This is a genomic window from Brackiella oedipodis DSM 13743, assembly GCF_000621025.1.
GTDB lineage: Bacteria > Pseudomonadota > Gammaproteobacteria > Burkholderiales > Burkholderiaceae_B > Oligella > Oligella oedipodis.
Genome location: NZ_JHZJ01000009.1, coordinates 171,165 through 228,835 on the forward strand (window position 1 = coordinate 171,165; position 57,671 = coordinate 228,835).

55 protein-coding genes (2 of these 55 cut by a window edge) are annotated in these 57,671 nt (G+C 46.9%); 39 read left to right on the forward strand and 16 right to left on the reverse strand.

Annotated elements, in window-relative coordinates; translation table 11 throughout:
* From nuoL to Q335_RS0100890, 20 genes are all read left to right on the forward strand, one after another.
* Positions 1 to 1,198: the 3' portion of an NADH-quinone oxidoreductase subunit L gene (gene nuoL / locus Q335_RS0100795; protein ID WP_038369123.1), read on the forward strand. 824 nt of this gene lie to the left of the window's left edge; only the last 1,198 of its 2,022 coding nucleotides appear in the window; the start codon falls outside the window, past its left edge; it ends in the stop codon at positions 1,196 to 1,198.
* Complete coding sequence (locus tag Q335_RS0100800) at positions 1,199 to 2,680, forward strand: NADH-quinone oxidoreductase subunit M (protein ID WP_028356992.1); 1,482 nt, start codon at positions 1,199 to 1,201, stop codon at positions 2,678 to 2,680.
* A 9-nt stretch (positions 2,681 to 2,689) separates the two neighbouring features.
* The gene (gene nuoN / locus Q335_RS0100805) at positions 2,690 to 4,171 is read left to right on the forward strand and encodes an NADH-quinone oxidoreductase subunit NuoN (protein WP_038369124.1); all 1,482 of its coding nucleotides are present in this window, start codon (positions 2,690 to 2,692) and stop codon (positions 4,169 to 4,171) included.
* Between the two features lie 10 nt (positions 4,172 to 4,181).
* Positions 4,182 to 4,682, forward strand: coding sequence for a DUF2818 family protein (locus Q335_RS0100810; protein ID WP_028356994.1), 501 nt, complete (start codon positions 4,182 to 4,184; stop codon positions 4,680 to 4,682).
* A gap of 272 nt (positions 4,683 to 4,954) precedes the next feature.
* On the forward strand, positions 4,955 to 5,419 hold the full coding sequence (azu, locus tag Q335_RS0100815) for an azurin (protein WP_028356995.1): 465 nt from the start codon (positions 4,955 to 4,957) through the stop codon (positions 5,417 to 5,419).
* A gap of 164 nt (positions 5,420 to 5,583) precedes the next feature.
* Positions 5,584 to 8,205, forward strand: a complete 2,622-nt coding sequence (gene alaS, locus Q335_RS0100820; RefSeq protein WP_028356996.1) for an alanine--tRNA ligase — start codon at positions 5,584 to 5,586, stop codon at positions 8,203 to 8,205.
* 8 nt (positions 8,206 to 8,213) lie between these two features.
* The gene (locus Q335_RS0100825; RefSeq protein ID WP_028356997.1) at positions 8,214 to 8,456 is read left to right on the forward strand and encodes a sulfurtransferase TusA family protein; all 243 of its coding nucleotides are present in this window, start codon (positions 8,214 to 8,216) and stop codon (positions 8,454 to 8,456) included.
* Positions 8,457 to 8,646: 190 nt separating this feature from the next.
* Positions 8,647 to 8,901: a 30S ribosomal protein S16 gene (gene rpsP, locus Q335_RS0100830; protein ID WP_028356998.1), complete on the forward strand. Its 255-nt coding sequence runs from the start codon at positions 8,647 to 8,649 to the stop codon at positions 8,899 to 8,901.
* 682 nt (positions 8,902 to 9,583) lie between these two features.
* Positions 9,584 to 10,189 (forward strand): ribosome maturation factor RimM, encoded by a 606-nt coding sequence (rimM, locus tag Q335_RS0100835; RefSeq protein WP_028356999.1) that lies wholly within the window; start codon positions 9,584 to 9,586, stop codon positions 10,187 to 10,189.
* Positions 10,189 to 10,965 carry a tRNA (guanosine(37)-N1)-methyltransferase TrmD gene (gene trmD / locus Q335_RS0100840; RefSeq protein WP_028357000.1) on the forward strand — a complete coding sequence of 259 codons (777 nt, stop codon included), beginning with the start codon at positions 10,189 to 10,191 and terminating at the stop codon, positions 10,963 to 10,965. Before rimM ends, trmD begins: the two co-directional genes overlap by 1 nt.
* 84 nt (positions 10,966 to 11,049) lie before the next feature.
* Positions 11,050 to 12,051 carry an LLM class flavin-dependent oxidoreductase gene (locus Q335_RS0100845; RefSeq protein ID WP_028357001.1) on the forward strand — a complete coding sequence of 334 codons (1,002 nt, stop codon included), beginning with the start codon at positions 11,050 to 11,052 and terminating at the stop codon, positions 12,049 to 12,051.
* Positions 12,052 to 12,187: 136 nt separating this feature from the next.
* Positions 12,188 to 12,679: a low molecular weight protein-tyrosine-phosphatase gene (locus tag Q335_RS0100850; RefSeq protein ID WP_028357002.1), complete on the forward strand. Its 492-nt coding sequence runs from the start codon at positions 12,188 to 12,190 to the stop codon at positions 12,677 to 12,679.
* A gap of 166 nt (positions 12,680 to 12,845) precedes the next feature.
* Positions 12,846 to 13,355: an Rrf2 family transcriptional regulator gene (locus tag Q335_RS0100855; RefSeq protein WP_028357003.1), complete on the forward strand. Its 510-nt coding sequence runs from the start codon at positions 12,846 to 12,848 to the stop codon at positions 13,353 to 13,355.
* Positions 13,356 to 13,442: 87 nt separating this feature from the next.
* On the forward strand, positions 13,443 to 14,660 hold the full coding sequence (locus Q335_RS0100860) for an IscS subfamily cysteine desulfurase (protein WP_028357004.1): 1,218 nt from the start codon (positions 13,443 to 13,445) through the stop codon (positions 14,658 to 14,660).
* A gap of 21 nt (positions 14,661 to 14,681) precedes the next feature.
* Positions 14,682 to 15,068 carry a Fe-S cluster assembly scaffold IscU gene (gene iscU / locus Q335_RS0100865; protein ID WP_028357005.1) on the forward strand — a complete coding sequence of 129 codons (387 nt, stop codon included), beginning with the start codon at positions 14,682 to 14,684 and terminating at the stop codon, positions 15,066 to 15,068.
* Positions 15,069 to 15,197: 129 nt separating this feature from the next.
* Positions 15,198 to 15,521 (forward strand): iron-sulfur cluster assembly protein IscA, encoded by a 324-nt coding sequence (gene iscA, locus Q335_RS0100870; RefSeq protein WP_028357006.1) that lies wholly within the window; start codon positions 15,198 to 15,200, stop codon positions 15,519 to 15,521.
* Positions 15,522 to 15,548: 27 nt separating this feature from the next.
* Positions 15,549 to 16,052, forward strand: a complete 504-nt coding sequence (hscB, locus tag Q335_RS0100875; RefSeq protein WP_028357007.1) for a Fe-S protein assembly co-chaperone HscB — start codon at positions 15,549 to 15,551, stop codon at positions 16,050 to 16,052.
* 17 nt (positions 16,053 to 16,069) lie between these two features.
* Positions 16,070 to 17,932, forward strand: a complete 1,863-nt coding sequence (gene hscA, locus Q335_RS0100880) for a Fe-S protein assembly chaperone HscA (RefSeq protein WP_028357008.1) — start codon at positions 16,070 to 16,072, stop codon at positions 17,930 to 17,932.
* A gap of 26 nt (positions 17,933 to 17,958) precedes the next feature.
* A complete protein-coding gene (gene fdx / locus Q335_RS0100885; RefSeq protein WP_028357009.1) occupies positions 17,959 to 18,300 on the forward strand; it encodes an ISC system 2Fe-2S type ferredoxin in 342 nt (113 codons plus the stop codon).
* Positions 18,301 to 18,309: 9 nt separating this feature from the next.
* A complete protein-coding gene (locus Q335_RS0100890) occupies positions 18,310 to 18,840 on the forward strand; it encodes a T6SS immunity protein Tdi1 domain-containing protein (protein ID WP_156929865.1) in 531 nt (176 codons plus the stop codon).
* A 107-nt stretch (positions 18,841 to 18,947) separates the two neighbouring features.
* Here Q335_RS0100890 and Q335_RS0100895 read toward each other — a convergent pair whose 3' ends face one another.
* From Q335_RS0100895 to Q335_RS0100910, 4 genes are all read right to left on the reverse strand, one after another.
* The gene (locus tag Q335_RS0100895; protein ID WP_028357011.1) at positions 18,948 to 19,418 is read right to left on the reverse strand and encodes a TM2 domain-containing protein; all 471 of its coding nucleotides are present in this window, start codon (positions 19,416 to 19,418) and stop codon (positions 18,948 to 18,950) included.
* Between the two features lie 89 nt (positions 19,419 to 19,507).
* Entirely contained in the window at positions 19,508 to 21,781 is a 2,274-nt protein-coding gene (locus Q335_RS08825) for a heavy metal translocating P-type ATPase (protein WP_084493485.1), read from the reverse strand.
* Between the two features lie 21 nt (positions 21,782 to 21,802).
* Positions 21,803 to 22,735, reverse strand: a complete 933-nt coding sequence (locus tag Q335_RS0100905) for a branched-chain amino acid transaminase (RefSeq protein ID WP_211248233.1) — start codon at positions 22,733 to 22,735, stop codon at positions 21,803 to 21,805.
* A 135-nt stretch (positions 22,736 to 22,870) separates the two neighbouring features.
* On the reverse strand, positions 22,871 to 24,124 hold the full coding sequence (locus Q335_RS0100910) for a D-amino acid dehydrogenase (protein ID WP_028357013.1): 1,254 nt from the start codon (positions 24,122 to 24,124) through the stop codon (positions 22,871 to 22,873).
* A 167-nt stretch (positions 24,125 to 24,291) separates the two neighbouring features.
* Here Q335_RS0100910 and Q335_RS0100915 point away from each other — a divergent pair, with 167 nt between their 5' ends.
* Together Q335_RS0100915 and Q335_RS0100920 are read left to right on the forward strand one after the other, a co-directional pair.
* Positions 24,292 to 26,094, forward strand: a complete 1,803-nt coding sequence (locus Q335_RS0100915) for an ABC transporter ATP-binding protein/permease (RefSeq protein WP_028357014.1) — start codon at positions 24,292 to 24,294, stop codon at positions 26,092 to 26,094.
* Positions 26,095 to 26,130: 36 nt separating this feature from the next.
* Complete coding sequence (locus Q335_RS0100920; RefSeq protein ID WP_028357015.1) at positions 26,131 to 26,565, forward strand: GNAT family N-acetyltransferase; 435 nt, start codon at positions 26,131 to 26,133, stop codon at positions 26,563 to 26,565.
* Between the two features lie 40 nt (positions 26,566 to 26,605).
* On the opposite strand, the gene Q335_RS0100925 is transcribed toward Q335_RS0100920, so the two are convergent.
* Positions 26,606 to 26,986 carry a SirB2 family protein gene (locus Q335_RS0100925; RefSeq protein WP_028357016.1) on the reverse strand — a complete coding sequence of 127 codons (381 nt, stop codon included), beginning with the start codon at positions 26,984 to 26,986 and terminating at the stop codon, positions 26,606 to 26,608.
* Between the two features lie 126 nt (positions 26,987 to 27,112).
* Between Q335_RS0100925 and Q335_RS0100930 the strand changes: the two genes are divergently transcribed.
* The 12 genes from Q335_RS0100930 to Q335_RS0100985 all read left to right on the forward strand — a co-directional run bounded on the left by Q335_RS0100930 (position 27,113) and on the right by Q335_RS0100985 (position 38,935).
* The gene (locus Q335_RS0100930) at positions 27,113 to 27,877 is read left to right on the forward strand and encodes a TSUP family transporter (RefSeq protein WP_028357017.1); all 765 of its coding nucleotides are present in this window, start codon (positions 27,113 to 27,115) and stop codon (positions 27,875 to 27,877) included.
* Positions 27,878 to 27,884: 7 nt separating this feature from the next.
* Entirely contained in the window at positions 27,885 to 30,314 is a 2,430-nt protein-coding gene (gene rnr, locus Q335_RS0100935; RefSeq protein WP_425393498.1) for a ribonuclease R, read from the forward strand.
* 13 nt (positions 30,315 to 30,327) lie between these two features.
* Positions 30,328 to 31,071, forward strand: coding sequence for a 23S rRNA (guanosine(2251)-2'-O)-methyltransferase RlmB (rlmB, locus tag Q335_RS0100940; RefSeq protein ID WP_028357019.1), 744 nt, complete (start codon positions 30,328 to 30,330; stop codon positions 31,069 to 31,071).
* Between the two features lie 3 nt (positions 31,072 to 31,074).
* Positions 31,075 to 32,313, forward strand: a complete 1,239-nt coding sequence (locus tag Q335_RS0100945; protein ID WP_028357020.1) for a cystathionine gamma-synthase family protein — start codon at positions 31,075 to 31,077, stop codon at positions 32,311 to 32,313.
* 184 nt (positions 32,314 to 32,497) lie between these two features.
* Positions 32,498 to 32,836 carry an HU family DNA-binding protein gene (locus Q335_RS08830; RefSeq protein ID WP_051532196.1) on the forward strand — a complete coding sequence of 113 codons (339 nt, stop codon included), beginning with the start codon at positions 32,498 to 32,500 and terminating at the stop codon, positions 32,834 to 32,836.
* A 113-nt stretch (positions 32,837 to 32,949) separates the two neighbouring features.
* Positions 32,950 to 33,765 (forward strand): carbon-nitrogen hydrolase family protein, encoded by an 816-nt coding sequence (locus tag Q335_RS0100955; RefSeq protein ID WP_038369128.1) that lies wholly within the window; start codon positions 32,950 to 32,952, stop codon positions 33,763 to 33,765.
* Positions 33,766 to 33,845: 80 nt separating this feature from the next.
* On the forward strand, positions 33,846 to 34,910 hold the full coding sequence (fba, locus tag Q335_RS0100960; protein WP_028357022.1) for a class II fructose-bisphosphate aldolase: 1,065 nt from the start codon (positions 33,846 to 33,848) through the stop codon (positions 34,908 to 34,910).
* Between the two features lie 10 nt (positions 34,911 to 34,920).
* The gene (locus Q335_RS09935) at positions 34,921 to 35,070 is read left to right on the forward strand and encodes an entericidin A/B family lipoprotein (RefSeq protein ID WP_051532197.1); all 150 of its coding nucleotides are present in this window, start codon (positions 34,921 to 34,923) and stop codon (positions 35,068 to 35,070) included.
* Positions 35,071 to 35,257: 187 nt separating this feature from the next.
* Entirely contained in the window at positions 35,258 to 36,142 is an 885-nt protein-coding gene (locus Q335_RS0100970) for a phosphoribosylaminoimidazolesuccinocarboxamide synthase (protein WP_038369130.1), read from the forward strand.
* A 12-nt stretch (positions 36,143 to 36,154) separates the two neighbouring features.
* Positions 36,155 to 36,667 carry a 5-(carboxyamino)imidazole ribonucleotide mutase gene (purE, locus tag Q335_RS0100975; RefSeq protein ID WP_028357024.1) on the forward strand — a complete coding sequence of 171 codons (513 nt, stop codon included), beginning with the start codon at positions 36,155 to 36,157 and terminating at the stop codon, positions 36,665 to 36,667.
* A complete protein-coding gene (locus tag Q335_RS0100980) occupies positions 36,667 to 37,899 on the forward strand; it encodes a 5-(carboxyamino)imidazole ribonucleotide synthase (protein ID WP_084493486.1) in 1,233 nt (410 codons plus the stop codon). Before purE ends, Q335_RS0100980 begins: the two co-directional genes overlap by 1 nt.
* Before the next feature lies 1 nt (position 37,900).
* Positions 37,901 to 38,935 carry an L-threonylcarbamoyladenylate synthase gene (locus Q335_RS0100985; RefSeq protein ID WP_028357026.1) on the forward strand — a complete coding sequence of 345 codons (1,035 nt, stop codon included), beginning with the start codon at positions 37,901 to 37,903 and terminating at the stop codon, positions 38,933 to 38,935.
* A 155-nt stretch (positions 38,936 to 39,090) separates the two neighbouring features.
* Here the strand turns inward: Q335_RS0100985 and Q335_RS0100990 are convergent, their stop codons facing one another.
* The 5 genes from Q335_RS0100990 to Q335_RS0101010 all read right to left on the reverse strand — a co-directional run bounded on the left by Q335_RS0100990 (position 39,091) and on the right by Q335_RS0101010 (position 43,972).
* Positions 39,091 to 40,707, reverse strand: a complete 1,617-nt coding sequence (locus Q335_RS0100990; protein ID WP_084493487.1) for a class I SAM-dependent methyltransferase — start codon at positions 40,705 to 40,707, stop codon at positions 39,091 to 39,093.
* Positions 40,708 to 40,752: 45 nt separating this feature from the next.
* Complete coding sequence (locus Q335_RS0100995) at positions 40,753 to 41,946, reverse strand: acyl-CoA dehydrogenase (protein ID WP_028357028.1); 1,194 nt, start codon at positions 41,944 to 41,946, stop codon at positions 40,753 to 40,755.
* 148 nt (positions 41,947 to 42,094) lie between these two features.
* Entirely contained in the window at positions 42,095 to 42,616 is a 522-nt protein-coding gene (locus Q335_RS0101000; protein WP_028357029.1) for a flavin reductase family protein, read from the reverse strand.
* A gap of 17 nt (positions 42,617 to 42,633) precedes the next feature.
* Positions 42,634 to 43,266, reverse strand: coding sequence for a pyridoxamine 5'-phosphate oxidase (gene pdxH / locus Q335_RS0101005; protein ID WP_028357030.1), 633 nt, complete (start codon positions 43,264 to 43,266; stop codon positions 42,634 to 42,636).
* A 46-nt stretch (positions 43,267 to 43,312) separates the two neighbouring features.
* A complete protein-coding gene (locus tag Q335_RS0101010) occupies positions 43,313 to 43,972 on the reverse strand; it encodes a gamma-glutamylcyclotransferase (RefSeq protein ID WP_028357031.1) in 660 nt (219 codons plus the stop codon).
* Positions 43,973 to 44,044: 72 nt separating this feature from the next.
* Between Q335_RS0101010 and Q335_RS0101015 the strand changes: the two genes are divergently transcribed.
* Positions 44,045 to 44,851 carry a tRNA threonylcarbamoyladenosine dehydratase gene (locus tag Q335_RS0101015; protein ID WP_028357032.1) on the forward strand — a complete coding sequence of 269 codons (807 nt, stop codon included), beginning with the start codon at positions 44,045 to 44,047 and terminating at the stop codon, positions 44,849 to 44,851.
* Between the two features lie 18 nt (positions 44,852 to 44,869).
* On the opposite strand, the gene uvrA is transcribed toward Q335_RS0101015, so the two are convergent.
* Positions 44,870 to 50,503, reverse strand: a complete 5,634-nt coding sequence (uvrA, locus tag Q335_RS0101020) for an excinuclease ABC subunit UvrA (protein WP_028357033.1) — start codon at positions 50,501 to 50,503, stop codon at positions 44,870 to 44,872.
* A gap of 361 nt (positions 50,504 to 50,864) precedes the next feature.
* On the opposite strand from uvrA, the gene Q335_RS10390 reads away from it, so the two are divergent.
* Complete coding sequence (locus Q335_RS10390; RefSeq protein ID WP_281172880.1) at positions 50,865 to 50,993, forward strand: hypothetical protein; 129 nt, start codon at positions 50,865 to 50,867, stop codon at positions 50,991 to 50,993.
* A gap of 408 nt (positions 50,994 to 51,401) precedes the next feature.
* The gene (locus Q335_RS0101030; RefSeq protein WP_156929866.1) at positions 51,402 to 52,346 is read left to right on the forward strand and encodes a glycosyltransferase family 2 protein; all 945 of its coding nucleotides are present in this window, start codon (positions 51,402 to 51,404) and stop codon (positions 52,344 to 52,346) included.
* Positions 52,347 to 52,371: 25 nt separating this feature from the next.
* Here the strand turns inward: Q335_RS0101030 and Q335_RS0101035 are convergent, their stop codons facing one another.
* Positions 52,372 to 52,923, reverse strand: coding sequence for a hypothetical protein (locus Q335_RS0101035; RefSeq protein WP_028357035.1), 552 nt, complete (start codon positions 52,921 to 52,923; stop codon positions 52,372 to 52,374).
* A gap of 157 nt (positions 52,924 to 53,080) precedes the next feature.
* On the opposite strand from Q335_RS0101035, the gene ettA reads away from it, so the two are divergent.
* Both ettA and Q335_RS0101045 read left to right on the forward strand, forming a co-directional pair.
* Positions 53,081 to 54,754, forward strand: coding sequence for an energy-dependent translational throttle protein EttA (ettA, locus tag Q335_RS0101040; protein WP_028357036.1), 1,674 nt, complete (start codon positions 53,081 to 53,083; stop codon positions 54,752 to 54,754).
* A 78-nt stretch (positions 54,755 to 54,832) separates the two neighbouring features.
* Positions 54,833 to 55,036 carry a glycine zipper 2TM domain-containing protein gene (locus Q335_RS0101045; protein WP_028357037.1) on the forward strand — a complete coding sequence of 68 codons (204 nt, stop codon included), beginning with the start codon at positions 54,833 to 54,835 and terminating at the stop codon, positions 55,034 to 55,036.
* Positions 55,037 to 55,123: 87 nt separating this feature from the next.
* Here the strand turns inward: Q335_RS0101045 and minE are convergent, their stop codons facing one another.
* The 4 genes in view from minE to Q335_RS0101065 are tightly spaced (at most 57 nt apart) and all read right to left on the reverse strand, a layout consistent with a single transcriptional unit that may run on beyond the window.
* The gene (minE, locus tag Q335_RS0101050; protein WP_028357038.1) at positions 55,124 to 55,417 is read right to left on the reverse strand and encodes a cell division topological specificity factor MinE; all 294 of its coding nucleotides are present in this window, start codon (positions 55,415 to 55,417) and stop codon (positions 55,124 to 55,126) included.
* Complete coding sequence (gene minD / locus Q335_RS0101055) at positions 55,417 to 56,232, reverse strand: septum site-determining protein MinD (RefSeq protein WP_028357039.1); 816 nt, start codon at positions 56,230 to 56,232, stop codon at positions 55,417 to 55,419. Before minD ends, minE begins: the two co-directional genes overlap by 1 nt.
* A gap of 57 nt (positions 56,233 to 56,289) precedes the next feature.
* On the reverse strand, positions 56,290 to 57,039 hold the full coding sequence (minC, locus tag Q335_RS0101060; RefSeq protein ID WP_028357040.1) for a septum site-determining protein MinC: 750 nt from the start codon (positions 57,037 to 57,039) through the stop codon (positions 56,290 to 56,292).
* Positions 57,036 to 57,671: the 3' portion of a glutamine--tRNA ligase/YqeY domain fusion protein gene (locus Q335_RS0101065; RefSeq protein WP_028357041.1), read on the reverse strand. 1,125 nt of this gene lie beyond the right edge of the window; only the last 636 of its 1,761 coding nucleotides appear in the window; its start codon lies beyond the right edge, outside the window; its stop codon occupies positions 57,036 to 57,038. The genes minC and Q335_RS0101065 overlap by 4 nt, the downstream gene beginning before the upstream one ends.

The following is a 57,671-nucleotide window of genomic DNA, read 5'->3' on the forward strand; positions in this document are numbered from 1 at the left end:
GACGGCGGGTATTTTTATGGTGTCACGTTTCTCACCACTATATGAATTATCCAATACCGCTTTATCGTTCATCATTATTATCGGTGCGATTGGTGCCTTATTCCTAGGTATTTTGGGTATTATTCAGGACGATATCAAACGTGTGATTGCGTACTCTACCTTGTCACAATTGGGTTATATGACGGTGGCTCTCGGGGCTTCCGCTTACAATGCCGCTGTGTTCCACCTCATGACCCATGCCTTCTTTAAAGCGCTATTATTCTTGGGCGCGGGTTCGGTGATTTTAGGTATGCATCACAATCAAGATATTCGTACCATGGGTGGTTTGCGTAAATACATGCCAATTACCTGGATTACCTTCTTATTGGGTACCTTGGCTTTGGTGGGTACCCCGTTCTTCTCAGGTTTCTATTCCAAAGAGCACATTATCGAAGCCGTTCACGCTTCTAATGTCTTTGGGGCTGGCTTTGCCTACTATGCTACGCTGATCGGTGTCTTTATCACTTCCTTGTATTCTTTCCGTGTCTATTTCCTAGTATTCCATGGTAAAGAACGTTTCGAGGCCCATGATGATCACCACCATACGCATGATGATCATAGTCATGGTCATCACGGTGGTAAACCGCATGAGTCACCGTGGGTCGTGACCTTACCGTTGGTCTTGTTAGCGATTCCTTCTGTGATTATTGGTGCGCTGACAATCGAGCCGATGCTATTTGGTGATTTCCTTAGCAAAAGCATCACAATTCACGCCGATGCACACCCTGCAATGCATGAAATTGCTGAGGAATATCATGGTTGGGTAGCTTATGCGATTCATAGTTTGACATCATTGCCACTATGGTTAGCGATCTTAGGTTTTGTGGTGGCTTGGTATTGCTATCTCATCAATACCGCCTTACCTGCAAAAATCTATCGTTTCTTTGCGCCAATTAATTATGTCCTAGAAAATAAATACTTTGCCGACTGGTTCAATATCGAAGTTGTTGCCCGCGGTGGTCGTAAATTAGGTAGTTTCTTATGGCGCTTTATCGATAAAGGCCTTATCGATGGTGTTCTTGTGATGGGTAGTAGTCACGTTGTACGTGGTATTGCTGCCGTCAGCCGTTACTTGCAATCAGGCTATATTTACCACTATGCCTTTGCAATGATTATCGGTGTAATTGTGTTAATTTCTTTCTTTGTGTTGGTGCCCTAGATGACTACGACTATCCCTTGGCTTTCGTTAGCAATCTTTGTCCCGATTCTTGCCGGTATTATCGTCTTGATATGTGGCAGTGATTCGCGTCCAAAATATACGCGTATCATGTCATTGGTCGGTGCAATTATCAGTTTCTTGATGGTACTGCCAGTCCTCTGTGGCTTTGATGGCAGTACGGCTCAATTGCAGTTTGTTGAGCAGCATTCATGGATTCAGGCCATTAACGTCGAATTTCATTTAGCCATCGACGGTATCTCTTATTGGTTAGTGTTCTTGACGGCCTTTATCACAATTATGGTGGTGCTCGCTGGCTGGAAAGTCATCACTAAGCGAATTGCCCAATATATGGCGGCTTTCTTGATCATGTCAGGCTTAGTGATTGGCGTTTTCTGTGCCATGGACGGCTTGCTGTTCTACGTCTTCTTTGAGGCAACACTGATTCCTATGTACATCATTATTGGTGTCTGGGGTGGCCCGAACCGCGTTTATGCGGCGATCAAGTTCTTCTTATACACATTGTTGGGTTCTTTATTAACCTTGATTGCCTTTGTGTACTTATATAGTCAATCTGGTAGTTTTAGCATTGCCGCTTGGCAAGCCTTGCCATTAAGTATGACCGAGCAAATTTTAATTTTCTTTGCGCTATTTGCAGCGTTTGCGGTCAAAATTCCAATGTGGCCAGTCCACACATGGTTGCCAGATGCCCACGTAGAAGCACCGACAGGAGGTTCTATCGTGTTGGCCGCGGTCATGCTGAAACTGGGTGCTTATGGTTTTTTACGTTTTTCATTGCCAATTGCCCCAGACGCATCTCGTGAATTAGCTTGGTTTATGATTGCCTTGGCTTTGGTTGCCATTATTTATATTAGCTTTGTGGCCATTGTCCAAAAAGACATGAAGAAACTCGTGGCGTATTCCTCTATTGCGCATATGGGTTTTGTGACCTTAGGTATTTTCCTTTTGAGTGATGGTGGCCTTGAAGGTGCTATTGTGCAAATGGTTTCTCACGGTTTTGTCTCAGGCGCTATGTTTATGTGTATTGGTGTCTTGTATGACCGCCTCCATACACGTGAGATTGCCGATTACGGTGGTGTTATTAATGTGATGCCGCGTTTTGTGGCCTTCTTCGTCTTCTTCTCCATGGCCAACAGTGGTTTACCGGCCACCAGTGGTTTCGTGGGTGAGTTCTACGTCATTATGGCGGCGGTTGCAGACAACTTCTGGATTGCTTTAGGTGCCGCGACTTCTCTGATCTTGGGCGCTTCTTACTCATTATGGATGGTGCGTCGCGTGGCTTATGGCAAAATCCATAACGAAGCCGTACGACAAATGCCCGATGTCAGTTGCCGTGAATTCTTCATCTTGGCTTTATTTGCTGCACTAGTGGTATATATGGGTGTTTATCCTCAATTCTTTACCGACTCTATGCATGCTTCCGTGCAACACTTGCTCGAGCATGTGGCTCAATCAAAACTGTAGGTATTAGTGATGGGAAATCAATTTAATTTTATGTTGGCCCTACCAGAAATTATTCTGGCAGTGGTGGCCATGCTTATTTTGTTGCTGGAAGTCTTTAGCAAAAGCAAAAACAGTGTATTGTCATACTGCGCATCAAATGTCGCCTATGTTTTGGTTGCAGCCATTATATTATTCCAATGGAATGCTCAACACTTTGGAACGACCTTTTATGGCATGTTTGTGGTCGACCCACTGGCCAATTTGATGAAAATTTTCTGCGCCTTGGCAATGCTGGTGGCTCAAGTTTATGGTCGCCAGTACGTTATTGAGCGTGACATGGCCAAAAATGGCGATATTTACTCATTGTCTTTGTTCTGCTTTTTAGGACAAATGGTATTGATCTCTGCCGCCAGTATGTTGACACTCTTCCTGGGTCTAGAGCTCATGTCTTTGGCCTTATATGCCTTGATTGCCTTACGTCGCGACTCTCTGCAAAGTGCAGAATCCGCCATGAAATACTTCATCTTGGGTTCGCTCGCCTCTGGTATTATGCTTTACGGTATTTCACTCATCTATGGGGCAACGGGTCATATCGATATCAACGGTATTATCACCACTATGGCGGATGGTCAGTACAACAAAGCCGTCTTGATGCTCGGTACCGTATTCGTCCTCTGTGGGGTAGGCTTCAAATTAGGGGCAGTGCCTTTTCATATGTGGATTCCGGACGTCTATCAAGGTGCGCCGACAGCTATTTCTTTGATTGTGAGTACCGCCCCAAAAATTGCCGCCCTTGGCATGACGTTCCGTCTCGTGGTCGATGGCTTGCATACAGTGGCTGACAGTTGGCAGCAAATGCTAATGATTATGGCCGTCTTGTCTTTGGCGATTGGTAACTTGACCGCCATTATGCAAACCAACTTCAAACGTATGTTAGGTTACTCAACAATTTCGCACGTGGGTTTTGTCTTGTTAGGTCTTCTTGCTGGCGTCACTAAAACAGGTGAGATGCAAACAGGGGCGTATGGCGCTGCCTTGTTCTATATCTTGCAATACGTGCTCACAACCTTACCGGCCTTTGGCATTATTTTAGTGTTAGCACGTCAAGGCTTTGAATGTGAAGAAATTGCCGACCTTAAAGGTCTTAATCGTCGCAGTCCGCTCTTAGCGTTTAGCGTTTTGCTTTTAATGTTCTCTTATGCAGGTATCCCACCTTTAGTCGGTTTCTATGCTAAGGTGGCGGTCTTGCAAGCCACTATTCATGCGGGCTACTTGTGGCTCGCTATTGCAGCTGTGATCTTCTCATTAATCGGTGCTTTCTACTACATTCGTGTGGTCAAAGTTATGTACTTTGATGAGCCTGCAGAAGATGCGCCAGCCGTGGGTTCACTCTTGAATTTCCGCGGTGGTGTGATGTCTATTAATAGCTTGGTGATTCTTTTATTAGGTATCTTGCCAGGTGGTTTGATGGCACTCTGTACACTTGTGGTGAATTCATCTTTTCAATTTTAATATGGTGTAGATGTTTTCTGACACATTAATCTGGGGGTACTTAGGCGTTGTATGGCTAACTGCATTATTGCCATTTTGCTGCGAGTTCCCCTTAATTTTTTTACCTTGGCGCTTTAGTACTCGCAATCAACCTGCGCTGACTCAGGTGTTATGTGTGGTCCAGCTGATTGTTTTGGCAGGCGCTGCTTATGTCTTAATTAACAGCACGCAGTGGCTCTGGCAAGTATTGGCAGGCATCCTGATGGTGCTGCTTTTGGCCTTACCCAAGTTATTGGGATTTGCCAACGGTCTACACAAATCGTTTGCTGTACGCTTAGTAGAGCTCCTCGTTTTGTTTTTCTTAGTCGGTTCACTAGGCTTAGCGATCGAGCGGCACTACATTAACGCGACGCAGCAAAACTGGCAATTCTATGCGGTGGCCTTGTGCTTGTATTTGGTTATGGCCTATCCAGGCTTTGTTTTTAGACACTTACTGAAAACTCGGCGTAATCGGGTAGTCGACAAAACCTAAGCACGTCTAAGTGACAAAAAACCTTCATCTCGGTGAAGGTTTTTTTGTATAGTTGGCATCCATGGCGAGTTCACTGTGGTGACTTAAGAAGCGATGAAACAAGGCGAATTAAACAAGGTAGGGCGGGTTTAACTTAGTGGGTATAAAAAACAACAATCGGCTTTGAGCTAGATTAAACTTGTTTTAATAAAACTAACGCTCAGGGCCTGCGTGCTATAATGAATTTGTGCTTATCATAGTGTATAAGCGTTCTTAATATTGAGGAGTCTTCAATGAAATTCAATAAATTAGCATTAGCCGCATTATTAACGGTTGCCGCAGCTCCTGCATTTGCTGCTCAAGGTGAATGTTCTGCCACCATCGAAGGTAATGACGCAATGCAATACAACACCAAAGAGATTGTTGTCCCTGTCAAAGCCTGCCCAACATTCAAAATCACTTTGAAACATGCAGGTAAACTTCCTAAATCTGCAATGGGTCACAACCTCGTCATCACTAAAAAAGCTGACATGCAAGCCGTTTCTTCAGAAGGCGTTGCAGCTGGTGCCGGCAACGACTACCTCAAATCTGATGACGATCGCATTTTAGTTCACACTAAATTATTAGGCGGTGGTGAAGAAGACACTATCCACCTCGAAAGTGTTAAATTGGCTCCAGGAACTGATTACGCCTTCTTCTGCACTTTCCCAGGCCACTTCGCCAACATGAACGGTGTGGTTAAAGCGGTAGATCGTTAATCGGTGATTTTTATCTCGCCTCTGTCGCTTAGCGCTCAGGGGTCGATGTAAATTGTAAATAAGCAACAGGGTAGCTTTGAGCTACCCTGTTGCTCCCAAAATAGCCCCTTTAGGGGCTATTTTTATATATAATTTAGAGTTATTGCCAATAATTTGTTTAATTTATGAAATCAGCTGAAATACGTCAGAAGTTTTTGAATTTCTTTGAGGAAAAAGGCCACACCGTTGTGCCTTCATCTTCTTTAATACCTAGCAACGATCCGACTTTATTGTTTACCAATGCGGGTATGGTGCAGTTTAAAGATGTGTTTACCGGCAAAGAGAGTCGCGACTATAAGCGTGCCGTGACTTCGCAGCGTTGCTTGCGCGCCGGGGGTAAACACAATGACCTCGAAAATGTGGGGTATACCGCACGTCATCATACTTTTTTTGAGATGCTGGGTAATTTTAGCTTTGGCGATTATTTCAAGCAGCAAGCGATTTCTTACTGTTGGGAGTTATTGACTCAAGTTTATAAGCTACCCCCAGAAAAGCTCTGGGTGACGGTTTATCAAGAAGATGATGAGGCCTATAACATCTGGAAAGATCAGATTCAGGTGCCTGCTGAACGTATTATTCGTATCGGCGACAATAAAGGCAGTCGTTACGCCTCTGACAATTTCTGGCAAATGGGCGATACTGGTCCTTGTGGTCCATGCAGCGAGGTTTTTTATGATCATGGCCCAGAAGTTTGGGGAGGCCCTCCAGGATCAGCCGAAGAAGACGGCGATCGTTATATTGAAATCTGGAACTTGGTCTTTATGCAGTTTGAGCGCAGTGCCGATGGCACCATGACTCCCTTACCGCGGCCTTGTGTTGATACCGGCATGGGTTTAGAGCGCATTTCCGCCGTCATGCAGCATGTGCGCTCAAATTACGATATTGACCTTTTCCAACACTTAATCCGCGCGGCGGCGGAACTTACGCATACCCAGGATTTAAGCAATAACTCACTCAAAGTGATTGCCGACCATATTCGTGCCTGTAGCTTTATGATTGTGGATGGCGTAATTCCGGGCAACGAGGGTCGTGGTTATGTGTTACGTCGCATTATTCGTCGTGCCTTACGTCACGGTTATCGACTCGGCCAAAACCAAAGCTTTTTCTATAAACTCGTTCCCGCCTTAGTTGCAGAAATGGGCTCAGCCTATCCAGAGCTAGCTAAGCAACAAGAACGTGTGGCACAAGTGCTCTTACAAGAAGAAGAGCGTTTCCAAAACACTCTCGAAAAAGGCATGCAAATCCTTGAGCAGGCCCTACAAGAGTTACCAAAAGGGCAGCCCCTCAATGGTGAGACTGTCTTTACGCTTTATGATACCTTTGGTTTCCCATTCGATCTCACGGCTGATATTTGCCGTGAGCACGATGTCCAGGTCGATGAAGCCGGCTTTAATCAAGCCATGCAAAAACAGCGTGAGATGGCGCGTGCCAGTGGTAAATTTAAGGCCACCCAAAATCTTAGCTATAGTGGCGCTGACACTGATTTCCAAGGCTATGAGCACTACCAAAGTCAAGCCAAGGTCTTGGCACTCTACCACGAAGGTGTGGCCGTGCAACAGCTATCTGAAGGGCAAGAGGGGGTGGTTGTGCTAGACCATACACCTTTTTATGCAGAATCTGGCGGTCAGGTGGGAGATGCGGGCACGCTACAAAGCTTGTCTGGTCAATTTGATGTATATGATGTCCAAAAAATCCAAACCAAGGTCTTTGGCCACTATGGTACGGTTACCTTAGGTGCCCTAAAAGTGGGCGATGAGTTGGACGCACGTATTGATATCGAGCGTCGTCAAGCCACGGCTCGTAATCACTCAGTAACCCACCTCATGCACAAGGCATTACGTTTGGTCTTGGGTGATCATGTCCAACAAAAAGGCTCTCTGGTTGATGCCGACAAAACGCGTTTTGACTTCTCGCATGAGGGGCCACTAACAGAGCGTCAAATCGAAGAAGTAGAAGCCATTGTTAACCGCGAAATTCTCAAAAACGAGCCGACGAGTACTCGTGTCATAGCCTATGATGAGGCTCTAGAAAGCGGTGCCACCGCCTTGTTTGGTGAAAAATATGGTGATCAGGTGCGCGTCGTCGATATCGGTTTTTCTCGTGAGCTTTGTGGTGGTACGCACGTGCACAATACCGGTGCGATTGGCCTCTTTAAGATTGCCTCCCAAAGTGGGGTGGCCGCGGGCATTCGTCGCGTCGAAGGTATTACAGGTATGACCTCATTAGCGTGGGTGCATCAGTTGAATCGTTTGGTACTAAATACCGCCGATATTCTTAAAACCAGTGTGCCTAATGTGCTCGATAAAACCAAACAACAAAATGATTATGTGCGCGATCTCGAAAAGCAATTACGCCAGCTGCAGGATAAATTAGCGGCTGCGGATAGCGCGGATTTAGCCAATCAAGCCAGCGAAATCGCGGGTGTCAAGGTACTTGCAAAAGAACTCAAAGGCGTTGATCCAAAAACCCTGCGGACCATGATTGATGGCCTCAAACAGCAGCTCAAACAAGCCGTGATCGTGTTAATGACGACCAATGCTGGCAAAGTCTCAGTCGCGGCCGGAGTCACCACTGATACTGTGCCCCAAGTCAAAGCTGGTGAGCTGGTGGCGATGGTATGTGCGCAATTGGGCGGTAAGGGCGGTGGTCGTCCTGATATGGCCATGGGCGGAGGCAGTAAGGTAGAGGCGCTACCACAAGCACTCGCTAGCGTTCCTGAGTGGCTTAAAACAAAACTTACGCAGTAGGAAGACGGATGTCAGACGCGATTGATTTTGCTAAGAGTATTGATACGAGTGGCTTACTGTGCCCTTTACCCATCCTCAAGGCTAAAAAAGCGCTCAATGAGCTGCAAAGTGGTGAGGTCCTGAAGGTCATCACCACTGATAAACATGCCAAAGGTGACTTTGAGGCTTTTTGTACACAAACCAAAAATCCGTTGATTGCTCAAGTCGAGATCGACGCAGAGCACATGGCGCATTTTGTGCAACGACGCTAAGTTTGCTAGTTTTGCTTGGTTTTTGACTGTTTGTAAGGCTTTTTTAGGCTGTTGTTTTTTGTGATGTAAAGCGCCAAATTATTAAAGCACTCGGCTTTGGAGTCTTGTCAAGTCATTGATTTAATAGTTATAATAGTTGATTAACTTAATTTCTTTATTTTTAAATACATTTAATAGGAAGTAACTGCCCATGGTGGTAATTCGTATGGCCCGTAGTGGCTCAAAAAAACGCCCTTTTTATAATATCGTTGCTGCTGACTCACGCAATCGCCGTGATGGTCGATTCATTGAACGCGTTGGTTTTTATAATCCAGTGGCTAGCGAAGGTACCGAGAACTTACGTATCGCTTTAGATCGCGTAGAGTACTGGGTTGGTAACGGTGCGCAATTATCTGATACAGTTAAACGCTTAGTCAAAGAGTACAAAGCCAAAACAGCGGCTTAATTTAAGCATTTTGAGCAAATTAAGTGTTTGTGATTGTGGGGACTTTAGTCGAGTTTTATCATCTTTAAGCTACATTGAGGTAGGCCCTAAGAACGGTACTTATTCCCGTAAGCACAATTACCATTTGCCTTGCATATCGCTGGGCTTAGCGTCGAGTTGTTAAGCTAAATCGCTTTTTTCTTCGCTATTCCTTCGCAATAGGGTCCCATCCTTATATTTTCGATTAATCCTAACGGCATCGTCGATTAATCATTATTAAAAGCTGCAGTGCCTGGAGCGTTAGCACTCCACCTCTAAGTCCTCTCATGAGTTTCGCACTCGCCTATACATGCCTTGGGACCGCTGCACAGATTAGCCCCTGTTAGCCCCTATAACAGCGGATGTGCTTATCGCTGGTTTGATCGCTAAATTGAAAGGCTAAACGCTGTGCTCAAACGTTGTCGCTAAATTCAAGCACTAGGGTATCACCTCAGTTTAGCGGCTCTACAATACCTAAAGATTTTGCAAGCCTCTAGTCAGTTGCTGCAAAGTACATTAAACTGACATATAGTTGTAACGGTCGTCAAGAGGCGACCGTTTGCCATTTTTACTCATGCGAGTGGGGCTCTTTTGGCTATCTGCACTTTATGGATTGGTCATAATTATCCTCGATCGAGTTTTTTGACTTGTTTTTGATTTGCTTATGAATGCACAACCGTCTTCTGACCATGACGATCTTGTCGATGTCGGCTATATTACTGGGGCCTATGGTATCCAGGGTATGGTAAAAATTCGCTGTTACAGCGAAGAGCCCGTCTTATTGCAAGTCAAACAATGGTTTTTGCAAAAAAAAGATTTACAAGATCGCGCGCTTGAGCCTGCATATACTGTGCAAGTGAAGTCTGTACGCATTCATAATGAGTTTCTAGTGGCTAAACTGACAACTTGTCAGGATCGCAATCAAGCCGAGAGCCTCAAAGGCAGTCATGTATTATTAGCGCGTAAGGATTTCCCAGAGCCGGCCGAAGATGAATTCTATTGGGTCGATCTTGAGGGCTGCCACGTTTACCGTAAACAGGATGATGAACAGAGCCCGACTTTTTTTGGCACGGTCTTACAAGTTTCAGAAAACGCTGTGCACGGTATTTTACATATTGAACGTCAAACGCTCGTTGATGGCACACCGCAGGCTTTATTATCGAGCAAGGGGCGGCCGCAAATCAGTTTGGTGCCTTTTGTTAAAGCGCATGTGATAGACGTCGATTTAGAGGCCAAACGTTTAGTGATTGACTGGCCCGCTGATTTCTAATGCGTATTGATGTTGTCACCTTATTCCCAGAATTTTTTGAATTACTCCAAGTTGCCGGGGTGACCGGCCGAGCCCATCAACAAAAATTATGGTCACTGCAGACTTGGAATCCTCGAGATTACACCCATAATATTCATCATACGGTTGATGATCGACCCTACGGGGGTGGACCTGGCATGGTCATGATGGCGCCGCCATTGGCCGCTGCCATTGAGGATATGCGAGAGCATCTCTCATCGCCAGCGCTACAAGCGCGTCCTATTGTTTTACTCAGTCCAACAGGTAAGCCCTTTGATCAGCGTGTGGCGCAATCTTGGTCACAGTCTGCGGGCGTAGTATTGGTATGTGGGCGCTACGAGGGTATTGATCAACGCTTTATAGATGCTTATGTCACTGAAGAGTACTCTTTGGGGGACTTTGTGCTTTCTGGGGGTGAATACGCCGCCCTGGCCATGATTGACGCTAGCGTTCGTCTTATTCCGGGCACGCTAAATGATCAGCGTTCTGCCCAGCAAGATTCCTTTTCTGATGCGCAACAAGGGTTATTAGATCATGAGCACTACACGCGCCCAGAGATCTTTGAGGGGCGGGAGGTGCCAGCGGTATTGCGCTCGGGTAATCATCGCAAAATAGATCAATGGCGTCGCCAACGTGCTTTATGCCTCACTGCACAAAGACGCCCAGACTTGCTCGATCGTGCCAAACAACAAGGGCACCTAAGTGCCGCGGATCTCGATTTTTTGGCACAACTCACTCAGGACTCTTCTCAGTCGTAGGCATGACAAGCGAGCATACAGCACGTAGTAACGCTGTCTGCCAGCACCTCAGCAACCCTAACATTGGTTTTCTAAGGAGTGGTGATGACTTTACAAGCTTATTCGATTCTCGATTTATGTGGTGTCAATCAACATGAAGGCAGTCGCGAGGCACTGCAACGTTCTTTGCGATCCGCACAAGCCGCTGAGCAGGCAGGATTTAAACGTTTTTGGATGGCTGAACACCACAATATGCAAGGCATTGCAAGCTCCGCTACTGCCGTCGCTTTGGCCCATATCGGTCAGGGTACTCAGCAAATACGCATTGGCTCGGGTGGGGTAATGTTACCTAATCACGCACCTTTAGTGATTGCCGAGCAGTTTGGCACCTTGGCGGCTTTGTATCCCGATCGCGTGGATCTCGGCTTAGGACGCGCACCGGGCACAGACTCGGTAACGGTGAGGGCGCTGCGTCGTGATCCCATGGCGGCGGCCGAAACTTTTCCAGAAGATGTGCAAGAGTTATTACATTACCTGGATGATAGTGAACCTGGTCAGCCCGTCATTGCCAATCCAGGGCAAGGGTCTCATGTTCCTGTGTGGTTACTTGGCTCGAGTTTATATAGTGCGCAACTGGCGGCTTATTTAGGCTTGCCATATTCATTTGCTGCCCATTTTGCACCACGTATGCTGACCCAGGCCATCAATATCTATCGTCAGCAATTTAGACCCTCTAAGTATCTGAAGGCGCCCTATGCTAAGATTTGCGTCAATATGATCTTGGCTGACACTCAGCAAGAAGCTGAATTATTGTTCACGACCATGCAACAATCAGTGCTTAATTTATTGCGTAATAAGCGCGGTAAACTGACACCACCCAATCCTGATGTATTGCGCGATGCCAGTCCTCACGAGAAAGACGCTATGCAAAATATGTTGCAGTACGCGTTTGTGGGTACTCCACAGAACGTCGCGCCTGCGGTGCAACAACTGCTAGAGACCTTACAACCCGATGAATTAATGATCCACAAACGGATGTTTGATTTGGACGCGCAATTACATTCGATTAAGTTATCGGGAGCGCTGTTATCTGAGCTTTTGAAGTAGGCTGCTTATAACACGAAATAGGGTCTATGTGTAAAAATTTCCCTTTTAAATTCTAAAAAATTACCCTATAATAGGGTCTTGCTCTAAGACCAGTCAATTTTTGACTTTCTACAAAGGTTTGCGGCAATTTTAAACTATGGTAACTAAAGTTCTTTTTGTTTGTACGGGTGGTATTTGCAGAGCGCCAAGCGCGGCGGCGGTGTTACGCCGTCTAGTCAATGAAGCCGATTTACAAGATCAAATCCAAATTGATTGTGCGGCGACGCATGATTACCATTTAGGCGCGAGTCCAGACGGTCGCGCCCGTTTTGTAGCGCGCAAAAGAGGCTATGATATCTCTGGCATCAAAGTCCGCCTAGTCCAAGCTTCAGACTTCCAAGACTTTGATATGATTTTGGTCATGGACTGGGAGAACCTCTCCAAAATGAAGCAACTCTGTCCACGACCGCTACAACACAAATTACGCCTACTCATGCGTTACGCTAACGACTACGAAGAAGCCACAGTGCCAGACCCTTTTTATGGGGGACTAGATGCTTTTTTCAAAATGTACGATTATTTGGCAGATTCTTGCCAAGGCGTATTTGAAATCATCAGTGGTCGTTACCGATCCTCCCAAGTGGCATAATCCTTATTTCATCATAGCCCCCTGTGGTCTCTCTGCAGGGGGCTTTGTTATGTGTTTCACATAAGCCCATCTATTTAATCGCTATAATAAAGCTAATAACATAGTAATTTAGTCAGGTATTATGTTATACTTGAGTGAATTACTAAGGTATTAGCAGGAGATTAACATGCGCTTAACAACCAAAGGTCGCTTTGCTGTCACTGCCATGATAGATATTGGCCTACGCCATCATAGTGGCCCTGTCGCGTTAGCGGCTATCAGCTCACGACAAAATATCTCACTATCTTACTTAGAGCAATTATTTGGTAAATTGCGTCGCCATAAACTCGTTGAGAGCGTGCGCGGCCCTGGTGGCGGTTATATCTTGGCACGATACGCCCGTGACATTACCGTCGCCGATATTATTTTTGCGGTCGATGAGCCCATCGATGCCACCATGTGTGGCAATAAATCCACCTGTAACACGGGTCGTAATGGTGCCACTTCAGGGCACTGTATGACTCATGAACTTTGGAATGATCTGAATCGACATGTAGTGGATTATTTGGACTCAGTAAGTCTCCAAGACTTATGCGACCGTGAGCGTTTGCGTGAACTTGAACGCAAATCGCAAAGCCCCAAGAGTATTCGCATGATCCAGGCGAACGCCAGTCAGCGTGTATCAAATTTAGCCTAAAGTTTGATATAACGCAAAAAGACCCCAAATAAATATTAAAATATGATTAATTTATAAATAAATGTATCGTTTCGGAGTAAACACTCAATGTCGAATTTAAAATTACCTGTTTACCTAGATTACTCTGCAACCACCCCTATAGACTCTCGTGTGGTTGAGGCCATGCTTCCTTGGCTCACAGAGAAATTTGGTAATCCTGCTTCGCGCAGCCATTCCTATGGTTGGGAAGCCGAAGAGGCGGTAGAGAATGCTCGTCAGCAAGTTGCTGACTTAATCAATGCGGATCCGCGTGAGATTATCTGGACCTCGGGAGCCACTGAGTCAGACAATCTCGCCATTAAGGGAGCGGCTGAGTTCTACCAAAACAAGGGTAAACACCTGATCACCGTAAAAACCGAACATAAAGCGGTATTAGACACCATGCGTGATCTTGAACGCCAAGGTTACGAAGTTACCTATCTAGATGTCAAAGAAGACGGTTTACTCGATCTTAAAGTCCTTGAAGACGCGATTCGTGAAGACACTACGTTGGTATCAGTGATGGCCGTCAACAACGAGATCGGTGTTATCCAAGACCTTGATGCTATTGGTGAACTCTGTCGCTCCAAAGGCGTTATTTTCCACTGTGATGCCGCACAAGCTACAGGCAAAATGAAGCTCGATGTCAAAAACACCAAAATCGACCTTATGTCTATGTCCGCACACAAGACTTACGGCCCCAAAGGCATCGGTGCCTTGTATATTCGCCGTAAACCAAGGGTGCGTGTATTAGCGCAAATTCACGGTGGCGGTCACGAACGTGGTTTCCGTTCAGGTACGCTAGCTACACACCAAATTGTCGGCATGGGCGAAGCCTACCGCTTAGCTAAGCTCGAGATGGACTCTGAGAACCAACGTATTGGCGCTTTGCGCGATCGTCTTCTTAAGGGCCTGCAAGAAATTGAAGAGGTCTATGTCAACGGTAGTATGGAGCATCGTGTGCCTCATAACCTCAACATCAGTTTTAACTACATTGAGGGTGAATCACTCATGATGGCGGTCAAGGACCTTGCCGTTTCTAGTGGTTCGGCATGTACCTCTGCTAGCCTTGAACCTTCTTATGTTTTACGTGCCTTGGGTCGTAACGACGAGCTTGCCCATAGTTCGATTCGTTTTACCCTAGGTCGCTTTACCACTCAAGAAGAAGTGGACTTTACCGTTAATTTAATCAAGTCGCAGGTGGGTAAATTACGCGAAATGTCACCCCTTTGGGAGATGGCCAAAGAAGGGATTGACATTAGCTCAATTCAATGGGCAGCCCACTAATAATTAACAAGGATATGTATTATGGCTTACAGTGACAAAGTATTAGATCATTACGAAAATCCCCGCAACGTAGGCTCTTTTGATAAATCTGAGTCTCATATTGGTACCGGCATGGTGGGTGCACCCGCCTGTGGTGACGTACTGCGCCTACAAATCAAAGTCAATCCCCAAGGTGTGATTGAAGATGCTCGTTTCAAAACGTATGGTTGTGGTTCAGCCATCGCCTCAAGTTCTTTGGTCTCTGAGTGGGTAAAAGGCAAAACCCTCGATCAAGCACTTGAAATTCGCAATTCACAAATTGCCGAAGAACTTGCCTTGCCGCCTGTCAAAATTCACTGCTCGATCTTGGCCGAAGACGCCATCAAAGCAGCCGTCAAAGACTACAAAGATAATTACGCGGCAGAATAAGTCCCTAGGCTGTGGCTGATAAGCGCCCATAGTTGCTGTCAGCCGCACTAGCAGAGGCTATTCACGGCGGCTATATTTTAGCTATCCATGTAGTTTTGTCGCGCTTTATGTACTAAAAGGACCCGTATTATGTCTATTACGCTCACTCAAAAAGCTGCCAATCACATCAAGAAATACCTCACTAAACGAGGCCAAGGGGTGGGTTTGCGCTTTGGGGTGCGAACCTCTGGCTGTTCAGGCATGGCCTATAAGCTCGAGTATGTAGATGTGCCAGATCCCTTGGATCAAGTCTTTGAAAACTTTGATGTCAAGATTTTTGTTGACCCTAAGAGCTTGCCTTATGTCGATGGCACCGAGCTCGACTATGTCCGCGAGGGTCTGAATGAGGGCTTTAAGTTTTCTAATCCAAACGAAAAAGCCAGTTGTGGTTGTGGCGAATCCTTTTCTATCTAAGCGCCACATTGTTCTTTAGGTGTTAGATTGAAGCAAAATTACTTCCAATTATTTAATTTGGAGCCGCGATTTCAGATTGAAGAGGCGGCTCTACAGCAGGCTTGGCGTGAAGCCGCCTCCAAAGTCCATCCTGATCGTTTTGCAACGGCCTTGGCGGCCGAGAGAAGGGTGGCGATTCAGTGGTCAGGCATTATCAATCAAGCCTATGACACCCTCAAAAAACCGCTGGCGCGTGCCATCTATTTGCTCGAATTGGCGGGTCACGATGTCCAAGCCGAAAATAATACATGCATGGATCCGAGTTTTTTGATGACGCAAATGCAGTTACGTGAGCAACTGGATGAAGCGACGGGTGATACCCCCAAACTACAAGCCATGCAAGCAGAGATTCTACAGACTGAGCATGACCTAGCCAACACCATGCAGGTGCTCTTAGACGAGCAGCAAGACTACGACAGCGCCACTCAAAAAGCTCGTGAATGGATGTTCATCGACAAAATTCATCAAGAAATCAACGCCAAATTACCTTAATTCCCACAAAATAGCATATGGCTTTATTACAAATTTCAGAACCTAATGCCTCACCGGAGCCGCATCATAGACGTTCGGCTGTAGGCATTGACCTAGGTACCACCAACTCACTGGTGGCAACAGTACGTAATAGTGTTGCCGAAATTATTCCTGATGAAAATGGCAAAGCTATTTTGCCATCAGCAGTGAGTTACCAAAAAGACGGTTCGGTATTGATTGGTGGTAGTGCTTTGCATGGCAAAAAGCACGATCCAGCCAATACATTTATCTCTGTGAAACGCTTGATGGGACGCTCCTATCAAGAGGCCGTCGCAATGAGTGTTCCTTACGATTTGGTGGCCGATGCCAACATCGTCAAATTTAATACGCATCAAGGGGTTCTTTCGCCGATAGAAGTGTCGGCACAAATTCTAGCAAAATTACGCCAACGCGCTGAAGATGCTTTGGATGATGAGTTGGTGGGCGCCGTCATTACGGTACCCGCTTATTTTGATGATGCGCAACGACAAGCTACTAAAGACGCGGCGCGTTTGGCTGGGCTCAATGTTTTACGTTTACTCAATGAGCCCACGGCCGCTGCAGTTGCCTATGGACTAGACAATGGGGCCGAAGGTGTATACGCGGTCTATGATTTAGGTGGCGGTACCTTTGATATTTCAATTTTACGCCTCAGTAAAGGGGTCTTTGAAGTCTTGGCCACGGTAGGTGATACGCAATTAGGAGGCGATGATTTTGACGACTTAATCGTTGAAGATATTGTTAAGTATCACGACACCTCCGAGTTTAGCAAAGCAGATTGGCGTCACCTCAAAACGATTGCGCGTAAGGTCCGCGAAAAACTGACGGACATGCCTAAGGCCTTTGTACAGACCTCTTTATCTAACGGTCTACACTTGGATCTGAACTTTCCGCGTTCGCACTTTGAGAATTTAGCTCGTCAACTAGTGGCTAAAACCTTAGAGAGCGTCAAGCAAGCCCTTAAAGACGCCGCGATTACTGCCGCCGATGTTAATGGGGTAGTCATGGTCGGTGGGGCTACCCGCATGCCGATTGTGCGCCAGATGGTAGGAGAGTTCTTTCAAAAACCGCCACTGACTGATATCGATCCTGATCAAGTGGTGGCCATAGGAGCCGCCTTACAAGCTAATAAACTCGCCGGTAACCCTGCGCCAGGCGATGAAGACTGGCTCTTACTAGACGTGACGCCGCTTTCTTTAGGGCTTGAGACTATGGGTGGCCTGGTAGAAAAAGTCATCCCACGCAATAGTGTTATTCCAGTGGCTAGGGCCCAGGATTTCACCACCTTCAAGGACGGTCAAACCGCCATGAGTATTCACGTGCTTCAGGGTGAACGTGAATTAGTTGATCAATGCCGTTCACTCGCGCGTTTTGAGTTGCGGGGTATTCCACCCATGGTGGCAGGGGCGGCTCGGATTCGCGTCAGCTTTCAAGTCGATGCCGATGGTTTACTCAGTGTCAGCGCGCAAGAGCAGAGTTCTGGTGTGCATGCCGATATTACTGTGAAACCTTCTTATGGTTTAAGCGATGATGAAATCAGCAAAATGCTCAGTGATGGTATGGGTAATGCCCAGTTCGATGCGCAACAGCGCCTGTTGCGAGAGCAACAGCTAGAAGCACAGCAGTTATTGCAATCCTTGCGCTCAGCGCTGGAGAGTGACGCTGACTTACTAAGCCCCCAAGAACTCGCTGAGGTACAAGCGCAAATGCAGCACACTGAAGCCAGTGCGGCGGGTGACGATGTTGAGGCTATCCGTCAGGCCGTTGCCAAATTATCGGCGGCGACCGAGGAATTTGCTGCACGACGTATGGATCGTAGTATTCGTCAGGCGCTTGCGGGTAAGTCTGTCGATGATGTTTAAACCCCTTTAAGTATTGCTTAATTACTATGCCTAAAATTACTGTTCTCCCACATGCTGAATTATGTCCTGAGGGTAAAGTCATAGAAGACGCCAACCCAGACAAAAGCGTGTGTGAATTATTACTTGAAAATAGCATTCCGCTCGAACACGCCTGTGAGATGTCCTGTGCCTGTACCACCTGCCATATTATCGTCAAAGAAGGCTTTGACTCACTTGAAGAAGCCACAGATGAAGAAGAGGATATGCTCGATAAGGCTTGGGGATTGAGCCCCAACTCAAGATTGTCTTGTCAAACGCATATTGAGGATGAAGACCTCGTCGTCGAAATTCCTAAATACACCATTAATCACGCCAAAGAAAATCACTAAGAGCGCCTCATGACTGCTCAATCATCGTCTGCATCTACCCCTAGCTCGTCTACAACGGCATTACAAGATTTGTTGATGACTAATCATGATTTAAGCGTGACAGAATTATTGTCTGATTGGCAGTGGTTGTTACCTGACGACCTAGATCCGCAACGCCTACACATCGCCATGATTACGAAATTAGGCGATGCTTTTTTAGTCGATGTGGCATCACAACACCTGTATTTTTTGGATACGGTAGATGGTGAATTAGAGGCTATCGCTAAAGACTTAGGTGAATTTGAGGCGTTATTAGCCGATAGCGACTTTGTATTGGACTATTTTGGCAGTGACTTACTGGCCGCTTTACCACACCAGGCTATGCCAGCGAATACTGTTTATAGTTTTGAGCTGCCTCCAGTGCTTGGTGGCCAAGTGAGTGCGAGTAATTTAGTGTTAGTGGATATTCGTGAGCATTTCAAGGCCACAGGGCAATTATGGCAGCAATTGTCTTTAATTACTTTACAGGACCTTGAAAACCATGAGGATGAAGATAATTAAGTCCAACATTAAGTGATTATATCGTGGAGTTCAAGCCGTCAACTACTAAAAAGCCCCCATCTGGCAAAGCGTGGGGGCTTTTTTTGTGCTGTGGCTAAACACCACGATTAGAGTTTGAAACGTCGATCAAAATCTTCATCGCTCATGCAGAGGTAACGGATGCCATCAATAATACCTAACAGCACGGCCAAGGGTTGAATAAACATAAATAATAAAACATATAAGCAGCCTTTGGCGATTTGCCCTAAATAAAAACGGTGCAAACCGAGCCAACCCAAGAAGAAGGCGAGCACTGCCGCAATTTTGCGCTGTTTGCTGGAGTCTCTAAGACTTTGTCCTTTGAACTTAAATAACCACAAACAAATGATAATGGTCAAAATGATAGCAATGATAATTTGCCACGTGTGATTGACCACATAAAACTCAAGATAGCGTCGCAAGTCATCAACGTTGTGAATGACGACGCCAAAGAGATCTTGAATCCACTGCCACAAGGCGCTAAAAGAGTCTTGACCTAAATTGAGACCTAGCATAACCACGATAAAGATGACAATGGCAAGAATGATTTTTTGTAGCATGAATAGGCCTTTTATAAAATCTGCAACAGCTCAGTATATGGGGTTAGTTTTGTGGACTTAAAGATAAGATGTGCTGCTAAATCAAGGGATTATTGAGTTTTGTACTGATAGCGGCGAAGTCGTAGGGCGTTGAGCACCACAAAAACGCTAGACATAGCCATGGCAGCAGCCGCAAACATGGGGGATAAGCGTAGCCCCCACCATGGATAGAATAAGCCAGCAGCGATAGGGATCAGCAAAATATTATAGAAAAACGCCCAAAAGAGATTTTCTTTGATGTTTTTGAAGGTGGCTTTGGCCAGATCAATGGCGGTGGGCACATGGTTTAGATCGGAGCCCATCAGCACCACATCGGCGGATTCGATGGCGATATCGGTACCGCTGCCAATGGCAATCCCAATATTGGCAGTCGCCAGAGCCGGGGCGTCGTTGACACCATCGCCAGTAAAAGCGACGACTGAATATTTTTGCTGGATTTGTTGCACAATCTTGGCTTTATCAGCGGGTAATGTATCGGCATAGACGTGCGTAATACCTAATTGCTTAGCGATGGCGTTTGCGGTTTGCTGATTATCGCCAGTAATCATTAGAGTGGTAATGCCCATCCGATGTAATTGCGCAATCACCGACTTGGCTTCGGTTCTGACCTGATCAGCAATGCTAAACGCCGCTACTAAAATGACAGACGGCTGTTGTGGCGCCTTGAGTGCTGTATAAATCACGGTCTGGCCTTGCTGCGTCCAATTCTTGGCCTCGGCCGCCACTTCGTGTAAGTCAAGGCCAAGCGTGGACATAAACGGCGCAGAACCGACATAAAGTGTCAGCTCATCAAGCTGACCGCTAATGCCTAAGCCACTGTGATTTTTAAAGTGTGAGGCGCGTGGTAGATCGAGTTGCTGGGTCTGTGCAGCACGGGTGAGTGCTTGGGCCAAAGGGTGTTCGGATTCCTGTTCTATAGCAGCCGCCATGGCCAGTACTTGCTCGGCGCTGTAGTCAGGATGGTGCCAAGAATGTTGCAGCTGCGCTTGACCGTAGGTGAGGGTGCCAGTTTTGTCAAACAATAAAGCTTGCGTGTCGCATAGGAGTTGTAAGGCTGATGATTTACGAAAGAGGATTTGTAATTGCGCTGCGCGACCACTCGCTACCATGATAGAAACGGGTACTGCTAAGCCCATGGCGCAGGGGCAGGCGACGATTAAGACAGCAATGGTAGCCACCAAGGCATTGCTAATCACGGGTGCGGGGCCTAAGCCACACCAGAGCGCAAAGGTGATCAGAGCGATGGTCAAGACGGCCGGTACAAAATAGGCGGTGACCCGATCCAGAATCGTTTGTATAGGGAGTTTTTCGGCTTGCGCCTGCTGCACCATTTGTACAATTTGTGCCAGCAACGTCGAGGCACCGACTTGGGTGATCAAGACTCGTAAACTATTATTACTGCTAATGCTACCGCCGATGACCGCATCTTCTATGTGTTTGGGGCAGAGCTGCGACTCACCTGTAAACATGGCTTGATTAATATAAGCACTACCCTCGATAATTTTGCCATCCGCGGGAATGGTTTCGCCTGGTTTCACCAGGACGATGTCGCCCACCTTAAGTTGTTCGATGGAGACATCTTCGTAGCCTTGTGGTCCTTCGCGATGCGCGATGCGCGCTTGCATGCCCAAAAGCTTGCTGACGGCTTCACTGGCTTGACCTTTGCTGCGGGCCTCGAGTAAGCGCCCTAATAGCACTAAGGTGATAACGACAGCCGCCGATTCAAAATACACATGCCGTGAATCTGCAGGGATCAGGTGTGGCCATAGTAATACCACCACAGAAAAGAGATATGCGCTGAGAGAACCTATGGCCACTAAGGCATTCATATCGGGGGAGAAGTTTTTTAGACTCTTAAACCCCAATATATAAAATTGTCGCCCCGGCCAACTCATCACAAGGCTAGTAAGAATGAATTCCAGCCAAAGTAGGCGCTGACTGCCTAGGCTATGTTGTAGCCATGTGCCTAAGCTTGGCCACAAATGACCAGACATTTCAAGGATAAAAACAGGCAAACTAAAGACCAGCGCCCAATAGAAGTTACGCTTTTGTCGAGCGATACTCAGCTGCCGTTGATCAGCTTGTTGCTGTAATTGTTGTTGCGCATTATTGATCATGACGGCTGAGTAGCCCGCTTTGTCAACAGCGGCAATCACCGCTTGCTGTGCTTGCTCACTAGCATTCGATGACCATTCGATATGAGCGGTTTCTGCGGCTAAATTCACGTTGACCTGGGCCACCTCGGGTAATTTGGCGATGGCTTTTTCGACCCGGCGCACACAGGCGGCACAAGTCATTCCTGTAATCGTAAATTCCGTACTCATTTTGGATGGTCAAAAAAGTGTTTACTTGATGAACGTGAGCCAATCACTGTGATCTTGAGATTTGCCGTTGACGATCTCAAAGAAACGATGTTGGAGTTTCTCAGTGATGGGGCCGCGGCTGCCATTACCGATTGGACGACGATCAATTTCACGGATAGGAGTGACCTCGGCGGCCGTACCTGTAAAGAAAACTTCATCAGCGATGTAGAGTTCATCACGCGTGATACGTTTTTCAATGACCTCGAGCCCCAGTTCTTTGGCTAGTGTGATAATCGTACGGCGTGTAATACCATTGAGAGCCACATCTAAGGCAGGCGTATAGAGGACACCTTGGCTTACTAAGAAAATATTTTCGCCGGAACCTTCGGCCACATAACCTTGTGCGTCTAGCAAGATCGCTTCATCGTAACCTTCTTGGAGTGCTTCGGTGTTGGCCATGATGGAGTTCATATAATTACCATTGGCCTTGGCTTTGATCATAGTGATATTGGGATGATGGCGCGTGTAACTACTGATCTTACAGCGAATGCCTTTGTTGATGCCTTCATCACCTAAATATTTACCCCATTCCCAAGCCGCCACAATCACTTGAATGTCATCGGCTTTGGGACCGACGCCAAGTTTTTCGGAGCCATAAAAGGCCATCGGACGGAAATAACAAGATTGCAAATGATTCGCTTTGACGACGTCGAAATGCGCTTGATTGATTTCCTCTTTGGAAAAAGGCAGCTGCATATTGACAATCTTGGCTGAGTCAAAAAAACGATTAGTATGATCCTGGAGGCGGAAAATCGCTGGGCCTTGGTTAGTTTCGTAGGCACGAACACCTTCGAATACGCCCATGCCGTAGTGTAGGGTATGAGTCAGTACGTGGGTTTGGGCTTGACGCCATTCCACTAATTTACCGTTGTACCAGATGAATCCGTCTTTATCTGCCATGGACATGGGTGACACTCCTTTATGTATAAATGTTATTTATTATTTGAAACGTTCATTCTACTACTAGTATAAGCCGTGTGCAGTACTAGAGCTATAGCCCAGCAAAAATCGCTAGGGTCTGCCTATGCAACGCTTATAAAAACCATGCTCCTAGGCTTGCGCCAGACTAAATGGTCTGACATCGATGCGGCTGTTCTGACCCTCAATAACATCGACTAAGAGGGCGGCTGAACCCAATGCCAGTGTTAGGCCTAATGCGCCTTGGCCACTATTAATATAAAGATTTTTGAATGGTGTTTTATCAATAATGGGTTTGCCTTTTGGGGTGGCCGGTCTGAGGCCCGCCCAGGTGATCGCCTCGTCATAGGATCCGGCTTCTGGGAAGACCGCTTTTGCTTGTTGCTTGAGCAAATCGATACGATCGCGCGCCAGTGATTGGTCTAAACCTACTCTATCGGCCATTCCTGCCACACGTAAACGATGATCCAAACGGGCAAAAACGACTTTTTTTTGGAAATCAGTAATACTGATGTGTGGTGCCGCTTGTGGCTGGGTAATCTCTAACGTTAGGCTGTAGCCCTTGAGGGGGGCGATCGGTAGGCTCAGACCTAAAGGTTTCAGAAGCTGGGGAGTAAAACTGCCCAAGGCCGCCACTATGACGGGCGCTTGTAAGCATTGGCCATCGTCTAACTGGAGGCTAACGCGTTGGTCAGGCGTTTGGCGTAAAGACATAATCGTACGCCCTGTGAGAAATTGTGCGCCTTGCTGCTCTAATAAGTGTTTGAGTGCAAGACAAAATTTATAACTATCAGCCACTTCTTCGCTATCGGTATAGATGCCTCCACAAAATGTTGAGGCCAGTGGAGCAAGGGCGGGTTCTTTAGCAATACATTGTTGAATATCGAGCGCCTCTTGTTTGCAGCCTAATTGTTGTTGCACCTGTAGTTGCGCTTGGGCATGAGCGAAGGATGATGGATCTCTATGCATGACAAGCTTACCGGCCGCCGCAAAGCTAATGTCCCCTAATTGCGGTTGCAATTCATGGAATAAATCTCGACTCAGAAAAGATAAGCTCAGTAACTCACGAGTCGTTTGCCGACTGAGGGAGGCATTACACGCTTTGAGAAATTTAAGGCCCCAGCACAAATCGGCAGGATCAAGGCTAGGTTTAAAGCGCAAAGGGGATTGGCGATCCAATAACCAATGTGGCAGTTTGGGCAAAACACTGGGTTCCGCCAGCGGAGCCACATAACTGTAGGAAAGTTGGGCGCCGTTAGCAAAGCTAGTTTCTAGACCTACCTCGGCTTGTCTATCAATCACCGTTATTTTGTAGCCATTTTTTTGTAAATAATAAGCGCTGGCAAGACCAATAATGCCACCACCTAAAATAATCGCTTCTTGCATCTTTTTGTCCTAGCTGTTGAGCTTTTTAAATCCATCTGCTTAAGTCTAGCACGGCTGTAGCCACACGCCTTTTTAAAATATCTAAAATCCCTAGGGAATAAGAGAATATTCGCAAATTCACGTTATGATAAACAGCTTAGTTTTGCATAAAATTTGGAAATTTATCTATGGATTGGGCTAAAGAGTTATTAGACAGCGGCCATTGGATTGTAATGTCATTTGTGGGCTCGGTAATAGGGGTGATTATTGTTGGCCTTATTTTGATCAAAACCACTACCTGGGCTCAGCAATTTTGGTTGATTGGCGGACAATACTTCAATCCGCGACGCCACCCCAAAAGCTTAGTAATGTTTGCCATTATTTTATTTCTGAGCTTGTTTGGCGTACGAATTAATATCTTGTTCTCAAATTGGTACAACAGCATGTATAGCGCCCTCCAGGCAAAAAACGAGTCGGTGTTTTGGATGCAAATGGGGGTATTTAGCGTCTTGGCGCTGATTCATGTGATTCGTATCTTAGTGTCTTTTTATTTGCAACAACGTTTTATTATTGGCTGGCGTGAAACACTCAATGACCAATTACTGACTCGATGGATGCAAAACAAAAGCTACTACCGCTTATTTTTCTTAAAGCAAAAGATTGATAACCCGGACCAACGCATCCAGCAAGATGTCACCGAATTTGCAAATACGTCTATGACCCTCATGTTAGGGGTGGTCACGAGTTTGGTCTCGACCGTTTCATTTACCTGGATTTTATGGGGTTTGTCAGGTGATATTAATATCTTTGGCGTCACTATTCCTCGCGGTATGGTCTTTATCTTATTTATTTATGTGTTGATTGCCACTGTATTTGCTTTCAAAATTGGGCGACCATTAATTCGACTCAATTTCTTAGATGAACGTCTTAACGCAAACTACCGTTATTCCTTGATTCGCGTGCGCGAATATGCAGAGAGCATTGCTTTTTATGGGGGCGAAAAAATCGAGCGCAGTAAATTATTGCGTAGTTTCAAACAGATTATTCAAAACTATTGGGCGATTGTCTTTCGATCCCTTAAATTTCAGGGCTTTAACCTAGGGGTGTCACAGTTGGCGGTCATTTTCCCATTTATCGTACAAGCCCCCCGCTTTTTTGCCGACAAATTATCTTTGGGGGATATGGTGCAAACCGCCCAAGCCTTTGGTCAATTACAAGACAGCCTGTCTTTTTTCCGCACAGTCTATGATGATTTTGCAGGGTACAAAGCCACTTTATTCCGACTCGCAAGTTTCTACCAAAGCCTAGATCAAACCGAGAGTCTACCGGTACCCAATCGTAGTGTACAAGCGCATGAGGTCAGCCTGCAGCACGTCAATATTTATACACCCGCTCAAGAAGCATTGGTGCAAGACCTATCTTTTGCCGTGGCCGAAGGACAATCGCTGTTATTGCAAGGGCCTTCAGGGGCGGGCAAAACCACCATCTTGCGTACTGTGGCGGGTCTTTGGCCGTATGCAGATGGCCAGATTGTTTGTCCCAAAGAAGACACGATCTTCTTATCTCAAAAACCGTATTTGCCCGAAGGCAATTTATTGGATGTCTTGTACTATCCCGAAGCCGTTCCTCATAATGCCTTAGAACAAGCGACTACAGTGCTGAAAAAAGTCAATCTCGGTCACTTAATTGCTCATCTGCAAGAAGAGTCGCATTGGATGCATACGCTCTCCCAAGGCGAGCAACAGCGGGTCGCCTTTGCGCGTTTATTATTACTGAAACCTAAGGTCGCCTTTCTGGATGAAGCCACCTCGGCGATGGATGAAGGTTTGGAAGACGCCATGTATCGCTTAGTACATGAAGAACTCCCTAATTTGCGACTCATTAGTGTCGGCCATCGTAGCACCCTTAAAGTGCATCATAGCGATATTTTAGCCCTCGAAAAAGGAGGGCACTGGCGCCTAGAAAAGCTCTCTAGCACTCAATCTGTATAACGACGTGTATTAACCCAAAAAACAATGAGGTCCGCGATGACAAACACTTATCAGTTACGTGCTGGCGCTTGGCAAACGTTGCGTGAAGCGGCAAGTGCCGTGCGTTTAGCTGTGTTTGTACAAGAGCAACAGGTGCCTCTGGAGCTCGAATTTGACGCTATGGATGAGCAGTGCCTGCATGTGGTGGCTTTTGATGCCCAGCAGCAGGCCGTCGCCACGGGGCGTTTATTGCCCGATGGCTATATTGGCCGCATGGCGGTTTTGCCGGCGCATCGGGGTACGGGGTTAGGGAGTCGGGTATTGCAGTGTTTGATGGCTGAAGGCCGCCGTCGTGGCCACCAAGCCTTGCTGCTTAGTGCTCAGGTGCAGGCCTTGGCGTTTTATGTCAAGCATGGTTTTGTAGCAGAAGGGCAAGTATACAAAGATGCGGGTATTGACCATAAAACCATGCGCTATATCGTTGAGTCTTAACTAACTGCCCCACTAGCCTAGAGTGAGCCTCTAGGCTTTTTTAGAGCCAAGTCAACCATGATAAGGGGCTCTTAGTGAAGGCGCAGCCAATAATATAGGCGTAAGCCAGGGTAGCAAGCAGTAAACCGAGGATTTTTTGCCCCTTGGTTTTGCCACGTTTAATGGCAATCGTCCCGAATACTATATACAGCAGCAGACCGACGATTTTGGCAAAAATAAAAGGGTGATTAAAGCCGATAATTGAGGCTAGCCATAGTCCGCAAAGCAATAAACAGGTATCGATCATATGCGGTAAGGCTCGAACGACTTTATGTTGTAGTAGAGCAGAACCTTGAATTGACCAAAAAGAGCGCAGCAAGAAAAAAGCAAATGTGAGCACAGCCAAACTGAGATGAATGTGTTTGATGGCGAGATAAGACATTTAGCAATTTCCTTTTTGGGTGCTTTATAAATAGCCGCTTTTTAGCGTATGATATAAGCATAAAATAAGTTTTAATTATAAGACAAAAAGTGCAGAGCCTACTGCATAAAAGGAGTCAGGGGACTTATGGATTTACAAATTGGTTGGGAGATCTTACTGCTATTGTTTTTGGTGGCGGCTTTAGCAGGTTTTATAGATACCATCGCTGGTGGCGGCGGTCTCATAACGGTGCCAGTATTACTTTCTTGTGGATTGCCAGTGATTAATGCCTTAGCCACTAATAAATTACAAGGATCCTTCGGGACGTTTGTGGCGACCCTGACCATGGCACGACGACAGATTCTCAATATTCGTGAATCATGGGTGCCCGCTGTGACCTCTCTCATCGGTTCTGCTCTGGGCACAGCGTTGGTCTATAGTATCAATCCAAGCGCCCTAGATGTCATTATCCCCATTGTTTTGATCGTGATCGGCTTGTACTTCCTATTAGCGCCTGCCGCGGGTAAGGTCGAGCGGGCACCGCGTCTATCCAATACCGCCTTTAATGCCACGGTAGCCCCCGCGATTGGTTTTTATGATGGCTTTTTCGGTCCGGGTACGGGTTCCTTTTTCTCCTTGGCCAATGTTGCCCTTAAGGGACAGCAAATCATTAAGGCCACCGCCAATGCAAAATTTTTTAATTGCACCAGTAATATAGCCTCCGTTGTTTTGTATATCGCAGGGGGAAAGGTAATTTGGTTTATTGGTCTGAGCATGATGCTGGGCCAATGGCTAGGTGCCTTTTACGGTTCACGAGTCGTATTAAGTCACGGCACGCGTTTTATTCGGCCGATGATCGTGATCATGAGCTTGTTATTAATTGTTCGCTACTTATATCAAAAGTTTTATTGAGGTAATTATTTTGAAGCAGGATAATCCTGAATTTTCAGACCAAGAAGAAGCATTTGATGTTGATGTGCCTTCACGAGAACAGATACTCGCGCTGTTTCGCAGCCAAAACAAACCTCTCCTTAGCAAAGATTTAGTCAAGCATTTTCATCTCAGCACTAAGACCGCTATCAAAGGCTTAGAGAACCGCTTAGCGGCCATGCAAAGAGATGCGCAGCTGGCGCAAAATGAAGGCGGCAGCTGGTATTTATTGGCGCCAGATCCCAGCCTTATCGCCGGTATTGTGCAAGGTCACAAGGACGGCTTTGGTTTTTTAATTCCTTTCGACAAAAAGAAAGAAGATCTCTATATATCACCACGCGAAATGCAAAAAGTCATGCATGGTGACGAAGTACTTGCCAAAGCCGCAGGCAATGTACGCGGTAAATCCGAGGCCATTATCCTCGAGGTCGTCAAACGTGCGAATGTACGTTTAGTTGGTCGCCTGCTGCAAGAAGGCAGCCAATTTGTAGTGGCTCCAGAGGATCATCGTATCAAAAACGATATTCTGGTTGCGCCTCGAGATATTGGTCAAGCCCAAGTGGGCATGGTAGTGACGGTCGAGATTATTCGTCAACCGACGCGCCAAATCGCGGCCCAAGGCAAAATCATCGAAGTGCTCGGTGAGATTGATGATCCTGGCATGGAGATTGAAATTGCGGTACGTAAATTCAATGTACCGCAGTTTTTTTCTAAAGCGGCTTTACAGCAAGCCGATAAACTCCCTGACACGGTTCAAACCAAAGATCTCAAGCATCGAGTCGATTTACGCGATGTGCCGCTGATTACGATTGATGGCGAGGATGCACGCGATTTTGATGATGCCGTTTTTTGTCAAGAAACCAGTATTCCCAGTGGCCGTGGTAAGGCCAAGGCCTGGCGTTTACTAGTAGCCATTGCAGACGTTGCCCACTACGTCAAACCCCAAGATGCGCTCGACAAAGATGCTGCCGAGAGAGGGACGAGTGTGTATTTCCCGCGTCGTGTCATCCCCATGTTGCCCGAGAAGCTCTCTAACGGTTTATGTTCACTCAATCCTCAGGTTGATCGCTTAGCCTTAGTGTGCGACATGATTATTCCTGCGACTGGGCGCAAACAAGGTCAGGTCAAAGCCTATCAATTTTATGAAGCCGTGATTTGCTCGCACCATCGGGTGACTTACAGTCAGGCTTGGGAGGCATTGCAAAATGCTGAGGGACCGCAAGCGCAACAATTACAAGACGTGTTGCCGCAAATTCGAGATTTGTATAGTTTGTTCGAATTACTACACGCCCAGCGTAAGCAGCGGGGTGCCATGGATTTTGATACGGTAGAAACCAAAATCATCTGTAATGACGTGGGCAAAATCGAACAAATCGTGCCGTTTTATCGCAATGATGCGCATCGCCTGATAGAAGAATGTATGCTGGCCGCCAATACCTGCGCGGCTGACTTTATGCAAAAGCACAAAAAACAAGGCTTGTATCGTGTGCATGGTGGTCCTACCCCCGAAAAGCTCAGCATGCTACGCGACTACCTAAAGTTCACGGGTTTACAGCTGGGCGGTGGTAATGAGCCTAGCAGCCTTGATTATGCCGAGTTAATTAGTAAGGCTCGTGAAAGAGAGGATTTTCAGATTATCCAAAGCATGGTCTTACGCTCTATGCAGCAAGCCGTATATTCTCCCGATAACGATGGTCACTTTGGCTTAGCCTATAGTGCTTATAGCCACTTTACCTCGCCGATTCGCCGTTATCCTGACCTGTTAACCCACCGCGTGATCAAGTCGGTATTGCACCACAAAGAATATGTGCCACAAATTGAAGGCATTGAACGCGCCAAAGGGGAATCCAAAAAAGAATACGAGCATGCGGTCTGGGAACGCCTTGGTATTTTGCATTCGGCCTTTGAACGACGCGCCGACGAAGCTTCCTACGATGTTCAAGCTTGGCTCAAATGTTGGTTTATGCGCGATGCTGTCGGTGATGTCTTTAGTGGCAAAATCACCGGTGTTAGCAATTTCGGCATTTTTGTCACGCTCGATTCGCTTTATATCGAAGGTTTAGTCCATGTCACGCAATTGGGCGATGAATATTTTCAATATCATGAGCAATTGCATGAGCTCCAAGGTGAACGCACGGGCAAACGTTATCGCTTGACCGATGCCGTCACCGTACAGATCAGTCGGGTCGACCTTGAGGCACGCAAAATTGAATTCAAACTCCTCAAGGGCACTAGTGTGGATAGCATTCGCAAAGCCATTAAAGGTGGGCAAGACGCCCCTCCACGGCGCTACAAAAAAGCCGCCAAACCCAAACCCAAAGCGCTCAAGGGATCAGCCTCTGAGCGCCGTGCTGCCGCTCGTAAGCTAGCCAATGAGGGCAAGAGCAAACGCAAAAAAAGTCAGCGCAAAAAACGTTAAGTAAAGAAGTATTATGAGTGAATCCCAAGTTTTGGCAGGTTTTCATGCTGTCAATGCCCGTGTAAAACATGATCCTGATTCGATTTCAGGCCTTTATTTTGACAAAAGCCGTCATGACAAACGCATGCAGTCTTTGCTAAATAAGGCTGAATTCGCGGGAGTTAAGCTATATGGTGTCGAGGCTCAACGTCTCGACGGTCTTGCTAAAGGTGTCCGTCATCAAGGTGTGGTGGCTCTTGCCAAGGCCTCACCACTGGCGGTGACGGTCGATGAAGTGCTCGATCTCCTTGAAGGCCCTGCATTTTTATTGGTCCTCGATGGTGTCACAGACCCGCATAATCTCGGTGCGTGTTTGCGAACGGCCGATGCCGCGGGTGTGCATGCGGTGATTGCCCCTAAAGATAAAGCCGTGAGTATCAATGCCACAGTGCAGCGTGTCGCCTGTGGCGCGGCCGAAACCGTACCCTATATTATGGTGACCAATTTAGCGCGGACCCTGCGTGCTCTCAAAGAGCGCGATGTCTTATTAGTGGGAACCGACGATCAAGCGTCAGACACTATGTATGCGGCCGATGCCACGGGTTCAATTGCTTGGGTCATGGGTGCCGAAGGCAAGGGCATGCGCCGTTTGACCAAAGAAACGTGCGACGTCTTGGTCAATATTCCCATGCTGGGCTCGGTCGAGAGTCTCAATGTCAGTGTAGCTAGTGCTGTTTGTCTCTATGAAACCGTACGTCAACGTAGTCAAAAAGGATAATAAATGAGTAAATATGGTTTAACCACAACAATTGTGCATCATGAACAACAACAAGCTATCGAGCATAATGCTGTACACAAACCGATTCATGTTTCTTGTCAGTATGCCTTTGCTAATGCGAATGAATTGGTCACTGCCTTTCAAGGCACAGGTGGCTTTACGTATTCACGCCAAGGCACGCCGACTACGAGCGTGCTTGAAGATCTCATCAACACCTTAGAAGAGGGGATTGGTACCATTAGTTTTAGTAGTGGTATGGCGGCCTTAAGTGCTGTTTTTTATAGTTTACTCAGACAGGGTGACCATTTAATTTGTAGTAAATTTATTTTTGGCAATACCAAAAGTTTGCTTACGCAACTCGCTCATCTAGGTGTTGAAATCACCTTTGTCGATCCCTGCAATGCCCAAGAAATCAGCGCCGCTATCCAAGACAATAGCCGTATGCTGTTTACAGAGACGATTGCCAACCCCGGCACGCAAGTGGCGGCCCTCCAAGAAATGGGTCAATTGTGTAAGGCCCATGGTCTAGTGTATGTGATAGATAACACCATGACGACGCCGATGTTGCTCAAGGGTAAAGACGTGCAAGCCGACATTGTGATGCATTCCTTGAGCAAATATATTTGCGGTCATGCCAATGCACTGGGAGGCTCTTTAACAGTCACGGGCTTATATGATTGGAGCCGCTACCCAAATATTTATGATGACTACAAAAAAGGCGATGTCTATCATTGGGGATTGTTGCAATTACGCAAAAAAGGCTTGCGCGATGTCGGGGCTTGCATGTCTTCGGACGCTGCTCATCGGATTCTGATGGGGGCTGAAACCTTTCCTATACGTATGCAACGCTATTGCTCGACGGCGCAACAATTAGCGGAGTTTCTACAAAATCAAGCGGGTATCAATAAGGTGACGTATCCGGCGTTGAGTTCACACCCAGAGCACCAACGCTGCCAAGACCTTTTCGGAGGCAATGGTGGTGCTTTATTGGCCATTGAACTGAGTGACGATGTCGACTGCCTCGCGTTTTTGGATGAGCTCAAACTCGTGGTCTTGGCGACCCATTTGGGAGATAACCGAACTCTGGCCTTGCCAGTGGCGCGCACGATCTATCATGAAATGGGCCCACAAAAACGCGCCGAAATGGGCATTGTCGATGGCTTATTGCGTGTTTCTGTCGGTCTCGAAGACCCTCAAGATCTCATTGATGATTTTGCTAATGCTTTGAAAAAACTAGCTTAAATGTCAAACTGTCACAAAAATCTAACAAAAATCTGTAAAAATCTAATGCAGATAAGGTTTAGTTAAACTGCACCGTATTTTGATTTTGTTTTTGCTTGACAGTCAAAGCGCGGCTGTATGATCATATACTATAAATCCGTATTTCTCTTTAGAATATCAACGTAAACCAATAGGGGTAACCTAAATGAATAAAACTCAGTTAATCGATATCATCGCTAGTAAAACTGATCTCCCAAAATCCAAAGCAGGTGAAGTGTTAGATGTTGTCTTTACAGCGGTCAAGGATTCTCTTGTCAAACATGAAGATGTGACTTTCATTGGATTCGGTACATTTACAGTGGGTGAGCGTGCAGCACGTACAGGCCGTAACCCAGTGACTGGCGAAGAATTAAAAATCCAAGAAGCTTATGTGCCTAAATTCCGCGCCGGTAAAGCCTTAAAAGACGTTGTCAAAGCTAGCAAACCACCAAAATCTAAAGCTAAAGCCAAAAAGAAATCTGCTAGCAAATCCAAAAGTAAATAAACTGAGTTTTTGCGCACCATAAACCTAAAGGATTGATCTGCTCAATCCTTTTTTTGTCACTAAAAAAACGATGTCTGGCGGCTAGCCAGCTCATCAAAGTAGAGGAGAGCCATATGTCGCAAACACTGAAAGTAGCCGTCGGTCAGTTTGCTGCCGTCAACGATATCAATCAAAACAAGCAAGCCATCGAAACGCTTTTTAATCAAGCTGCCAAAGAAGGCGCGGAGTTATTAGTGTTGCCCGAGGCGTCTATGTGTTCCTTCACCTCGGAATTAGCGGTTCTCAAACAAATCGCTCAGCAAGATTCGCCAGCTTTTGTTGAGTTCATTCAACGGCTAACGCAACAGCACCAGATGTACGCCGTGGTCGGCATACTCAGTGAGCACACTGAAGCCCAAGAGTCACGCGTGAGTAACCAATTATGGGTCATGAATAATGAGGGTGAAGTGATTTGTCGCTATAGCAAATTGCATTTATATGACGCCTTTAATTTTAAGGAGTCAGACAAGGTCGCCCCCGGAGAAATTCATGAAGATGGCAGCGAATTAGGATTATTTGCCCTCAAGGATTTCACCATCGGCCTACTCGATTGTTATGATTTGCGCTTTCCCGAATTGAGTCGTCGCTTAGTGCAAGCGGGTGCTGACGTCATTTCTTTGAGTGCGGCCTGGCTTAAGGGCCCCTACAAGGAAATCCACTGGGATATTTTGAGCAAGGCCAGAGCGATTGAAAATACCGCTTATGTCTTGGCAAGTGGTCAAACAGCGCCTAATAATTGTGGTCAGAGTCAAATTATCGATCCTATGGGTAGTGTTTTAGCTGGGGCTGCAGATGAGCCCGGGATTGCCGTCGCAACACTTAGCAAACAACGCTTGCAGTCTGTACGCGAATTGTTACCATGTTTAGCGAATCGCCGTTATCAATCATAGTAGAATAGATATATTTGTACGCATGCACGCAAGCATTTGCGTACAATACCAGTATTTAAATCGATTCAGGAGAAATCTCAATGGCTTTAGTTTCAATGCGTCAATTACTTGACCATGCTGCCGAAAATAACTACGGCATTCCAGCGTTTAATGTCAATAATCTTGAGCAGGTACAAGCCATCATGGAGGCTGCCAAAGAAACTAACAGCCCAGTGATTATGCAAGCTTCAGCCGGTGCGCGCAAATATGCTGGCGAAAAATTCCTGCAACATTTAATTCAAGCGGCGGTAGAGTCTTATCCAGAAATACCTGTCGTGATGCACCAAGACCACGGTCAATCACCAGATGTCTGCAAGGGCGCTATTGACTTGGGCTTTAGTAGTGTGATGATGGACGGTTCCCTAGAGAGCGACGGCAAAACCATTGCTTCTTTTGAATACAATGTAGACGTGACTCGCCGCGTAGTCGAAATGGCTCACAAAGTGGGCGTTAGCGTCGAAGGTGAGTTGGGTTGCTTGGGCTCACTAGAAACCATGAAAGGTGACAAAGAGGACGGTCATGGTGCCGAGGGTACAATGACGCGTGAGCAATTACTTACCGATCCCGAGCAAGCTGCAGAATTTGTGCGCGCTACGCAATTGGATGCCTTGGCTATTGCCGTGGGTACAAGTCATGGGGCCTACAAATTTACCCGCAAACCTACTGGCGATATTTTGTCTGTGCAACGCATCAAAGAAATCCACGCGCGCCTACCGAATACGCATTTAGTTATGCATGGTAGCTCTAGTGTGCCTCAAGAGTTACTGACTGAGTTACGTGAGTTCGGTGGCGATTTCCCAGAAACCTATGGCGTACCTGTCGAAGAATTGCAAGAAGCGATCAAATTTGGCGTTCGTAAGGTCAATATCGATACCGATATTCGTCTAGCGATGACTGGCGCTATCCGTCGTTTCTTACAAGAAAACCCTTCCAAATTCGACCCAAGGGAGTACAATAAAAAAGCCCGTGAAGCCGCTAAGAAATTATGTGCTTCACGCTATGAGGCGTTTGGTGCTGCTGGTCAAGCGAGCAAAATCAAAGCGATCTCACTTGACGAGATGGCCCAGGCATACAGCGCTGGTAAATTAGCGCAACAAGTTAAATAAGGATAAGATTATGTCTCTAAAAAAATTACTCTCAGCGTTCGCTGTTATCGGTCTACTAGCCGTCGCGGGTTGCAATACTATGGAGGGTGTTGGCCACGACATTTCTAAAGGCGGACAAGCCCTGTCAAATAGTGCAGAAAAACACAACCCTTCTCACTAAGCCTAGTCGTCGCTTTAGCTCAACTCTAAAGCGCACTCAACCAAAAGCAGGTACTTTACGGTACCTGCTTTTTTTATGGAAGACGCCTTTGCCCAATGACAACAAAGCCTAGATCTTAAGCCCTTAGCGCCACGTTTAAGTACTTGTTTTCGTGTTAAAATTGCTCTTTTTGTAAAAGGGGTTGGACGTGGCTCAGGACACTTTATTTGAATCCAATATTCAGTCGTTACCATTATTGGGACGCGGCAAGGTGCGCGATATGTATGCTGTTAGCGATGACTTATTACTGGTCGTGGCCACCGATAGACTTTCGGCCTTTGATGTCATCTTAGACGATCCCATCCCTGGTAAGGGACAGGTACTCACTCAGCTCACTGAGTTTTGGCTCAACAAATTGCAGCATGTGATCCCAAACCATTCCACAGACATCCAAGCCGAAGATGTGGTTAAACCCGAAGAGCGGGATCAAGTGCGTGGTCGAGCCGTTGTCGTTAAACGCCTCAAACCAATTTTGGTCGAAGCCGTTGCTCGTGGTTATATTATTGGCGGTGGTTGGCGTGAGTACCAAGAGCGCCAAAGCATTTGTGGGATCGAACTACCAGCAGGGTTACAACAAGCGCAACAATTGCCCGAACCTATTTTTACGCCAGCCGCCAAAGCTGAATTTGGCAAACATGACGAGAATGTGAGCTTTGAGTACGTAGTACAAGCGGTGGGCCAGGATTTAGCAGAGCAAATTCGTCGCACCACTTTAGAACTATATTCACAGGCAGCGCAATTTGCCAAAGACAAAGGCTTAATTATCGCTGATACGAAGTTCGAATTTGGGCTTGATAAAGACGGTCAATTGCACCTCATGGATGAAGTCTTGACTCCAGATTCTTCACGTTACTGGCCCGCCAGCGAATATGCGTTGGGTATCAGCCCACCTTCTTATGATAAGCAATTTGTACGTGACTGGTTAGAGCAACAGGACTGGGACAAGACAGCGCCTGCGCCGCGCTTACCAGAGGATATCATCCAAAAAACCGCCGCTAAATACCAAGAAGCTTATAAATTATTAAGCGCTTAACGAGGGAATACCATGTCAGCATCTATGCCAGCCAAAGTCGCTGTGTTAATGGGTTCAGAGAGTGATTGGCCCATTATGTCAAAAGCCTGCGAAATTCTCGACGAATTTGTCGTGCCTTATGAAGCAGAAGTGATCTCTGCTCATCGCATGCCATTACAGATGGTCGAATTTGGGGCCCAAGCTTGGGATCGTGGCTTTAGGGCGGTTATAGCGGGCGCTGGTGGCGCCGCCCATTTACCCGGTATGTTGGCCGCATTAACCGAGATTCCAGTTTTTGGTGTGCCTGTACCCTCTAAGCATCTACAGGGTGAAGATTCACTTTTGTCGATTGTGCAAATGCCCAAAGGCGTACCCGTAGCGACCTTTGCTATTGGTATAGCAGGGGCGGCCAATGCGGCCTTACATGCTATCGCGAATCTCGCTATGCATGATGAGGGCCTACGCCAAAAACTCATTAACTTCCGTCAGCGTCAAACCGCTAAAGCTCAAGCCATGCGCTTACCACCCTTGAAGGAACCACAGTAATGTCAGTTTCTGCCGTTGCCACTACGCAAACGAGTCACAGCACCTCCTCCTTACCACCAACCCCCACAGATGTGTTTTTGCCACCTCAGTGCTTAGGTATGATGGGGGACGGTCAATTAGGTCGTATGTTCTGTCAGGCCGCGCAAGCCATGGGTTACAAGGTAGCGGTGTTGGGCACCGAAAAAGACGGTCCTGCTGCCCAGATTGCGCAGTATTTCATTCATGCTGACTATGATCAGACGTCAGCCTTGCAACAATTGGCGCAGCTAGCTCCCGTAATCACGACTGAATTCGAGAATGTCCCAGCGCAAAGCCTAAAAACCTTATCCATGAGCAATCGCGTTGCTCCATGTGCCGCTGCCGTGGCGGTGGTGCAAGATCGCATGAGTGAAAAAGCGTTTGTTAATGCCCTCGATATCCCCGTGGCGCCCTATGCCGAAATTCACAGTGTGCAAGAGATAGAGTCCGTTTCAGAAAGCCTATTTCCGGCCATCCTCAAGACGGCCAGAATGGGTTATGACGGCAAGGGTCAAGCCCGCGTTGCGAATGCGACTGAGCTCTTAAAAGCCTTTAAAGACAATCATGAAGTCCCATGTGTTCTCGAAAAAATGCTAGCGCTTAAGCAAGAAGTCTCCGTGGTCTTGGCGCGGGCTCACGATGGCCAGATTGCACATTATCCAATCGCTGTCAATCACCACATCGACGGCATTTTATCGAGCACCTATGTGGCCGAAGATAATGTGGATAGTCAGTTACAAACCCAAGCCTACGAGTATGCCAGCCGTATTGCTGAACAGCTAAACTATGTGGGGGTTTTGTGTGTCGAGTTTTTTGTCTATGGGCAGAACCAGCTTGTCGTCAATGAAATTGCACCTCGTCCGCACAATAGCGGTCATTACACGCTGAATGCCTGCGCCTGTAGCCAATTCGAACAACAAGTGCGGGCGCTGACGGGCTTACCTTTGGGAAGTACACGACTTCTGGCACCAGCCATTATGCTCAATGTCTTAGGTGATAGCTGGTGGCAAGCCGATGGTCGTTATGGTGAACCCGCTTGGCAAGAAGTGCTCGCCATACCAGGTGTTTCTTTACATTTATATGGCAAAGATAAAGCCCATCGTGGTCGCAAAATGGCCCATATTAATATTGTGCACCCCGATCTTAAGGTCCTCAAACAAAATGCCCAAGCGGTGAGTGATATTCTCCACTTAGGTGCCCAAATACCCGCTTAATATGAGTCAACTAGATTCAGCTATTTATCAAGCCGCACAACATCTACTGAATGGTAAATTGGTAGCCATGCCGACAGAAACGGTGGTCGGTTTGGCCGCTGATGCCGAAAACCCGCAAGCCTTGGAACTGATTTACAAGGTAAAGCAACGTCCTATAGGTCACCCTTTAATTGTGCATGTGGCGCCACAGGCGCAATTACCGTATTGGGCGCATTCAATCCCGCTAGTGGCGTATCAACTGATAGAACGATTCTGGCCCGGGCCACTCACCTTGATCCTCAAAAAAACCGCGCATGTGCCGGACATTGTCAGTGGTGGTCAAGATACCGTTGGCTTACGCTGTCCTTCGCACCCGGTAGCACAACAATTATTACGCGCCTTTAGTGAGCTTAAGGCCAACGGCCAAGGCGCGGTAGCAGCGCCTTCTGCGAATCGTTTTGGTCATGTATCGCCGACGAATAGTCAACATGTGCGGCAGGAATTTGCTGCTGAAATACAATCAGGCTTGTTACAAGTGCTTGACGGGGCAGCGGCTGACATCGGCATCGAATCAACCATACTGGATGTTTCACGGATTCAAGAGGGTGAGCAGGCACGCTTACTCCGGCCAGGCCATATTAGCCGCTTGCAATTAGCCGAGGTCTTAGGCTATGAGCCACTGAATCCAAACCAAGCCGCGCCGCGGGTGTCTGGTTCCCTAAAATCACATTACGCGCCGCAAACCCCCTTGCATTGGTTGCCTCAAGTAGAGACCTTGCTGTCTCGTCTCGACGCCGAAATGCCGCCGAACTCACGCGTGGCCGCGTTGGTGTTTGATTCGGCATGGCAGGCTGTGCAGCATGCCGGCTTATCGGTCATAGCGCTTGAATCCGATCCTGAGCGTTTTGCCCAGCAATTGTATGGTCTATTGCGAGCCTTAGACCAACAAGGTTTTCATCATCTCTATATTCAGAAACCACCGCAAACAGCGGCTTGGGAGGCGGTGAATGATCGGCTCAAGCGCGCCGTCGCCGCTTTTGCCTCAACGCCAAGCTAAACGATCGCTTGCCTTTGGCTTTTATTCGCATGGATACGAGACTGTAACGTCTCAATCATTGCGTTCTAGCGAGAGCTGAGAATGGGGCGTCGGGCGGACGTTGAGCACCAAAAAGATCTTGGTATGTACCAAGATCTTTTTTATAGGAGAGATGTTTAGGATTTTTTGCGACGCGTTTTAGTGCGAGGGCGATTGATTAATAAGTTGGCACTGAATAAAAGTTGACAAATATGCTCGACTAATTTTTTGCATTCCTCTTGGATCGTATCCTTATCCGTGACCTTAGTATCATCCTTGTAGGTCATGTTGAGTTTGCCTTTTTCTACTAAATCCACACATTCCTTAATAAGGCTTTGTTGATTGTGTTTGCCATCAAACAGTGGCAGCACCTGCTTAAATACTTGTGAGTTGTAGAATAAATTTTGATGGAAGGGGGAGGTGACCGTACCTGTCTCTTCGAGATAGTTGATAAGTTTTTGGTCAATGCATGGGTAAGCGGGAACTCGAGCAACGCTTTTTTTGAAGGTGGCGGCGCTAGACCAAATGGTGGCTAGGCCATTGACGATGATCATGCGAATCAGATTAAGCACCTTGGCCTCAGAGAAATCTGCAATCTTTTGAGATCGTAGTTGTTTAGTCAAACTCTCATAATCAAAAAACTCAAATCTATGCTGATTTAAGTAATCCAAGATAGCGATATACGCCTCATCTTTAGTGTTGAGGACATATAAATGATTTGCTTGGCTAAAGGTGAAAAGGTCGGGATCTTCTTTGGAGACGCTTTTTTTGAATGGCTTGGCGATATAGAAACTGACTTTCGTGAAATTTTCTAAGGGTAGGGTACGCTGGATATTTTTGGCGTTGTCGGCCTTGATGAGGATAGAGCGTCTAAAGGTACGGTTCGTAATAAAGTCTAGGTATTGTTCAAACGTCACCTGGTCATTGCCACTGACTTTACTCAAGGTCTCAAAAATATCAGCGCCTAAGTGTGATCCAAAATTCGCACAAAATTCCGCATCTGCCAGATAAACCAATTGGTGTTTTTTGGCACGCTCGCTAAATTCATAAAAATAACAAGGTTGATTGTATTTTTCTAGGTATTCGTGAGCGATGTAGGATTTGTTTTTACCCTCTAAAACATTGAGCAAATGCGCGACGTTCTTACTATATAGCGTATTTTTAAGGGTATGTTGGCCAATATATTTGACCATGGCGAGTGCTTGCTCGATTTTTTCGGGACCGTCAGCGCGATGGCGTGTATGAAACAGCATGGCATCGCGGGCAATCTCCAGAGACTTCCAACCAGGATAGGTGTTATAGCTAATATAAACTAAACCCTCTGGCTTGAGTAAATCTTGGCATTTTTGCAGAATGGCGTCTTGCACCTGCGAGTCAACCCAGCTATAGACGCCATGACAGAGAATATAATCAAACTGGCCATGCGAGTCGTCAAGATCAGCAATGCTACCGTGGATAAAGTGTGCTTGCTTCTCTAGGGCTAGTGTTTTGACGTGGGCTTGAGCGCGCTCGATTTGGTTTTTGGAATAATCAATGCCGACAATTTCTAGATTCGGATAGTTATAGGCAAGGGGGAGGATGTTGGCACCATCGGCGCAGCCAATTTCTAGCACCCGCGCTTTTTTGATGTCTGGGGCTTTGAGACTAAACATTTCGGCAATGGCCGCCAACAAGGCTGGATGCGTATGTTCGTGGGAATAAGATGGATAAGGGATCACATCGTAGCTTGATGTTTCGGTGGCTGACATTGTCATAAAAGCCCTCACAAAAAATAAAAGCCGGCACAGGCCGGCTTGGGTTTAATAAAACGCTTGTAGACCCGTTTGGGCACGACCTAATATCAGTGCATGAATATCATGCGTGCCTTCGTAGGTGTTTACAACTTCGAGATTGACGAGATGACGGGCGACGCCAAACTCATCAGATATGCCGTTACCACCTAGCATATCACGAGCTAGGCGAGCAATTTCAAGTGCTTTTCCGGTAGAGTTACGTTTCATGATGGAGGTTATTTCTACGGCCGCCGTGCCTTCATCCTTCATGCGACCCAAGCGTAAACAACCTTGCAAACCGAGCGTGATTTCGGTTTGCATGTCGGCTAGTTTTTTCTGAATTAATTGGTTTTGTGCGAGTGGGCGCCCGAATTGCTTACGATCGATGGTGTATTGACGAGCCGTGTGCCAGCATGCTTCGGCGGCGCCCAAGGCCCCCCAAGCGATACCAAAACGCGCGGAATTTAAGCAAGTGAAGGGACCACGTAAACCAGAGACACCCGGCAGCATTTGGGCTTCGGAGACCTCGACATTGTCCATCACAATTTCGCCAGTAATGGAAGAACGCAAGCCGACTTTACCCTTGATGGCTGGCGCTGAGAGACCAGGCATGTCTTTTTCTAGAATAAAGCCTTTGATTTTGCCATCGTGTTCGCCACCAGTCACGCGTGCCCAAACCACAAACACATGCGCGATTGGCGAATTGGTAATCCACATTTTGTTGCCATTCAGAACATAACCATTATCGGTTTTGCGAGCGCGAGTTTCCATGCCGTTAGGGTCAGAACCGTGATTAGGCTCAGTCAGGCCAAAGCACCCAATCCATTCACCACTGGCAAGTTTGGGGAGGTATTTTTGTTTTTGGTCCTCGGAACCAAAGTCATGGATGGGCACCATCACTAAGGAGGATTGCACACTCATCATGGAACGATAACCTGAATCCACCCGTTCAACCTCGCGAGCCACTAGACCATAGGAGACGTAGTTTAGACCACTGCCACCGTACTGTTCGGGGATCGTAATCCCTAGTAAACCGAGTTCACCCATTTCTTGAAAAATGCTGGGATCAGTTTGTTCGTGCCGGAAGGCTTCGAGGACGCGGCTAGCAAGTTTATCTTGGCAATACGCATTGGCCGCATCACGAATCATACGCTCATCGGCGCTGAGTTGTTGTTCTAATAAGAGGGGATCGTCCCAGTGAAAGCTGACTTTTTCTGCCATTGTTATTCTCCTTTAGGGTCTGTAAGTGCTGCTTTATTGTAGTGAGAGCGCAGCTGTCTTTTGTAAAAACTCTTTAAGTGTACAGTAAATTGCAGCGCTGTACAGCAGCGCATCCTGTAGCACACAATATTGTCCCACAATCGATCAATTATTTACCATAATCGATGTTGGCAGAGGGCGTTAGATCAAAGGTTCCAGCGTGGAAAACTAGTGGCAGCTTACTGGTGTGTTGGCAGGCTAGGACGCGACCGATCAAAATCACGTGATCGCCCGCATCGTGTTGTTGTTGAGTCTGGCATTCGAACCAAGAGGCGCAGTATTCGGGCTTGAGTAAGGGCACTCCTTCACGATTGAGTTTATAGTCGACCAGCTTAAAACGCTCAGCAGGCGCGGCTTTGGCAAAACGTTGTGCTAATTCGATTTGGTCACAAGCCAAAATGTGAATATTGTAGAACTCAGCTTCTTTGAAGGTCCTTATATTGCGTGATTGCAAACGCAAGCACCATGAGACAAGCGGTGGGTTAAGCGAAACAGAATTAAAAGAGCTGATAGTTAACCCCACCGGTTCTTGTTGGTCATTACGGGTGGTAACAATCGCCACACCCGTCGCAAAACGGCCTAGGGCTTGGCGAAACTGGTATTCGTCAAAAGGGGGAGTCGGCTGATTCATAACAATAGCGATTTAGGTTAAGGAGCAAGTCGCGAGATATGCCAGTCCTCTTGGTCTTTGGTGTAAATGAGGCGATCATGTAGACGTGATGGTCGACCCTGCCAGAATTCAAAACGCTCTGGCTGAACACGAAAACCACCCCAGTGAGGTGGACGAGGTACTTCATCACCGAATTTTTGGCGAAAGGCTTGAAGCTGTTGTTCTAAGGCTTCGTGAGTGGTGACATGGCTCTGTGGTGAGGCCCAGGCACCTAATTGCGAGTCGAGCGGGCGAGTCTTGAAGTAAGCGTCTGACTCAGCCTCTGAAATCTTACTGACGGGCCCACTGATACGGACTTGACGTTCTAATTGATACCAGAAAAAAAGCAAACTGGCATAAGGGTGTTGACTGAGTGCTTGGCCCTTGTGCGATTCATAATTTGTAAAAAACACAAACCCCTGGTCATCAAAACTCTTGAGTAAGACAATCCGAGCTTCGGGTTGTTGCTGGGCATTCACCGTCGCCAACGTCATGGCGTTGGCTTCTATGCCACTGACTTGGGTGGCTTCGTGAAACCATGCACTAAATTGTTGAAAAGGATTGGCATCGGCGTCTGCCTCGAGTAGCTCAAACTTATTGTAGCGTTGCCGCATATTGGCTAAGTCAGTCATATCATCCCTAAGACTTCAAATGAATTCATTATAAACGAAGTGATTTTTAGGATGGCTGCAAACGAGCTTTGATTTTATCTGCTAATTGCTTAAGTTTGTCATCTTTAATATTGGCGGCTTCAAGGGCATCAGAAGTTTCTAACACATATTCGCTACATGGACCGCGACTCCCTGAAGTACTTAGCACAATATCGATAGTATCTTCTTCGCTTAGGTTGGGTATAAAAGCATAGTTGTCGGGGTGCGGATCCATCACAAAAGCCAACGCCTGAACCGTGCCTTTGGCCGTTTCGCAAGGCAACCATTTGACGATATAGCTGCTATTAGGAAGCTCTCTTTGCCATAATTTACGCAGCTGCATCAATAGATTATGGTTGCTAAGGCGAAAGACTTTGCCTTGGCATTCCCCCCCTTCGATGAGGCCAAAGACCAAACCTGGATTGTCTGGGGTGCCACGATTGACGGTGGACCACAGGCATAAATCACGGCGATACCCTTGCAGCGTCGCAATATGGGATTCTTCAAAATCAAACTCTGGTCGCCAGATTAATGAACCATAACCAAATACCCAAACATCTTTGAGTTCGTCAAAATGTGCGATGGCTTGTGTAAGAGACTGCTCGCGTTGTTCATCGCTCCAGGCGCTAAATTTATCTTGATTATTTAGCACCCGCTCAATCATGCGTTGCTTGTAGTTACTATCCATAAACTTGTTAAAATTAATCTTTAAAAATAAATAGCTAATTATCCAGTATAGTACAGGACGGAGCCTTTTGACATGCCCGATTATGATTTGACTCGACGTTTTGGCGGCTTACAACGTTTGTATGGTGCCCGTATTAATCAGGATTTAGCGACGAGTACGGTCATGGTCGCGGGCATTGGCGGTGTTGGTTCTTGGGCCGTCGAAGCCTTGGCACGATCCGGTGTTGGCCACTTAATTTTGGTGGATTTAGATCATATCGCAGAGTCAAATATTAACCGCCAGGTCCATGCGCTTAGTAGCACCTTGGGTCAGGCCAAAGTTCAAGCCATGGCCGATCGTCTATTACAAATCAACCCAGAACTCGATATCCGCACCATCGATGATTTTATCGAGCCCGATAATGCCCAGCGTTTGATCACTCAACAGCCACTAGATTTTGTTTTAGATTGTACGGATCAGGCCGAGGCCAAGATCGCGATGTTGCAAGTTTGCCGCCAGACGCGGATCAAGTGCTTAATGTGTGGCGGTGCGGGTGGCAAAACCAATCCGCTGGCCATCCAGTTGTCCGATATGGCCGCTGTCCAAAATGATGCGTTATTGGCCAAAATCCGCCAGCGTCTACGGCGTCAATATGGTTATGCGCGCGGCGCTGATAAGCAGGGGAAAGCACTCAAACGCCCTCCCAAAATGGGGGTTCCATGTATCTGGCTAAACCAAAAAGCCTTACAACCTGATTGGCAACAAGCGCCGCAAGGGCAGAGCGTACAGGGCGCGCCGCAAGGTCTATCGTGCGCAGGCTATGGCTCAATTGTCACGGTGACGGCAAGCATGGGCTTGGCCGCCGCAGCCTATGTGATAGAGCAATTACAAATCAAATAAGGTCTGCGATCACGGCCACTAGTGGGTAACGCTGTCTGCTTGCATAAATTCGTACAAGACTTGACCGGTGTGAGAATGCGCTCTAGCTTTCATGACCGTCGCAGGATCACCCGCGGCAACTAGACGCCCACCGCCATCACCGCCTTCAGGGCCCATATCCACAAGCCAATCGGCTTCAGCCATGATGTCTAGATTGTGCTCAATCACGACTACCGTATTACCTGCGTCGACTAAACGATGTAAGACCTTAATGAGTTTTTCAACATCGGCCATGGATAAACCCACGGTGGGTTCATCTAGCACATACAGGGTGTGTGGACGACGACTGGCTCTACCGGTACTCATCACACCCTCATCGAGACGGGCTTTGACAAGCTCGGTGACTAGCTTAATGCGTTGCGCTTCACCTCCAGAGAGTGTGGGTGAAGGTTGGCCCAAGGTTAAATAGCCCAGACCAACATCTTGCAAGAGTTTCAGGGCTCTATGTACCTTAGGGTGCGCCTGGAAGTAAGACAAGGCCTCATCAACCTCCATCTGTAAGACCTGTGTCACATTTTTACCGCGCAGTTCGACCATGAGGGTGTCAGGATTAAAGCGCGCACCATGGCAGGCCTCACAAGGGATTTTGACATCTGGTAAGAAACTCATCTCTATGGTCTTCACGCCTTGACCATCGCATATCGGGCAACGGCCATCCCCCGTATTAAAGGAGAAGCGACTGGCACTCCAACCCTGTAATTTAGCGTCACGAGTTTGCGCGAATTGTTTACGCACATCATCCCAAAAACCAATATAAGTGGCTGGACAAGAGCGCGGGGTTTTGCCAATCGGGGTTTGATCAACCTCCAGCACCCGATCCAAGCTTTGCCAGTGCTGAATACTCTGACAACCCTGCCACTGAATGGCTGCTGGTTCAGCGTTTTGTGACAAAGCGTGTTTGAGATTTTTGAGCAAGACATCACGCGCCAAAGTAGATTTACCCGAGCCGGAAACGCCAGTCACGACGCTAAGCCGTTGCAGCGGAATCGCCACGTCGACATTCTGCAAATTGTGCAGCTGAGCCCCCTTAATCTGCAACATGGGATGGTTTTTCGGCGTTTTGCGTGGTACTTGCAAGGGATGCATATTGCCCTGTGCTAAATAACGGCCAGTGACCGAATCGGGGTTATTCACAATATCTTCATAAGTGCCTTGCGCCACCACGGTCCCCCCGCGACTACCCGCCCCAGGGCCAATATCAATAATATGCTGAGCCTTGCGGATAGTGTCTTCATCATGCTCAACCACTACCAAGGTATTACCATTGTGTTCGAGGCGGCTTAAGGCATTAAGGAGAATACGGTTGTCGCGTGGGTGTAAACCAATGGTCGGTTCATCGAGGACATAGCAAACACCTTGCAGATTAGAGCCTAATTGTGCCGCTAAGCGAATGCGTTGCGCCTCGCCACCAGATAGTGTGGGCGCCGAGCGATCTAGATTTAAGTAATCTAAGCCAACTTCTTGCATGAACGCTGTGCGGCTATTGATTTCTTGCAAAATATCACGGGCAATTTCACGCTCGCGCGGACTGAGTTTTATTTTTCTAAAAAAGCTCGCAACCTCTGCAATGGTCATGGCAGAAATCTCTGTAATCGGCTTTTCATGCCAATACACGGCTCGTGCGACCTCGTTTAAGCGGCTGCCGTGACAACGGCTGCAAGTCTCTAATGGCGTATCTTCATCCTCTTGCTGCCATTGTTTTTCTTCTCCGCTTTGTTCCTCATCAAAACCTTTGATATTAAGACCTGTACCAAAGCAGCTAGGGCACCAGCCATGCTTGGAGTTGTAAGAAAACAAGCGTGGATCAGGCTCTGGGAAGCTACGTGCACAAGACGGGCAGGCGCGTTTGGTCGAAAAATGCTGAATCTGCGCGGCTGGGTTAAGCACCATGAGTAAGCCTTGACCATAATGCACCGCTGCTGTGATGGCCTTAAATAAATCGTGCTCATGCTTCGCGTCAATCTGTAGTTGTGCGACCGGCAATTGAATATTATGCTCTTGATAACGATCTAAACGTGGCCATGGGTCGACGGCTATCATCTCGCCATCAACTCTGAGATAATCATAGCCTTTGTTTTTGGCCCAGCTCGCTAAATCCGTGTAATAGCCTTTACGTGCCGTAATTAACGGCGCCAAAATTTGCACCTCTTGACCTTTATAGTGATGCAAAATATAAGCCATAATTTGTTCTGGACTTTGCGGCTCTACGGGGACATGACAATCCGGACAAAATTGCGTACCTAACTTCACGTATAGCAAACGCAGAAAATGATGTATCTCGGTCATGGTGCCGACAGTCGATTTATGGCCGCCTCGACTGGTGCGCTGCTCAATCGCTACCGTTGGCGGGATACCATAAATTGCATCGACATCGGGCTTGCCAGCGGGTTGCACGATAGAGCGCGCATAAGCATTCAGGGATTCTAGATAGCGGCGTTGACCTTCGTTAAACAAAATATCAAACGCTAAGGTCGATTTCCCAGAGCCAGATACCCCCGTAATCACAGTAAAGGTATCTCGTGGAATTTCTACCTGGATATTTTTGAGATTATTTTCTGCGGCATTGAGAATCTCAATCGAAGGCTTACGAAGAGTCGTCGCCAGATAAGCCGTACTTTCTTGGGTCTGATCTTGTAAGGCACCGCCTGATGCTGTCACAATATCTTGATCATATTGCAATAAGGCTTGACCGGTCAGAGAGTCCGCTACGGTTTTGAGCTGCTCAGGGCTACATTGTGCGATGACCTGGCCACCTTGTTCACCGCCATGCGGACCCAGGTCAATCACCCAATCGGCGGCTTTAATGAGGTCTAAATTATGTTCAATGATAATGAGCGAATGCCCCGCCGCCAATAATTTACGGAAGGCTTGCATGAGGCGAGCAATATCATCGAAATGTAAGCCCGTGGTCGGCTCATCAAACAAAAATAACGTGCCCTTGGTCAGCATCGCTTGGCGTTTACCGCGGCTGCGCGCCGATTCTGCGAGATGGCCTGCGAGTTTTAGACGTTGCGCTTCACCACCCGAGAGCGTAGGTACGGCTTGGCCTAAGGTGACATATTCGAGACCGACATCCAGTAAAGGTTGTAGCGCTGTTTGCACATCGCGCAGACCTTTAAAGAAGTCAAGAGCTTCGCTGACAGTCATCGCCAAAACTTCATCGATACTGGCGCTACGCCCTAAATGCTCCAGCCTTACCTCACGAATCTCTTGACGAAAACGTGTGCCTTGGCATTCTGGACAACGCAGATATACATCAGAGAGGAACTGCATTTCAACATGTTCAAACCCAGTCCCTGCACAGACGGGACAACGACCATTACCACTATTAAAACTAAAGGTACCGGGTTTGTAACCGCGCTCCACACTCAGCGGAGCGTTAGCAAATAATTTGCGGATGGGATTGAAAGCGCCGACATAACTTGCCGGGTTAGAACGTGCTGTCTTACCAATAGGGCTTTGATCGACAAAGACCACGTCTGCAAACTGTTCTGCCCCCAAAAGATGCTGATAAGGACCTGGGGCTTCGGTGGGTTTTCCAAAATGCTTGAGCAAAGCAGGGTAGAGCACATCTTGAATCAGCGTAGATTTGCCTGAGCCAGAGACACCTGTGACACAGACTAAACGATTGAGTGGAAACGCCACATCACAGTTTTTGAGATTATGCGCTTGTACGCCCTCCAATAGTAGACGCGGAGTCTTGGCGCTGACAGCCGTAGGCATAGGTGCTTGCACCTGCTTTTGGGCGCTGAGGTATTGCCCAGTGAGTGTATTGGCTTGGCGTAGTTGCGCTGCACTGCCATCAAAAACGATGTCGCCGCCTTTTTCACCAGGACCTGGACCGATTTCTAATATACGATCTGCCGCCACCATGACTTGTGGATCATGTTCAACAACGACTAGGGTATTGCCTGCATTACGCAGACGTTGCATGACCGTAATAATGCTTTCCATATCGTGTGGATGAAGACCGATAGACGGTTCATCCAAGACAAACAAGGTATTGACCAGAGAGGTGCCTAAGGCCGTAGTGAGATTAATGCGTTGCACCTCACCGCCCGATAGGGTACGACTCTGGCGATCAAGATTGAGGTAGCCAAGACCAACATCACAGAGGAATTTAAGACGGTGACGGATCTCGGTGAGCACTAATTCATTCGCTTTGTCAGTACTACGGTCAAGTGCAGGGCTAGCAAAAAATTCCCGTACATGACTGATGGGTAAGGTCATGAGGTCAAACATTGATAAGCCAGGCAATTGGTTCAGTGTTTGGCGCGACCATTTGGCGTGCACCGGCATAAAGCGAGGATAGCGACCCTCAGCATAATCATGGAGTTGTCCTTGACCCAGACGCCATAAATTGCCTTGGGGTTTTAGACGCGAACCGTGACATACTGGACAAATACTGTAGCTACGGTATTTGGAGAGCATGATGCGGACATGCATTTTGTAGGATTTGCGCTCTAAAAACTCAAAAAAGCGAGCGACACCATACCATTGTTGTTTCCAGGGTTTAGCTTGACTGCCAAAATCTGGATCGCCATGAATGACCCAGTGTTTTTCGGCCTCCGTCAGGTCACGCCACGGCGTATCGACGCGCACCTTGTGTTTCTTGGCGTATTTCAGGAGTTCTTCTTGACACTCCATATAAGTCGGTGTCTGAAACGGTTTAATCGCCCCTTCTTCTAGATCCAATGCTTCATTTGGTACCACCAAACCATAATCAATACCCATGCTGCGGCCAAAGCCGCGACATTCTTCACAGGCGCCGACAGGTGAGTTATAAGAAAATAAATTAGCAATGGGTAGCTGATAGTCAATATCACAAGTGGCACAGTGTAAGTGCTGACTAAATTTATAATTAGCCACTACCTGTTTTTCCTTATCGAGCACATACACCCGACAATGACCCTGACCATGCTTAAGACAGGCTTCGATGGCTTCGCTTACACGTGAACTCTCTGCAGAGGCATAACGGAAACGATCTTGGATGACATAAATACGTTGTCGCCGTTCTGTAGTGGTTTTTTTGCTCGTCGCTTTACGGACGGTGATCAATTCCTTGTCTTGGATACGTGTATATCCTTGTTGTTGCAAAAAGCTCAGAATCTCTTCTTCACTAAAATTTCCTGGCACAGAAATCGGGAAAGTCAGCACCAAACGGCTGTCGGGATGCTGCTGATCAATAGTGACTAAGGCCTGCTGAATGCTGCTAACACTGTCTTCTTTGACCTCTTGAGCGCATTCTTGACAAAAAAGACGCGCAGAATGAGCGAACAGCAGTTTAATGTGGTCATTGAGTTCAGTCATCGTCCCCACAGTACTGCGTGAGGTACGTACGGGATTCGTTTGGTCAATCGCAATCGCAGGCAACACCCCCTCGATTTTGTCGACCTGCGGCTTATCCATACGATCCAAAAACTGCCGTGCATAGGGTGAAAAGGTCTCTACGTATTTGCGCTGCCCTTCGGCGTATAAGGTGTCAAAGGCTAGCGAACTTTTTCCCGAGCCGGAGACACCCGTGATGACCGTAATCTCAGCCGTATTAAAGCTAACATCCAAATGTTTTAGGTTGTTTTGGTGAGCGTTAAAAATTTTGATTTGATTAGACATAATGAATCTGCATGAATCTGCATAAGCGCGGTGACGGCAGGTGCTGGACCTGCGCGGCGAAGATGTTGAGTATATGAAGCTGAAACGCGGTAATTCAAGTCAGCAGGATGGAGGTGACTTAGCAAATGTTAAATAAAACAGACACTTGTGCTATAAAAGCGATTGAATCGTGCATAGTGGCTTATGGATGTATTATAATGATTGGTTTTAGTCATTACTTATTTGGGCATTTAGATGAGTGCACTTGAAGTAATGTAAAGTAAAAATCGGTCATGTGGTCATGGGCTCAAGGGATCATGGGTCATAAAGAATGACAGAGAATGACAGATTGACAGAATTAAGATAAAAAGGAGTCTTAGCAATGGCAGAAATCAAACGCAATCGTCGTAACACCCTAGAGCGTCGCTGTTTGGGTAAATCTCTTAAACGCTTATTTGTGAATTCACCAAAAGGCGTTTTCAAAATGCTAGAAAAAGTTAAACGCGTTTAAGATCGTTAAATTTATAAGTGTATTTAAAGAAGCCTATTTATATAAGTATATAAGCAGATTTAAATAAGCTCACTACACATTTAAGTAGCGGCTAAGCTCGTAATAGGTCGTAATAGTTCACATAAGGTCTATTCAATTGCGGCTACTTACTGTTAGCATTTTACAAACCGATGCAGACGACTGTGGTTTATATACCTCATCAGCCGACGAGCATCGGTTTTTTGTTGGCTTTTAGAGACATAATGTGCTCTAACGCTCTTTCTAGCGTCTGACTATAGTAAGATGATTAAGATCATTATCGATGTTCAGTCAGCTAGACCAAATCTGCTTAGACGCTTCACTCGAATTTGTATGACTTGGTTTAGTACATAAATATAATTTATAACATCCTAAACCTAAGGCTACATTTTGAATTTACCTAATGTCTATGGGTTTACTGTACTAACCCCAACCTATAATCGCGCTCACACGCTAGAGCGTGTTTATCAGAGTTTGCAAAAGCAGGATTTTGCAGATTTTGAATGGTTAATCATCGATGATGGTTCCACTGATCATACCAATCAACTGGTCACCGACTGGATTAACGAAAAAAAACTCCCGATTCGCTATATTTGGCAACAAAACCAACACAAAAAAATCGCTGTCAATAATGGGGTGGCTAATGCCCAAGGGCAATTAATCGTGATTCTTGATAGTGATGACGAGCTCACGCCTAACGCCTTATCGCAGCTGTGGCAGGAGTGGAACCAAATTCCAGAGCGGCACCATGCTAGTTATATCTCTATCACTGGGTTATGTGCCAGTCCAAGCGGACAAATTATCGGTGATAAATATCCCCAAAATCGCCAAGATATGACCAGTCTTGAGATGTATTTTAGGTATCATCCAGCAGGCGAGAAGTTTGGCTGTTTGAATGCCGCCGTATTGCGCAAATTTCCCTATCCTAATATTGACGGTTTTGTGCCAGAGAGCTTAATTTGGCGCAAGATTGCACGACATGGCTTCAAGACGCGTTTTGTGAATGTCGTCTACCGTATTTATCATGAGACTCAAGCGCAAGATACGTCTCATGATTCACTCAGTCAAGCAGGTAAGCAAGATCCTCGGCGCTTTGCCATGGGATATGTACTATTAGCGCGTGATACATTGGTGGAATGTAAGACTTGGTTTTTGCGTCGACCCAGTGAATTTTTCAAGGCCGCTGTGCGTTATAGTCGTTTTAAATTGCATATGGGTCAGACGCCTTTGCCTGAACTGGCACGTCTAAAAGGCTTTTTTGCGCGCTTTATGGTGTGCCTCACCTATCCCTTTGCTTATATTCTGTACTGCCTAGACAATAAGACGGCTAAATGAGGCTTGATCCAAGATTGGCCTACGCTTAGTGCAGAGTAGGTTTGCGTGGGCGCTTAACCTCATGATGATCTAAGAAGTCATCCAGCGCATCTTCTGAGTCAAAGCGACTCGCTAAGTAGCGGACATCATCGCTCACCTCATCCTCTTCGAGATCGGCGGGATCAATATCATTAAACGAAAATGGCAGAATTTCTTCAAGGTCCTCGGCATGATCAATAATCTCGCCGTTGGCATCGAATTTCAGGAAACGCTCTTGGTCATGTGCGACCACCACTGACCAGAGAATTTTGCATAAATAGGGCGTCTTGTGGATTTCGGTCACGCCGCCCGCATTGCCTAGCACTTTTGAGACCTCACCGCCTAGGACAATTTCTTGGTCTTCAGCAATCTCTTCGTCTTTGCCGGCGACCATGGCAAATACCGCACATTGCGGGCCACCATTGGGTAAATCCAAAATACTACAAATGACAGCTTGACCGGTCCATGCGGTTAGCGCATCGGCCGTGTCGGCTAGTAAATTGAGTTCATTTTGGGAAAAAGTCGCGAATAATACAGATTCTGTGGTGTTGTGCGTCATAGCGTATACGATGAATAATCGTTGCAGCAAGCGGGCGACCGGACCTGTAAATACAGTAGAGATAGCAAAAATCCGCTTGGCTTGCCCTAACGATTGTTTGATTGACTACAATAGAGATATTTACATTTTATATTATCAAACTGAATTTTTGGAAATTATGGCTCAATACGTCTATACCATGAATCGGGTCGGCAAAATCGTACCACCCAAACGTCAGATCTTACGCGATATTTCATTGTCTTTTTTCCCTGGCGCCAAAATCGGTGTCTTGGGTTTAAATGGGGCCGGTAAATCCACCCTGCTCAAAATCATGGCGGGTCTCGATAAAGAGATTGAAGGTGAAGCCATCCCTATGCCTGGTCTTAACATCGGTTATTTACCGCAGGAGCCACAACTTAATCCCGAGCACACTGTGCGTCAAGCCGTAGAAGAAGGGTTAGGCGAAGTCTTTAGGGCCAAACAACGCCTCAATGAGGTCTATGCCGAATACGCCGAAGCCGATGCGGACTTTGATGCCTTGGCCGCTGAGCAGGCCGAATTAGAAGCGATTATCTCGGCCGCCGCCTCCAGTGGCAGTGATGACATAGAAACGCAAATGGAAATTGCCGCCGATGCCTTACGTTTACCGCCTTGGGAGGCCGAGGTCGCTAAGCTTTCAGGGGGTGAAAAACGCCGAGTGGCTCTGTGTCGTTTATTGCTTTCCAAGCCTGACATGTTATTACTGGATGAGCCGACCAACCACCTCGATGCCGAAAGTGTAGAGTGGTTAGAGATCTTTTTACAAAAATTCCCAGGTACTGTGGTGGCAGTGACTCATGATCGTTACTTTCTTGATAATGCGGCCGAATGGATTCTAGAGCTTGATCGTGGCCATGGTATTCCTTGGAAGGGTAACTATAGTTCTTGGCTCGAACAAAAAGAACAACGTTTGCAACAAGAAGAAGCTCAGGAGTCAGCACGTCAGCGCACAATCCAAAAGGAATTAGAATGGGTACGCCAAAATCCAAAGGGACGCCGTGCAAAATCCAAAGCCCGCTTGGCTCGCTTTGAGGAACTGTCTTCTCATGAATACCAAAAACGCAATGAAACCCAAGAAATTTTTATTCCGGTGGCGGAACGTTTAGGGCAAGAAGTGATCGAATTCAAACACGTCTCTAAGGCCTTTGGTGATCGCCTATTAATCGAGGATTTAAACTGCAAGATTCCAGCGGGTGCAATCGTCGGTATTATTGGTCCTAATGGTGCTGGTAAATCGACCTTGTTCCGTATGATTACCGGTGAACAAAAGCCTGACAGTGGCGAGGTCAGTTTGGGCAAAACGGTCAATATTTCCTTTGTGGATCAATCTCGCGATGCCTTACCCGATAATAAAACGGTGTTTGAAGCGATTAGCGATGGTGCCGATATTCTCAATGTGGGTCGTTTTGAAATGCCAGCGCGCGCTTATTTGGGTCGTTTTAATTTCAAGGGTTCAGACCAAAATAAGCAAGTCGCTAACTTGTCAGGAGGTGAACGTGGTCGCTTACATTTAGCCAAAACCTTATTGTCAGGCGGTAATGTGCTATTACTGGACGAGCCCTCCAATGACCTGGATGTCGAAACCTTACGCGCCCTAGAAAATGCTTTGTTAGAATTTGCTGGTACGGTCTTGGTGATCAGCCACGATCGCTGGTTCTTGGATCGCATTGCCACGCATATTTTAGCTTTTGAAGGGGATTCTCAAGTCGTATTTTTTGAGGGGAATTATCAAGAGTACGAAGAGGATAAACGCGCCCGTTTGGGGCAAGAGGCCATGCAACCTAAACGGATCCGCTACAAAGCCCTAAAATAAAATTAGGCTTGTTTTAGGTAACAGAAATCGGTAATTTCCATTAGAATGGAATAGACGGATAAAAACGAGGAAACGACTATGAAAAAATTTGCACAAATTTTCGCTATATTGGCCCTTGTTCTCAGTGTGGCCGCTTGTGGTTTAGATCGTCGTGGTCAATACACCGTGGGTGGTGCGGCCATTGGTGGTGCTGCCGGTGCAGCGCTGAGCGATGGTAGCGGTCTGGGTACAGCTGGTGGTGCGATCGCAGGTGGTCTATTAGGTAACCAACTCGGTAAATAAGGATCGCCAGGGGACGCTTTATAGCGTCTCGAGACAGCAAAACGGCTTTGAGCATAGCTCAAAGCCGTTTTGGTTTGGTGGAAAGATTTATTTTGCGGCTTGCGATTTTTGTTTGGCAGCCTTGACCTTGTCGGGATCCATTTCGATTTTGACTTGCAGCACTTCGTATGAATCAATATTGTCCATGCCAACTTGGATGTCGTTAGGATCAATTTCTATGTATTTAGAAATGACTGCAAGCAGATCTTTTTGGAGAGCAGGCAAAAAATCAATACTGCGATCCTTGCCATCATGCCACAGGGCTAAATTCAGGCGTTCTTTGGCTTTTTGGGCAGAGGTACTGCGTTCTTTCTTGCCTAAGAGGTTTTTAAGAAAAGACATTACTTACCTCCAAAAATACGTTTGAAAAAGCCTTGTTTTTGGATATCTGTAAAACGAATTGGTAGATCCTCGCCTAAATAACGGGCCACGATATCGGAATAAGCTTGCGCCGCATCTGATTTGCTGTCATGAATGACAGGAATACCGTTATTGGAGGCCTCGAGGACGTGTTCAGATTCTGGCACCACCCCAATAAGAGGGATCTTGAGGGTATCGACAATATCTTGGCACGAGAGCATCTCGCCAGCATCGACACGTTTAGGGTTGTAGCGCGTGATGATTAAAAATTCTTTGATGGGCTCACCGCCTTCTTTGGCACGTTTGGACTTGGACGATAAAATACCGAGAATACGATCGGAGTCGCGTACAGAAGAGACTTCTGGGTTGGTCACGACCAATGCATCGTCCGCAAAATAAGCAGCCATCAGAGCACCAGTTTCTATGCCAGCAGGCGAGTCACAAACAATGTACTCAAAGCCCATCTTGTCGAGTTCCTGAAAGGCTTTTTCGACACCTTCTAGGGTGAGTGCATCTTTGTCGCGGGTTTGCGAAGCCGGCAAAATAAAGAGATTATCGATTTGCTTGTCTTTGATGAGGGCCTGATTAAGAGACGCTTCGCCCTGGATGACATTAATAAAGTCATACACCACTCGACGCTCACAACCCATGACCAGATCAAGATTACGTAAACCGACATCAAAATCGATGACGGCGGTTTTGTGACCACGCATCGCTAGACCACTTGCAAAACTTGCACTACTTGTGGTTTTACCAACGCCACCCTTACCAGAAGTTACAACAATAATACGTGCCATAAAACAAAAATCCTCGTTAAAAATATCTGTTTATCTTAACCCGAAATGGGGCGTTTTTTAAATGAGTTCCGAGATTTTTTTGAAGATGAGAGACTCATTATCTAACTCAATCATGACTTCTTTATTGAGTACTTCTGGGGTGAAGTCTGCATCTATTAATTGATAAATACCAGCGATGGCCACTAGCTCAGCATCTAAGCGCATAGTAAAAATACGTGCTGAGGTATCGCCGCGTGCGCCGGCAATGGCACGACCTCGTAAGGTGCCATAAATATGGATATTGCCATCAGCGATGACTTCGGCACCGGGACTGACCGAACCCATGACGATTAGGTCAGCATTACGAGCATACACCCGTTGTCCTGAACGCAATTGGCGGCGCAGTACCATGGTTGGGTTAGCGTGTTGTACAGGCTCTGGCGCGACTTTAGGTTTAGCCGCCATGGGTACGGGTTCTTGGGTAGGCGTAGGTTCTGGCGCTTGGCGATTAGGTAGGTTGTCAGGGTCGATTAGACGTAAACCTAAACGTTTAGCTTGCTCTAAGAGGGGGCCATGAGCAGATACACCGATCACATGTAAGGAGCGTTTTTCGAGGAACTCAATGAGGCTGGCCCAGTCGAATTCGTTGCACTCGAGCTGTTGAGCATCGATAATGACGGCTTCATCTTGCAACAAGCTACCGGTATGTAGGAATTTTTCGTTGAGTGACTCAATAATCGCCGTCATATCGGGATTTTTGAGAATTAAACGTAAGGTGTAAATGGAGCCACCTTTGAACTCAGTCACAGCAAAATCTAATTTACTCACTTTTTCACCCAAGTATCACGCATGGTTGTACTACGGTTAATAATGATGTGCTCAGACGTAGAGTCGGGATCGACAATAAAATAGCCTAAGCGTTCGAACTGCCACTGTTGGCCTGGTTCGAAAGTGGTACCTGGCTCGATCAACGCTTGAACTTGTTGAAGTGATTGAGGGTTAATAGCGTCCAGGTAGTTTTTGTCACCGGCATCAGGGATTGGATCGGTAAACAAGCGGTCATATAGATTGATGGTCACCGCCTGCGCATCGGCCGCATTAATCCAGGTGATATTGCCTTTTACTTTAACACTACTGGATCCAGGAGTACCGCTTTTGGTATCGGGCAAATACTCGGCATACACTGTGGTGACCTTGCCATCGGCATCCTTCTCAAAACCGGTGCAACGTACCACATAGGCGTATTTGAGGCGTACCGTATTGCCAGGGAATAAGCGGAAGTATTTTTTGGGAGGGTCTTCCATAAAGTCGTCGCGTTCGATCCACAATTCACGACTAAATGGGAATTCTCGTTGGCCTTGCTCTGGATGGTGTGGATGCTTAGGGGCATGACACATTTCGCTTTGACCTTCGGGATAATTACTAATGATTAATTTGATCGGGTCAAGAATGGCCACACT

Coding starts and splice junctions, on each gene's coding strand:
- trmD (WP_028357000.1), top strand. CDS start 10,189: ATGCGTATTGATGTTGTCACCTTATTCCCAGAATTTTTTGAATTACTC.
- Q335_RS0100985 (WP_028357026.1), top strand. CDS start 37,901: ATGAGTCAACTAGATTCAGCTATTTATCAAGCCGCACAACATCTACTG.
- Q335_RS0100990 (WP_084493487.1), bottom strand. CDS start 40,707: ATGACAATGTCAGCCACCGAAACATCAAGCTACGATGTGATCCCTTAT.
- fba (WP_028357022.1), top strand. CDS start 33,846: ATGGCTTTAGTTTCAATGCGTCAATTACTTGACCATGCTGCCGAAAAT.
- uvrA (WP_028357033.1), bottom strand. CDS start 50,503: ATGTCTAATCAAATCAAAATTTTTAACGCTCACCAAAACAACCTAAAA.
- Q335_RS0100995 (WP_028357028.1), bottom strand. CDS start 41,946: ATGGCAGAAAAAGTCAGCTTTCACTGGGACGATCCCCTCTTATTAGAA.
- Q335_RS0100860 (WP_028357004.1), top strand. CDS start 13,443: ATGTCGAATTTAAAATTACCTGTTTACCTAGATTACTCTGCAACCACC.
- pdxH (WP_028357030.1), bottom strand. CDS start 43,266: ATGACTGACTTAGCCAATATGCGGCAACGCTACAATAAGTTTGAGCTA.
- Q335_RS0100845 (WP_028357001.1), top strand. CDS start 11,050: ATGACTTTACAAGCTTATTCGATTCTCGATTTATGTGGTGTCAATCAA.
- purE (WP_028357024.1), top strand. CDS start 36,155: ATGTCAGCATCTATGCCAGCCAAAGTCGCTGTGTTAATGGGTTCAGAG.
- Q335_RS0100920 (WP_028357015.1), top strand. CDS start 26,131: ATGACAAACACTTATCAGTTACGTGCTGGCGCTTGGCAAACGTTGCGT.
- rimM (WP_028356999.1), top strand. CDS start 9,584: ATGAATGCACAACCGTCTTCTGACCATGACGATCTTGTCGATGTCGGC.
- Q335_RS0100855 (WP_028357003.1), top strand. CDS start 12,846: ATGCGCTTAACAACCAAAGGTCGCTTTGCTGTCACTGCCATGATAGAT.
- Q335_RS0101035 (WP_028357035.1), bottom strand. CDS start 52,923: ATGACGCACAACACCACAGAATCTGTATTATTCGCGACTTTTTCCCAA.
- Q335_RS08825 (WP_084493485.1), bottom strand. CDS start 21,781: ATGAGTACGGAATTTACGATTACAGGAATGACTTGTGCCGCCTGTGTG.
- Q335_RS09935 (WP_051532197.1), top strand. CDS start 34,921: ATGTCTCTAAAAAAATTACTCTCAGCGTTCGCTGTTATCGGTCTACTA.
- nuoN (WP_038369124.1), top strand. CDS start 2,690: ATGGGAAATCAATTTAATTTTATGTTGGCCCTACCAGAAATTATTCTG.
- Q335_RS0100910 (WP_028357013.1), bottom strand. CDS start 24,124: ATGCAAGAAGCGATTATTTTAGGTGGTGGCATTATTGGTCTTGCCAGC.
- Q335_RS0100980 (WP_084493486.1), top strand. CDS start 36,667: ATGTCAGTTTCTGCCGTTGCCACTACGCAAACGAGTCACAGCACCTCC.
- iscA (WP_028357006.1), top strand. CDS start 15,198: ATGTCTATTACGCTCACTCAAAAAGCTGCCAATCACATCAAGAAATAC.
- Q335_RS0100895 (WP_028357011.1), bottom strand. CDS start 19,418: ATGCTACAAAAAATCATTCTTGCCATTGTCATCTTTATCGTGGTTATG.
- alaS (WP_028356996.1), top strand. CDS start 5,584: ATGAAATCAGCTGAAATACGTCAGAAGTTTTTGAATTTCTTTGAGGAA.
- Q335_RS0100825 (WP_028356997.1), top strand. CDS start 8,214: ATGTCAGACGCGATTGATTTTGCTAAGAGTATTGATACGAGTGGCTTA.
- Q335_RS10390 (WP_281172880.1), top strand. CDS start 50,865: ATGGCAGAAATCAAACGCAATCGTCGTAACACCCTAGAGCGTCGCTGT.
- Q335_RS0100810 (WP_028356994.1), top strand. CDS start 4,182: ATGTTTTCTGACACATTAATCTGGGGGTACTTAGGCGTTGTATGGCTA.
- Q335_RS0100800 (WP_028356992.1), top strand. CDS start 1,199: ATGACTACGACTATCCCTTGGCTTTCGTTAGCAATCTTTGTCCCGATT.
- Q335_RS0100925 (WP_028357016.1), bottom strand. CDS start 26,986: ATGTCTTATCTCGCCATCAAACACATTCATCTCAGTTTGGCTGTGCTC.
- Q335_RS0101045 (WP_028357037.1), top strand. CDS start 54,833: ATGAAAAAATTTGCACAAATTTTCGCTATATTGGCCCTTGTTCTCAGT.
- Q335_RS0101010 (WP_028357031.1), bottom strand. CDS start 43,972: ATGGATAGTAACTACAAGCAACGCATGATTGAGCGGGTGCTAAATAAT.
- Q335_RS0100890 (WP_156929865.1), top strand. CDS start 18,310: ATGACTGCTCAATCATCGTCTGCATCTACCCCTAGCTCGTCTACAACG.
- Q335_RS0100850 (WP_028357002.1), top strand. CDS start 12,188: ATGGTAACTAAAGTTCTTTTTGTTTGTACGGGTGGTATTTGCAGAGCG.
- azu (WP_028356995.1), top strand. CDS start 4,955: ATGAAATTCAATAAATTAGCATTAGCCGCATTATTAACGGTTGCCGCA.
- fdx (WP_028357009.1), top strand. CDS start 17,959: ATGCCTAAAATTACTGTTCTCCCACATGCTGAATTATGTCCTGAGGGT.
- Q335_RS0100945 (WP_028357020.1), top strand. CDS start 31,075: ATGAGTAAATATGGTTTAACCACAACAATTGTGCATCATGAACAACAA.
- minD (WP_028357039.1), bottom strand. CDS start 56,232: ATGGCACGTATTATTGTTGTAACTTCTGGTAAGGGTGGCGTTGGTAAA.
- Q335_RS0101000 (WP_028357029.1), bottom strand. CDS start 42,616: ATGAATCAGCCGACTCCCCCTTTTGACGAATACCAGTTTCGCCAAGCC.
- Q335_RS08830 (WP_051532196.1), top strand. CDS start 32,498: ATGAATAAAACTCAGTTAATCGATATCATCGCTAGTAAAACTGATCTC.
- Q335_RS0100955 (WP_038369128.1), top strand. CDS start 32,950: ATGTCGCAAACACTGAAAGTAGCCGTCGGTCAGTTTGCTGCCGTCAAC.
- Q335_RS0100915 (WP_028357014.1), top strand. CDS start 24,292: ATGGATTGGGCTAAAGAGTTATTAGACAGCGGCCATTGGATTGTAATG.
- Q335_RS0101015 (WP_028357032.1), top strand. CDS start 44,045: ATGCCCGATTATGATTTGACTCGACGTTTTGGCGGCTTACAACGTTTG.
- hscA (WP_028357008.1), top strand. CDS start 16,070: ATGGCTTTATTACAAATTTCAGAACCTAATGCCTCACCGGAGCCGCAT.
- ettA (WP_028357036.1), top strand. CDS start 53,081: ATGGCTCAATACGTCTATACCATGAATCGGGTCGGCAAAATCGTACCA.
- rlmB (WP_028357019.1), top strand. CDS start 30,328: ATGAGTGAATCCCAAGTTTTGGCAGGTTTTCATGCTGTCAATGCCCGT.
- rpsP (WP_028356998.1), top strand. CDS start 8,647: ATGGTGGTAATTCGTATGGCCCGTAGTGGCTCAAAAAAACGCCCTTTT.
- iscU (WP_028357005.1), top strand. CDS start 14,682: ATGGCTTACAGTGACAAAGTATTAGATCATTACGAAAATCCCCGCAAC.
- Q335_RS0100930 (WP_028357017.1), top strand. CDS start 27,113: ATGGATTTACAAATTGGTTGGGAGATCTTACTGCTATTGTTTTTGGTG.
- minE (WP_028357038.1), bottom strand. CDS start 55,417: ATGTCTTTTCTTAAAAACCTCTTAGGCAAGAAAGAACGCAGTACCTCT.